This is a genomic window from Bacillus sp. FSL H8-0534, assembly GCF_038005885.1.
In the GTDB taxonomy this organism is placed as follows: Bacteria; Bacillota; Bacilli; order Bacillales; family Bacillaceae_G; genus Bacillus_A; species Bacillus_A pseudomycoides.
In genome coordinates, this window is the sequence record NZ_JBBOUC010000001.1 from 3,674,385 (window position 1) to 3,731,027 (window position 56,643).

General features: G+C 37.2%; 65 protein-coding genes, 1 riboswitch and 1 other annotated feature (2 of these 67 running past the window's edge). Of the genes, 45 read left to right on the plus strand and 20 right to left on the minus strand.

The features are described 5' to 3' along the window. Window positions 1–310, minus strand: partial view of a YitT family protein gene (locus MHH71_RS18450; RefSeq protein WP_018765048.1) — the 5' portion only. The gene continues 584 nt to the left of window position 1, outside the view; only the first 310 of its 894 coding nucleotides appear in the window; its start codon is at window positions 308–310; its stop codon lies off the left edge, out of view. Window positions 311–585: 275 nt separating this feature from the next. Between MHH71_RS18450 and MHH71_RS18455 the strand changes: the two genes are divergently transcribed. From MHH71_RS18455 to MHH71_RS18480, 6 genes are all read left to right on the plus strand, one after another. After that, window positions 586–870, plus strand: coding sequence for a hypothetical protein (locus MHH71_RS18455; protein WP_018782757.1), 285 nt, complete (start codon window positions 586–588; stop codon window positions 868–870). Window positions 871–898: 28 nt separating this feature from the next. Beyond that, window positions 899–1,681, plus strand: coding sequence for a membrane protein insertase YidC (locus MHH71_RS18460; RefSeq protein WP_006096484.1), 783 nt, complete (start codon window positions 899–901; stop codon window positions 1,679–1,681). 156 nt (window positions 1,682–1,837) lie between these two features. Continuing rightward, window positions 1,838–2,644, plus strand: a complete 807-nt coding sequence (locus MHH71_RS18465) for a hypothetical protein (protein WP_006096485.1) — start codon at window positions 1,838–1,840, stop codon at window positions 2,642–2,644. Between the two features lie 391 nt (window positions 2,645–3,035). Beyond that, window positions 3,036–3,271, plus strand: a binding site (T-box leader). A gap of 65 nt (window positions 3,272–3,336) precedes the next feature. After that, the gene (locus MHH71_RS18470) at window positions 3,337–4,650 is read left to right on the plus strand and encodes an APC family permease (RefSeq protein WP_003209004.1); all 1,314 of its coding nucleotides are present in this window, start codon (window positions 3,337–3,339) and stop codon (window positions 4,648–4,650) included. Window positions 4,651–4,813: 163 nt separating this feature from the next. Next, window positions 4,814–5,986, plus strand: a complete 1,173-nt coding sequence (locus MHH71_RS18475; protein ID WP_029427618.1) for an MFS transporter — start codon at window positions 4,814–4,816, stop codon at window positions 5,984–5,986. A gap of 79 nt (window positions 5,987–6,065) precedes the next feature. Further along, window positions 6,066–6,236, plus strand: coding sequence for a hypothetical protein (locus tag MHH71_RS18480; RefSeq protein ID WP_003209008.1), 171 nt, complete (start codon window positions 6,066–6,068; stop codon window positions 6,234–6,236). Between the two features lie 23 nt (window positions 6,237–6,259). Here the strand turns inward: MHH71_RS18480 and MHH71_RS18485 are convergent, their stop codons facing one another. Together MHH71_RS18485 and MHH71_RS18490 are read right to left on the minus strand one after the other, a co-directional pair. Beyond that, the gene (locus tag MHH71_RS18485) at window positions 6,260–7,018 is read right to left on the minus strand and encodes a TrmB family transcriptional regulator (protein WP_006096488.1); all 759 of its coding nucleotides are present in this window, start codon (window positions 7,016–7,018) and stop codon (window positions 6,260–6,262) included. 133 nt (window positions 7,019–7,151) lie between these two features. After that, window positions 7,152–7,787, minus strand: a complete 636-nt coding sequence (locus MHH71_RS18490; protein WP_033799225.1) for a hypothetical protein — start codon at window positions 7,785–7,787, stop codon at window positions 7,152–7,154. A 197-nt stretch (window positions 7,788–7,984) separates the two neighbouring features. Between MHH71_RS18490 and MHH71_RS18495 the strand changes: the two genes are divergently transcribed. Both MHH71_RS18495 and MHH71_RS18500 read left to right on the plus strand, forming a co-directional pair. After that, entirely contained in the window at window positions 7,985–8,287 is a 303-nt protein-coding gene (locus MHH71_RS18495; RefSeq protein WP_001018864.1) for an MTH1187 family thiamine-binding protein, read from the plus strand. Between the two features lie 114 nt (window positions 8,288–8,401). After that, complete coding sequence (locus MHH71_RS18500) at window positions 8,402–8,647, plus strand: YusU family protein (protein ID WP_006096491.1); 246 nt, start codon at window positions 8,402–8,404, stop codon at window positions 8,645–8,647. Window positions 8,648–8,714: 67 nt separating this feature from the next. On the opposite strand, the gene MHH71_RS18505 is transcribed toward MHH71_RS18500, so the two are convergent. After that, window positions 8,715–9,260, minus strand: a complete 546-nt coding sequence (locus MHH71_RS18505) for a GNAT family N-acetyltransferase (RefSeq protein WP_006096492.1) — start codon at window positions 9,258–9,260, stop codon at window positions 8,715–8,717. A 482-nt stretch (window positions 9,261–9,742) separates the two neighbouring features. On the opposite strand from MHH71_RS18505, the gene MHH71_RS18510 reads away from it, so the two are divergent. Next, on the plus strand, window positions 9,743–10,660 hold the full coding sequence (locus MHH71_RS18510) for a proline dehydrogenase family protein (protein ID WP_003201679.1): 918 nt from the start codon (window positions 9,743–9,745) through the stop codon (window positions 10,658–10,660). Between the two features lie 23 nt (window positions 10,661–10,683). Here the strand turns inward: MHH71_RS18510 and MHH71_RS18515 are convergent, their stop codons facing one another. Both MHH71_RS18515 and MHH71_RS18520 read right to left on the minus strand, forming a co-directional pair. After that, window positions 10,684–11,523: a D-alanyl-D-alanine carboxypeptidase family protein gene (locus MHH71_RS18515; RefSeq protein ID WP_006096493.1), complete on the minus strand. Its 840-nt coding sequence runs from the start codon at window positions 11,521–11,523 to the stop codon at window positions 10,684–10,686. 258 nt (window positions 11,524–11,781) lie between these two features. Beyond that, the gene (locus tag MHH71_RS18520; protein WP_003201682.1) at window positions 11,782–11,928 is read right to left on the minus strand and encodes a YuzL family protein; all 147 of its coding nucleotides are present in this window, start codon (window positions 11,926–11,928) and stop codon (window positions 11,782–11,784) included. Between the two features lie 237 nt (window positions 11,929–12,165). Here MHH71_RS18520 and MHH71_RS18525 point away from each other — a divergent pair, with 237 nt between their 5' ends. The 3 genes from MHH71_RS18525 to MHH71_RS18535 all read left to right on the plus strand — a co-directional run bounded on the left by MHH71_RS18525 (window position 12,166) and on the right by MHH71_RS18535 (window position 17,678). Continuing rightward, window positions 12,166–14,547 carry a 3-hydroxyacyl-CoA dehydrogenase/enoyl-CoA hydratase family protein gene (locus tag MHH71_RS18525; protein WP_006096494.1) on the plus strand — a complete coding sequence of 794 codons (2,382 nt, stop codon included), beginning with the start codon at window positions 12,166–12,168 and terminating at the stop codon, window positions 14,545–14,547. 21 nt (window positions 14,548–14,568) lie between these two features. Continuing rightward, window positions 14,569–15,744, plus strand: a complete 1,176-nt coding sequence (locus MHH71_RS18530) for an acetyl-CoA C-acetyltransferase (protein ID WP_003201686.1) — start codon at window positions 14,569–14,571, stop codon at window positions 15,742–15,744. A 149-nt stretch (window positions 15,745–15,893) separates the two neighbouring features. Beyond that, the gene (locus tag MHH71_RS18535; protein ID WP_018765011.1) at window positions 15,894–17,678 is read left to right on the plus strand and encodes an acyl-CoA dehydrogenase family protein; all 1,785 of its coding nucleotides are present in this window, start codon (window positions 15,894–15,896) and stop codon (window positions 17,676–17,678) included. Window positions 17,679–17,736: 58 nt separating this feature from the next. Here the strand turns inward: MHH71_RS18535 and MHH71_RS18540 are convergent, their stop codons facing one another. Next, on the minus strand, window positions 17,737–18,183 hold the full coding sequence (locus tag MHH71_RS18540) for a hypothetical protein (RefSeq protein ID WP_006096496.1): 447 nt from the start codon (window positions 18,181–18,183) through the stop codon (window positions 17,737–17,739). A 176-nt stretch (window positions 18,184–18,359) separates the two neighbouring features. On the opposite strand from MHH71_RS18540, the gene MHH71_RS18545 reads away from it, so the two are divergent. The 7 genes from MHH71_RS18545 (at window position 18,360) to MHH71_RS18575 (ending at window position 22,541) form a co-directional block, all read left to right on the plus strand. After that, window positions 18,360–18,587, plus strand: coding sequence for a helix-turn-helix transcriptional regulator (locus MHH71_RS18545; protein ID WP_018782766.1), 228 nt, complete (start codon window positions 18,360–18,362; stop codon window positions 18,585–18,587). Beyond that, window positions 18,584–18,871, plus strand: a complete 288-nt coding sequence (locus MHH71_RS18550; protein ID WP_018782767.1) for a hypothetical protein — start codon at window positions 18,584–18,586, stop codon at window positions 18,869–18,871. The genes MHH71_RS18545 and MHH71_RS18550 overlap by 4 nt, the downstream gene beginning before the upstream one ends. Window positions 18,872–18,946: 75 nt before the next feature. Then, entirely contained in the window at window positions 18,947–19,663 is a 717-nt protein-coding gene (locus MHH71_RS18555; RefSeq protein WP_033799226.1) for an MBL fold metallo-hydrolase, read from the plus strand. A 191-nt stretch (window positions 19,664–19,854) separates the two neighbouring features. Further along, on the plus strand, window positions 19,855–20,040 hold the full coding sequence (locus MHH71_RS18560) for a hypothetical protein (RefSeq protein WP_006096499.1): 186 nt from the start codon (window positions 19,855–19,857) through the stop codon (window positions 20,038–20,040). Between the two features lie 13 nt (window positions 20,041–20,053). After that, a complete protein-coding gene (locus tag MHH71_RS18565; protein ID WP_006096501.1) occupies window positions 20,054–20,302 on the plus strand; it encodes a spore coat protein in 249 nt (82 codons plus the stop codon). Window positions 20,303–20,556: 254 nt separating this feature from the next. Next, window positions 20,557–21,507 carry an L-lactate dehydrogenase gene (locus tag MHH71_RS18570; RefSeq protein WP_033799227.1) on the plus strand — a complete coding sequence of 317 codons (951 nt, stop codon included), beginning with the start codon at window positions 20,557–20,559 and terminating at the stop codon, window positions 21,505–21,507. A gap of 20 nt (window positions 21,508–21,527) precedes the next feature. Next, on the plus strand, window positions 21,528–22,541 hold the full coding sequence (locus tag MHH71_RS18575) for a PTS transporter subunit IIC (RefSeq protein ID WP_018765007.1): 1,014 nt from the start codon (window positions 21,528–21,530) through the stop codon (window positions 22,539–22,541). A 67-nt stretch (window positions 22,542–22,608) separates the two neighbouring features. On the opposite strand, the gene MHH71_RS18580 is transcribed toward MHH71_RS18575, so the two are convergent. Next, window positions 22,609–23,262: a phosphatase PAP2 family protein gene (locus MHH71_RS18580; RefSeq protein WP_006096503.1), complete on the minus strand. Its 654-nt coding sequence runs from the start codon at window positions 23,260–23,262 to the stop codon at window positions 22,609–22,611. Between the two features lie 141 nt (window positions 23,263–23,403). On the opposite strand from MHH71_RS18580, the gene MHH71_RS18585 reads away from it, so the two are divergent. The 15 genes from MHH71_RS18585 to MHH71_RS18655 all read left to right on the plus strand — a co-directional run bounded on the left by MHH71_RS18585 (window position 23,404) and on the right by MHH71_RS18655 (window position 37,035). Beyond that, window positions 23,404–23,937, plus strand: a complete 534-nt coding sequence (locus MHH71_RS18585; protein ID WP_033799228.1) for a hypothetical protein — start codon at window positions 23,404–23,406, stop codon at window positions 23,935–23,937. A gap of 279 nt (window positions 23,938–24,216) precedes the next feature. Further along, a complete protein-coding gene (locus MHH71_RS18590) occupies window positions 24,217–24,582 on the plus strand; it encodes an arsenate reductase family protein (protein ID WP_003201715.1) in 366 nt (121 codons plus the stop codon). Window positions 24,583–24,623: 41 nt separating this feature from the next. Next, complete coding sequence (gene gcvH / locus MHH71_RS18595) at window positions 24,624–25,007, plus strand: glycine cleavage system protein GcvH (RefSeq protein WP_006096504.1); 384 nt, start codon at window positions 24,624–24,626, stop codon at window positions 25,005–25,007. 449 nt (window positions 25,008–25,456) lie between these two features. Then, window positions 25,457–25,801: a toprim domain-containing protein gene (locus MHH71_RS18600; RefSeq protein ID WP_000263236.1), complete on the plus strand. Its 345-nt coding sequence runs from the start codon at window positions 25,457–25,459 to the stop codon at window positions 25,799–25,801. 3 nt (window positions 25,802–25,804) lie between these two features. Then, window positions 25,805–26,113, plus strand: a complete 309-nt coding sequence (locus MHH71_RS18605; RefSeq protein ID WP_003201723.1) for a thioredoxin family protein — start codon at window positions 25,805–25,807, stop codon at window positions 26,111–26,113. A gap of 152 nt (window positions 26,114–26,265) precedes the next feature. After that, entirely contained in the window at window positions 26,266–26,610 is a 345-nt protein-coding gene (locus tag MHH71_RS18610; protein ID WP_018782774.1) for a hypothetical protein, read from the plus strand. A 125-nt stretch (window positions 26,611–26,735) separates the two neighbouring features. Beyond that, window positions 26,736–26,845: riboswitch (SAM riboswitch) on the plus strand. A gap of 265 nt (window positions 26,846–27,110) precedes the next feature. Beyond that, window positions 27,111–28,136: a methionine ABC transporter ATP-binding protein gene (locus MHH71_RS18615; protein ID WP_003201726.1), complete on the plus strand. Its 1,026-nt coding sequence runs from the start codon at window positions 27,111–27,113 to the stop codon at window positions 28,134–28,136. Continuing rightward, the gene (locus MHH71_RS18620) at window positions 28,129–28,794 is read left to right on the plus strand and encodes a methionine ABC transporter permease (RefSeq protein WP_018782775.1); all 666 of its coding nucleotides are present in this window, start codon (window positions 28,129–28,131) and stop codon (window positions 28,792–28,794) included. Before MHH71_RS18615 ends, MHH71_RS18620 begins: the two co-directional genes overlap by 8 nt. A gap of 79 nt (window positions 28,795–28,873) precedes the next feature. Then, window positions 28,874–29,683, plus strand: a complete 810-nt coding sequence (metQ, locus tag MHH71_RS18625) for a methionine ABC transporter substrate-binding lipoprotein MetQ (RefSeq protein WP_018765000.1) — start codon at window positions 28,874–28,876, stop codon at window positions 29,681–29,683. Between the two features lie 235 nt (window positions 29,684–29,918). After that, window positions 29,919–30,704, plus strand: coding sequence for a Fe-S cluster assembly ATPase SufC (gene sufC, locus MHH71_RS18630; RefSeq protein ID WP_000929159.1), 786 nt, complete (start codon window positions 29,919–29,921; stop codon window positions 30,702–30,704). A gap of 15 nt (window positions 30,705–30,719) precedes the next feature. Continuing rightward, window positions 30,720–32,012, plus strand: coding sequence for a Fe-S cluster assembly protein SufD (gene sufD / locus MHH71_RS18635; RefSeq protein WP_003201733.1), 1,293 nt, complete (start codon window positions 30,720–30,722; stop codon window positions 32,010–32,012). Further along, a complete protein-coding gene (sufS, locus tag MHH71_RS18640) occupies window positions 32,012–33,232 on the plus strand; it encodes a cysteine desulfurase SufS (RefSeq protein ID WP_006096509.1) in 1,221 nt (406 codons plus the stop codon). The genes sufD and sufS overlap by 1 nt, the downstream gene beginning before the upstream one ends. Continuing rightward, window positions 33,222–33,653, plus strand: a complete 432-nt coding sequence (gene sufU, locus MHH71_RS18645; protein ID WP_018782777.1) for a Fe-S cluster assembly sulfur transfer protein SufU — start codon at window positions 33,222–33,224, stop codon at window positions 33,651–33,653. The genes sufS and sufU overlap by 11 nt, the downstream gene beginning before the upstream one ends. 48 nt (window positions 33,654–33,701) lie before the next feature. Further along, window positions 33,702–35,099 carry a Fe-S cluster assembly protein SufB gene (gene sufB / locus MHH71_RS18650; RefSeq protein ID WP_003201740.1) on the plus strand — a complete coding sequence of 466 codons (1,398 nt, stop codon included), beginning with the start codon at window positions 33,702–33,704 and terminating at the stop codon, window positions 35,097–35,099. Window positions 35,100–35,496: 397 nt separating this feature from the next. Then, a complete protein-coding gene (locus tag MHH71_RS18655) occupies window positions 35,497–37,035 on the plus strand; it encodes a thiol-activated cytolysin family protein (protein ID WP_340724735.1) in 1,539 nt (512 codons plus the stop codon). A 64-nt stretch (window positions 37,036–37,099) separates the two neighbouring features. Here MHH71_RS18655 and MHH71_RS18660 read toward each other — a convergent pair whose 3' ends face one another. Beyond that, window positions 37,100–37,393 carry a hypothetical protein gene (locus MHH71_RS18660; RefSeq protein ID WP_141522328.1) on the minus strand — a complete coding sequence of 98 codons (294 nt, stop codon included), beginning with the start codon at window positions 37,391–37,393 and terminating at the stop codon, window positions 37,100–37,102. Window positions 37,394–37,587: 194 nt separating this feature from the next. Between MHH71_RS18660 and MHH71_RS18665 the strand changes: the two genes are divergently transcribed. From MHH71_RS18665 to yunB, 3 genes are all read left to right on the plus strand, one after another. After that, on the plus strand, window positions 37,588–38,979 hold the full coding sequence (locus tag MHH71_RS18665; RefSeq protein WP_078211796.1) for a bifunctional metallophosphatase/5'-nucleotidase: 1,392 nt from the start codon (window positions 37,588–37,590) through the stop codon (window positions 38,977–38,979). A 67-nt stretch (window positions 38,980–39,046) separates the two neighbouring features. Then, window positions 39,047–39,349 (plus strand): YunC family protein, encoded by a 303-nt coding sequence (locus MHH71_RS18670; RefSeq protein ID WP_003201652.1) that lies wholly within the window; start codon window positions 39,047–39,049, stop codon window positions 39,347–39,349. 55 nt (window positions 39,350–39,404) lie between these two features. Continuing rightward, window positions 39,405–40,142 (plus strand): sporulation protein YunB, encoded by a 738-nt coding sequence (yunB, locus tag MHH71_RS18675; protein WP_003201655.1) that lies wholly within the window; start codon window positions 39,405–39,407, stop codon window positions 40,140–40,142. Between the two features lie 158 nt (window positions 40,143–40,300). On the opposite strand, the gene MHH71_RS18680 is transcribed toward yunB, so the two are convergent. Then, window positions 40,301–41,299: a M23 family metallopeptidase gene (locus tag MHH71_RS18680; protein WP_003201657.1), complete on the minus strand. Its 999-nt coding sequence runs from the start codon at window positions 41,297–41,299 to the stop codon at window positions 40,301–40,303. 190 nt (window positions 41,300–41,489) lie between these two features. Between MHH71_RS18680 and lipA the strand changes: the two genes are divergently transcribed. Then, complete coding sequence (lipA, locus tag MHH71_RS18685; protein ID WP_003201659.1) at window positions 41,490–42,386, plus strand: lipoyl synthase; 897 nt, start codon at window positions 41,490–41,492, stop codon at window positions 42,384–42,386. A gap of 97 nt (window positions 42,387–42,483) precedes the next feature. On the opposite strand, the gene MHH71_RS18690 is transcribed toward lipA, so the two are convergent. From MHH71_RS18690 to MHH71_RS18705, 4 genes are all read right to left on the minus strand, one after another. Then, complete coding sequence (locus tag MHH71_RS18690; RefSeq protein WP_003201661.1) at window positions 42,484–42,960, minus strand: YbaK/EbsC family protein; 477 nt, start codon at window positions 42,958–42,960, stop codon at window positions 42,484–42,486. A gap of 19 nt (window positions 42,961–42,979) precedes the next feature. Further along, window positions 42,980–43,690: an N-acetyltransferase gene (locus MHH71_RS18695; RefSeq protein WP_006096417.1), complete on the minus strand. Its 711-nt coding sequence runs from the start codon at window positions 43,688–43,690 to the stop codon at window positions 42,980–42,982. A 28-nt stretch (window positions 43,691–43,718) separates the two neighbouring features. Continuing rightward, entirely contained in the window at window positions 43,719–44,288 is a 570-nt protein-coding gene (locus tag MHH71_RS18700; protein WP_033799720.1) for a histidine phosphatase family protein, read from the minus strand. Between the two features lie 89 nt (window positions 44,289–44,377). Next, window positions 44,378–45,157, minus strand: coding sequence for a YhfC family intramembrane metalloprotease (locus tag MHH71_RS18705; RefSeq protein WP_033799205.1), 780 nt, complete (start codon window positions 45,155–45,157; stop codon window positions 44,378–44,380). A gap of 167 nt (window positions 45,158–45,324) precedes the next feature. Here MHH71_RS18705 and MHH71_RS18710 point away from each other — a divergent pair, with 167 nt between their 5' ends. Further along, on the plus strand, window positions 45,325–46,059 hold the full coding sequence (locus tag MHH71_RS18710) for a MerR family transcriptional regulator (protein ID WP_033799206.1): 735 nt from the start codon (window positions 45,325–45,327) through the stop codon (window positions 46,057–46,059). A gap of 40 nt (window positions 46,060–46,099) precedes the next feature. On the opposite strand, the gene MHH71_RS18715 is transcribed toward MHH71_RS18710, so the two are convergent. Further along, a complete protein-coding gene (locus tag MHH71_RS18715) occupies window positions 46,100–46,678 on the minus strand; it encodes a YhcN/YlaJ family sporulation lipoprotein (RefSeq protein WP_016112382.1) in 579 nt (192 codons plus the stop codon). Window positions 46,679–46,826: 148 nt separating this feature from the next. On the opposite strand from MHH71_RS18715, the gene MHH71_RS18720 reads away from it, so the two are divergent. Beyond that, a complete protein-coding gene (locus MHH71_RS18720; RefSeq protein ID WP_371388589.1) occupies window positions 46,827–47,099 on the plus strand; it encodes a YutD family protein in 273 nt (90 codons plus the stop codon). 40 nt (window positions 47,100–47,139) lie between these two features. On the opposite strand, the gene MHH71_RS18725 is transcribed toward MHH71_RS18720, so the two are convergent. The 4 genes from MHH71_RS18725 to glpX all read right to left on the minus strand — a co-directional run bounded on the left by MHH71_RS18725 (window position 47,140) and on the right by glpX (window position 49,799). Beyond that, a complete protein-coding gene (locus tag MHH71_RS18725; RefSeq protein ID WP_006096415.1) occupies window positions 47,140–47,655 on the minus strand; it encodes a GNAT family N-acetyltransferase in 516 nt (171 codons plus the stop codon). An 11-nt stretch (window positions 47,656–47,666) separates the two neighbouring features. Then, window positions 47,667–48,167: a hypothetical protein gene (locus MHH71_RS18730; RefSeq protein WP_006096414.1), complete on the minus strand. Its 501-nt coding sequence runs from the start codon at window positions 48,165–48,167 to the stop codon at window positions 47,667–47,669. 375 nt (window positions 48,168–48,542) lie between these two features. Continuing rightward, window positions 48,543–48,809, minus strand: a complete 267-nt coding sequence (locus MHH71_RS18735) for a DUF3055 domain-containing protein (RefSeq protein WP_003208880.1) — start codon at window positions 48,807–48,809, stop codon at window positions 48,543–48,545. An 18-nt stretch (window positions 48,810–48,827) separates the two neighbouring features. Continuing rightward, entirely contained in the window at window positions 48,828–49,799 is a 972-nt protein-coding gene (glpX, locus tag MHH71_RS18740; protein ID WP_003208882.1) for a class II fructose-bisphosphatase, read from the minus strand. Window positions 49,800–49,946: 147 nt separating this feature from the next. Here glpX and MHH71_RS18745 point away from each other — a divergent pair, with 147 nt between their 5' ends. From MHH71_RS18745 to MHH71_RS18755, 3 genes are all read left to right on the plus strand, one after another. Then, complete coding sequence (locus tag MHH71_RS18745; RefSeq protein WP_003201498.1) at window positions 49,947–50,387, plus strand: DUF86 domain-containing protein; 441 nt, start codon at window positions 49,947–49,949, stop codon at window positions 50,385–50,387. A gap of 81 nt (window positions 50,388–50,468) precedes the next feature. Continuing rightward, window positions 50,469–51,101, plus strand: coding sequence for a helix-turn-helix transcriptional regulator (locus MHH71_RS18750; RefSeq protein ID WP_006096413.1), 633 nt, complete (start codon window positions 50,469–50,471; stop codon window positions 51,099–51,101). 98 nt (window positions 51,102–51,199) lie between these two features. Then, a complete protein-coding gene (locus MHH71_RS18755; RefSeq protein WP_003208886.1) occupies window positions 51,200–51,964 on the plus strand; it encodes a TIGR01457 family HAD-type hydrolase in 765 nt (254 codons plus the stop codon). A gap of 569 nt (window positions 51,965–52,533) precedes the next feature. On the opposite strand, the gene MHH71_RS18760 is transcribed toward MHH71_RS18755, so the two are convergent. Next, window positions 52,534–53,118 (minus strand): NAD(P)H-dependent oxidoreductase, encoded by a 585-nt coding sequence (locus MHH71_RS18760; RefSeq protein ID WP_006096412.1) that lies wholly within the window; start codon window positions 53,116–53,118, stop codon window positions 52,534–52,536. 259 nt (window positions 53,119–53,377) lie between these two features. On the opposite strand from MHH71_RS18760, the gene MHH71_RS18765 reads away from it, so the two are divergent. Both MHH71_RS18765 and MHH71_RS18770 read left to right on the plus strand, forming a co-directional pair. Beyond that, window positions 53,378–54,166, plus strand: a complete 789-nt coding sequence (locus MHH71_RS18765) for an ABC transporter ATP-binding protein (RefSeq protein ID WP_006096411.1) — start codon at window positions 53,378–53,380, stop codon at window positions 54,164–54,166. Beyond that, window positions 54,150–56,643, plus strand: the 5' portion of a protein-coding gene (locus MHH71_RS18770) for an FtsX-like permease family protein (RefSeq protein WP_033799202.1). 80 nt of this gene lie beyond the right edge of the window; 2,494 of the gene's 2,574 nt are visible here — the first part of the coding sequence; it begins with the start codon at window positions 54,150–54,152; its stop codon lies off the right edge, out of view. Before MHH71_RS18765 ends, MHH71_RS18770 begins: the two co-directional genes overlap by 17 nt.

Sequence of the window (56,643 nt, forward strand, 5' to 3'; positions counted from 1 at the left end):
ACGCTGTTAAAAAGGTTGTCTTCTTTCCTAAGTAAAAGTGACTTAAAATGAGAAGAGGGATATTTAGTAAAAAGATAAGTGCACCGATATTATAATGCATTAAATAACCGATAATCATCCCAACTCCAGCGAAACCACCGCTAATCATATTATGCGGGATAAAAAACATATTCATTGAAATAGCATACAAAATGGAAGCTATAAAAATAACAATCAATTGTATTACAAATTCTAAATGAAATGTTCTAGCTGCTGGGAAGGATAAAAAGGCGGTGTCGGGAACGTAATCGGCGTCTCCTAATTGACCCATAGTATGTTTCATCTCCATATTCATTTTTGATTACAAGAAGAGAATAATGCTTTTTTCAAAAACTGGCAACCGTTTTATTATAATAAGAAAATTTTATAAATTTCTAAAAAATCAAACCTATTCAGTTATATGTGTGAATATACTAAAGAAAACGAATACAATGGTTTTCTGTATCATTTTTGTGAGAAAATATGCAAAACATTTATTTGAAAATAAAAGGAAATAGAGAACGTTTGGAGAATGTGCTAAAATGAGCTTATTAAGGATGTGAAGCGATGGAATTTTTATTGCAAGATGCAATTCTATATATAACTTTTGTAACGACAGCATTCTGTTTATTAGAAGTCTATTTTCTCGCTAATGTTTCTCGCTTTGTACGCCAACAAACATCAAGCGGTAGACAAAGAGCTTTCGCATTCGTTGATATATGTGAAGAACATATAGGAAATACTCCGCTTTTTTCCATCTTCTATAAATATGGAATGGTTCGGTCGGTTCGCAGACAAGAATCGAGCGGAGAGAGTGATGAGGTCGGTCCATATTTACCAATGTTTCGCTAACTAATTACGAAACATTGGAGGAATGAACATGTTAAAATCATACCGAGCTGTGCTCGTTAGTTTATCATTATTACTTGTTTTTGTTTTATCTGGTTGTAGCAGTACGGCACCAATTGATGCACATAGTACGGGGGTTTGGGATCACTATTTTGTTTATCCAATCTCGCTTATGCTTCAATTTGTTGCTCATCATGTACCTGGCGGAAGCTTCGGTATTGCAATTATTATCATTACGCTTGTGATTCGTTCAGCAATGATTCCATTAGCTGTTTCGCAATATCGTAGTCAAATGAAAATGAAAAAAATGCAGCCACAGATTCAGAAGTTGAAAGAAAAGCATGGTAATGTAAGCAAAGATATTGAAAAGCAAAAACAATATCAAAAAGAAATGTCAGAACTAATGAAAACAGGCGGTTGGAATCCTTTGGCTGGTTGCTTGCCACTTCTAATACAAATGCCGATTTTTTCAGCATTGTATTATGCGATTAGCAGGACTGAAGAGATTCGTACATCTTCATTTTTATGGGTAAACTTAGGACATGCAGATCCATATCATATTTTACCGATTCTTGCAGCGCTAGCAACATTTATTCAAATGAAGGTTATGCAGTCAAATGTGACACCTGGAGAGCAAGTTCAAATGCTGAAAGTGCAACAGTTCATGATGCCAGCAATGATTTTATTTATGGGATTTGCGGCACCATCAGGACTTGTATTGTACTGGATTACAGGTAACATATTTACAATGCTACAAACAATTGTGCTTAGAAAAGTAATGGATCGTGAAGAAGGACAATTACAAAATGCATAGAAGAAAGCCGCTCAATTGAGCGGCTTTTATTGATTTGTTGAAGTTTATCTAATGGTTAAGGAAAAATTAAGAAAACCAATTTACTATGTGAATTGTATACGAAGGTGTACAAGTTTTAGAAAGTTATTTGATATGAAATGAAGGAGGAATTTTCATATGAAGAAGAAAACAATTGGGTATGTAGTAGCTGCAGGAGCTTTATCACTAGGAATTATGGGAGGGGCAGGTATCCCTGCTTTTGCTGCAGCTAGCACAGACAATTCTACACAAGCCACAGAACAAACTAAGAAAGGGACTTCGTATCAAAACTTGGATGAAGCAACGAAACAAAAAGTGCAAACGATCATGCAGGAGGCGAAAAAGCAATTAGCAGAACTAGGTGTGAAACTTCCTGAAAAAGGGAAACGAGGAGAAATGTTTGCTAACCTGGATGATCAGGCAAAAGAAAAGGTAAAAGCAATCATGGAGCAGAAAAAGTCTGGTACATTAACACATGAACAAGTAAAAGAGAAATTGGCTGAGCTAGGTGTGAAGCTTCCTGAAAAAGGGAAACGAGAAGAGATGTTTGCTAACCTGGATGATCAGGCGAAAGAAAAAGCGAAAGCGATTATGAAGAAAGAAAAAGCAGGAACATTAACTCATGAACAAGCAAAAGAGCAATTAGCAGAACTAGGTGTGAAACTTCCTGAAAAAGGGAAACGAGGAGAAATGTTCGCTAACCTTGATGAGGCGACGAAAGAAAAAGCGAAAGCGATTATAGAGCAGAAAAAAGCAGGAACATTAACTCATGAACAAGCAAAAGAGCAATTGGTAGAACTAGGTGTGAAGCTTCCTGAAAAAGGGAAACGAGAAGAAATGTTTGCAAACCTTGATGATGCGACAAAGGAAAAAGCGAAAGCTATCATGAAAAAGGCAAAAGAGCAATTAGCGGAGCTTAACGTTAAATTTCCAATCAAGGATTAATGGGAGCAAGCGAATAATTGATTAAAATACAGAAGATAAGAAGACTTTTAATAGAACGGTCTTTCGGATGGTGAAATGAAAGAGACTGTGTATAGGATTTATTTGAGGCCAAACTTCTCCCACTGGAGAAGTTTGGCCTTTTTCATTATGCAAATGATTTCTATACCAGAAAGAATTTATTCGGCATTGGGCAGTAGGGCACCATACGAGGAAGATAGATGGGGATTATTATATTAGGATTAAAAAAGTTTTAAAATAATTATGAAATGAGCGTTTATGAAGCTTGTAGAAAATTTTAAGAAAAAAATTGTTCATATGATATATATATATAAACACTCTTGATTTTTTTGAAAAATTCAATATAATGAACATTAACTACAAAATTCGACATCAAGAAGTGATGATGAGGACACGATCGATTTTTTACGATTCTCAGAGAGGGAAGTCTTTGGCTGTGAGCTTCCTAATACGGAAAAATAGATTACCACCTCTGAACTGCAGCAGTGAACGAACAATTAGTAATTGCTTGCCGGCAAACACCGTTATCTAGACTTGAGGAATTGGTGAAGTATGTTATTTTACTGATGAAACAAGGGTGGAACCACGAATACAACACTCGTCCCTTTTTTAGGGAGGAGTGTTTTTTTATTTTATTTTTGCATCACACTAGAATTGGAAGGAGGATACGCAGCATGCATCATGATGAGAAAAACAAAATTGGTTTAACTGTAGCACTATCTATCGTTGTGGGGACTATTATTGGGTCTGGTGTATTTATGAAGCCAGGAAGCGTATTAGATTACTCAGGGAGTTCGAATATGGCAATTCTCGCTTGGGTAGTAGGTGGCTTGTTAACGCTAGCTAGCGGTTTAACTGTAGCTGAAATTGGAGCGCAAATTCCGAAAAACGGTGGATTGTACACGTATTTAGAGGAGATTTATGGGAGCTTTTGGGGGTATTTATCCGGCTGGATGCAAACAATTGTATACGGCCCAGCTATTATTGGAACATTAGGTTTATATTTTAGCTCTTTAATGATTAACTTTTTCTATTTAGATAAAGTATGGAATTTACCAATTGCAATTGGAACAGTTGTGTTCCTTGGTGTTGTTAATAGTATGGGAACGAAGTATGGGGGGATTGTCCAAACAATTACGACATTCGGAAAGATGATTCCAATTGTATTAATTGTTGTGTTAGGTTTTTGGAAAGGGAATAGCGATATCTTTAATGTAGTTGTACCATTATCAGAAAACCAAAGTATTGGAATGGCAATTTTAGCAACTTTATTTGCTTACGATGGCTGGATTTTACTTGCTTCTATTGGCGGTGAAATGAAGAATCCAACAAAGTTATTACCAAAGGCAATGACAGTGGGGATTTTAATTGTAACAGTTGCTTACGTATTAATTAACTTAGCTCTACTGAAAGTATTACCAGCTGCGAAAATCGTGGATCTTGGTGAAAATGCGACAGCGACAGCAGCAAGTATGTTGCTTGGAGAATATGGCGGGAAAATCATTAGTATCGGTATTATCATTTCTATTTTTGGATGCTTAAACGGAAAGATTTTAACATTTCCGCGTATTCCAATGTCAATGGCGGAACGTGGACAACTTCCATTTTCTAAGTTTATTGCAAAGGCACATGAAAAATTTAAAACACCAGCAAATGCGATTACTTTTGAAATTATATTAGGGATTATTTTAATGATTATGAGTGATCCAAATAAGCTTTCCGAGATTTCCGTATTTATTATTTATATTTTCTATGTGATGACATTTATCGGCGTCTTTATTTTACGAAAACGTAATGAAGGGAAAGAACGTGCATACAGTGTACCACTATTCCCGATCGTACCAATCGTGGCGATTTTAGGATCACTATTCGTAATTGGAAGTGCGATTATTAATGATTGGAAAAGCTGTTTCTTATCGATTGGAATGGTATTTACAGGTCTTCCGGTTTATTGGTATTTAAATAAGAAAAAAGAAACGCAGTCTTAAAGAATAGGGATAGTGAAAAGAGCGGGCATATGATATGTCTGCTCTTTTGTTTGTAAAAAATTTCCGGGTGTGTGCAGGAGAATTTACACTTGATTGCAAATGTCATTTTGGTTACTATGATTGTAGTAACCAAAAGTGAACGAGAGAAAGTGTGGGGAAAAACTTGAATTTTCGTGTATATATTTTAGCTATTGCGGCATTCGTAGTCGGGACGGTTGAATTAATTATTGGGGGTACGCTGGATTTAGTAGCAAATGATTTAGGCGTATCTATTAGTGTAGCTGGGCAATTAATTACAATATTCTCTGTTGTATTTGCTCTTTCAGGGCCAATTTTATTAGCGATGACAGGGAAAATTGAGCGTAAAACATTATATATCAGGGCATTATCTATTTTTTTAATTGGTAATATCATTTCAGCATTTAGTTTGAATTACGGGATGCTCATGTTCTCAAGGGTCATTTGTGCAGCAAGTGGGTCGTTGATTATCGCATTGTCAGTAACGTTAGCTTCTAGTGTGGTGGCACCGCATTTTCGTGCGCGTGCAATCGGAATTATTTTTATGGGGATTAGCGGGTCGCTTGTACTTGGTGTACCACTCGGTCTTGTCCTTGGGAATGCATACGGATGGCGGGCTCCATTTGTTTTAATTTCGGTATTAACGGTTATAGCAATTGCGAGTATTTCTTTATTCTTAACAAAAGTTCCACCAGTAGCTGTATTGTCGATAAGAGAACAAATTGCTACTTTGAAAGATAAAAAGATTGTGAGTGCGCAGTTAACATCATTCTTATTTTTAACAGGGCATTTAACACTGTACGCATATTTAACACCCTTTTTAAAAGACGTGATGCATGTGGAAGCAAACTGGATTAGCGTATTTTACTTTATTTTCGGCATTGCAGCAGTAATCGGCGGCGGATTTGGTGGTTGGCTTGCAGATAAGTGGGGCTCGAAGAAAAGTATTATCTCCATTATTATCATCTTTGCATGTGCCATCTTTATCTTACCGATGATGACATTTTCATTTCCGCTATTTATTATCATGATGGGGCTTTGGAGTATGTTAAGCTGGGCAATTTCACCAGCGCAGCAAAATTATTTAATTGAAATTGCACCGGAATCAGCTGGTATTCAGCAAAGCTTAAACAACTCAGCGCTTCATTTAGGAATTGCACTTGGTTCAACGGTAGGCGGAGCTGTTATTGAACAATCGTCGGTTATATATAATGCATGGGTAGGCGGAGGCTTTGTGATTTTAGCACTGCTTTGCGCGGTCTTCTCGATTACGAGAGGGCAATCTACTCATGTGGCAAAGAAGGAATCTATCGTTTGATAGATTCTTTTTTGTTTGAAGTGAATTGAAGGGTTTACCATTATGATATAGAAGGGTACAGGGTGAGGAGTGATGGTATATGGATTTGGAATCGGCGATTGGCTTTTTTGCGATGGTGTTACCAGTTTTTCTGATTGCTTTTGTACTACGATGGATTCGCTTCCTCTACCATAATTCTGAGAAACAGGTTCAGCAAAATGAGAAGATTATTGAGTTATTAACTGAAATAAAAAAGCAAAATGAAAAATAGCAAAGAGAGCTCCTTTGCTATTTTTAATATCGTAACTTTATTAAAATGCTGCGTATTTCCTCATCATTCATAAAGAGATCGTGATGTTTCTGTGTAATTTTTGCAAGTGCAACATCATGATAGAAGAACTCCGTAAAGAATTTTACGAATGGCGGAGACATTGTTTTCATCGCTTGCCACGATTCTTGCTCTACCCCAGCAAATAAAATTTCACGATCATCAACAATAAGAAGTAAGTAACGTTCTAATGCGTTAGGTTCTTCAGTTGGAATGAGAAAATGAACATTTGACAGTTCTGTTTTCACATCTCCAACTACAAGTGCTTCAATATCAATGCCTTGCTTTGCTTGTTTCTCAAGTAAGGGAAGATATTCTAAAAAGGTATCATTCCAAGCGGAAATACGGATAGATTGTTTCGCTTCTTCTACTAACTGCTTACTTTGTACTTGAATAGAAGACTGCATTTTTAAGCTCCAAACGCGGTCATCTGTAAAGGATCGTTTTGAAATATTTGTTTGAAGTTCTTTAATATTCGATTGAAATTCTGTCGTTAATTTTTGAATGGCAAGATCCAGTGGCAGGGCGGTATATAGCTTTTTCTTTTCTGAGACGGAATCCATAACCATTCCTTTGTCGATGAGGCGCGCTAATACTTCATATATTTTTGCTTTTGGAACACCCGAATGTTTTACAATCGTTGTTGCATCTAGTGGTTCATCGCTTGAAACTACGACTTCATATGCCTGGCTTTCGTATTGTGAGAAACCGAATTTTTGTAACATAATGCCCTCCGAACAAGTTAGATTCTATACTAAGAATAAAGAAGTATAAGCATTTACACAAGTACTTCACTTTTTAATCAGGAAAAAGAAAAAATAGAGTCATCATACATAGACTCTATTCTTTGTTGTATGTTTAATTATGAACCGCCTTGAACATAAGTGCGCCATTGTTTTCAGTAACAGTTAATGTACCGTTAATTGCTCGAGTTGAGAATTGCTTTGTTTGAAAATAATCTTTCGAACCAAGTTGTTCTAGAATAGTGTTCATGTCTTGCTCACTTAGAGCTGAGTCAATAGAACGAATGACAGTCTTTATTGTGGAATAAAAGGCGTCAATTTGTTCTTTAGATGTACCGGATCCAGCGATAGCAACAGCAGCGATACCGCCAGTTGCTTTATAAATGGAAACGCCTAATCCAAATTTAGTATTAAAGATTCCGTTATATGTTGCGATTTGTGCTGTTTCAGTAAAGAGTTTAATGCTGCTTACGTTAATGCCATTTGAATTTCCAACTGAGTTAATTGAATTTACCAGTTTTTGTATGACTTGAGCCGTATCTACTGAAGCTGGAGGCGGAGTTGGATTAGGAGGCGGAATTGGAGTTGGAGTTGGATTAGGTGGTGGAGTCGGAGTTGGAGTCGGTGCTGGATCGGGTTTCGGCTTTGGATCAGGCTTTTCTACTGGTTTTGGATCCTTCTGCCATAAGTCACAAGCTGTTGTTCCAAATAAGAGGGGAATGGCTAATAAAGTGAGAAGTAACTTTTTCAATTGTCCACTTCCTTTCAAAAGGATAAGTTGATTATGGTGGTTCTTAAAAGGATAACACCAATATATGCACAACCAGTGGAAAAGGATTACAGAGGATAAGTATATTATGAAAAATAAATTAAAAGTATAGTTATGGTTAGTAAAGTAGGGGAGAGTTTTGTACAATAGAAATGAAACAAACATAGGAGGGAACTACCATGGCAATTGTTGATGTATCGATTATTCCAGTTGGAACAGGTAATCCAAGCGTAAGTGAATATGTAGCAGAAGTACAAAAAGTGTTAGAGAAAAACGCGGATCGCGTGAAGTACCAATTAACACCGATGAATACAGTAATTGAAGGAGATCTCCCTGTATTACTTGAAGTAATTCAACAAATGCATGAAGTGCCATATACAAAAGGTGCAAAGCGTGTAGCGACAACAATTCGTATTGATGATCGCCGAGATAAAGAAAGCACAATGGAGAAAAAATTAAATTCTGTTCGTTCGAAATTATAGGAGAAAGCAGCGATTTTTGCTGCTTTTTTGTATGGGTAAATTAGGTAAGAAAAGTGTATCCATGGTACACTTTTTTATTATTGATTGTAGTACCTAGGGAAGGAGGAAAGGGAAATGAGTGACAAATTTAATGAGCAGTTTGATGGCTTACTTGAAAAGTATACAGAATTGTTACTAGGGGAAGGCAGTGAAGAGAGAAAAGAACAAGTGCAAAAGTGGGCACTGTACTCTTACATTGCTAAAACAATGCCAGCTTTAGTCAAGCATTGGAATGAGACATATCCAGAGGCAAAAGAAGAGATGGTAAAGTTAATCTCTGATATTAAAAGGTTAAATGAGGAACATCGTAATCAGAAATAAGAAGGAGAAACCATTTTGTGATTTTTTACAAAAAAGCTTGGGGATCAATAGGCCCCAAGCTTTTAATTCATATAGAGGAATTGTTTGATGGTTTCGTAGTTATCTCTAAACACCAATTATTGCATCGTATGACACTCCCTGGCGGATACTCGAAGTCACACTCATTAATAAATAAGAAGTTGAGCTTTTGGCAAATAGCGTTTGAAGCAGGATTATTGATGGCGGGAAAAGCATGAATGAATCTGTACCTTTGTTCTGTTTTAGCATGAGCGATAGCTTTTTCGACGGCCTTTGTTGCTATTCCTCTTCCTTGAAACGGTGGTAGGACGCTCCAGCCAATTTCGTATACGTTCTCTTCTTTCCGGTAGCTGTCCCAATATCCTACACTACCAATAATTTCGAGTTGCGGAAGAAGGACAATGCTAAACATACGTCCAGTTCCCAGCTCACTAATCTTAAGATACCGCTCGTGACGAGCAAGTAGTTGTTCTTCAGTCTCAGGTCCTCCTAAGTATTCTAGCATCTCAGGTACATTCATAAGACGAAGTAAAGTAAGATTAGCATTGTTCCAAGGCTCAATTCGAATTTGTTGTACATTCATTCTTTCTGGCATTTTTCACACTCCAATACGTGTTTTCCATCCGGGTAAAATTTTATATACTATGCAGGGATAGTACCTTTCAATGAAACCGGGATTCTATGTTTTTACACTTTCTATACTTATTTCAACAGAAATCCCCCCTACCTTTTGCACTTGATTTTCTATGGGAGAGAACTAAGTACCTCAGGATTTTATATTTGTATTCATTTTTAGTCGTATTAATATCTTTGTATAACTTATAAAGAGAAGTAAGAGGTATGACGAGTATTGTCGAATTTTTATTTTAGACTAGTTGTTCACCTGTTTTTCTAGTTTTATTTTAAATGTCGAAAAATTTTTATGGATATTTAAAAGCGAGAATATGGGCTTTTGAATATTTTTATAGTATTTTATAAATTATCTAAATAATTATTTGTATCAAATAATTTTAAAGAGTGATATAATTTTGAAGAGGGGTAAAAAACAGACAAAGTACAGTCATAGGGGTGAATTACATGGAACAATTAATGCGAAATTCGTTTCTTTTCTTGTCAAAAAATAAAGCGCTAACAAAACTGGCTAAGAAGTACGGTTTACGCTTTGGTGCAGGGCGCTTTGTCGCAGGGGAGACAATTGATTTAGCTGCTGCAGCTATTAAACAATTAAATCAACAAGGGCTTTGTGTGACAATCGATTATTTAGGTGAGTTCGTTGATAATGAAGCAGAAGCAAATGAAATGGCAAGCCAATCGATTGAAGCAATCCGTGCAATTGGACGTGAAAAACTTGATTCACAGCTTTCTTTAAAAATGACTTCTATGGGGTTAGACATCTCAGATGAAATCGTAATGAATAATATGCGCCGCATTTTAGAGGCTGCAAAAGAAAACGGTGTGTTTGTTACGATTGATATGGAAGACTATACACGCTGCGGAAAAACAATTGAGATCTTTAAGCAATTAAAATCTGAATACGATAATATCGGTACTGTTATTCAAGCTTACCTATATCGTACAGAAAAAGACATCGAAGATTTAAATGCATATAGTCCTAATTTACGTCTTGTAAAAGGGGCTTATAAAGAACCAGAAGAAGTGGCATTCCCGGACAAAAAAGATGTAGATGAAAATTATAAAAAAATTATTAAAATGCACTTATTAAATGGAAATTATACTGCTATTGCTTCACACGATGAGGCAATTATTGAATATACGAAGAAACTTGCCGAAGAATATAATATTTCACGTGATCAATTTGAATTCCAAATGTTATATGGTATTCGTACGGAACGTCAACTTGAACTTGTTAAAGAAGGCTACAAAATGCGTGTTTATGTACCATATGGAAATGACTGGTATGGTTATTTCATGCGCCGCTTAGCTGAACGTCCAGCAAACGTTGCGTTCGTTTTAAAAGGAATGGTCAAAAAATAACCAAGGAGCTAAATACTCCTTGGTTATTTTAATTGTTTAAATGCGTAATGTGCCATTTTTTTTGTGTCTGGATATAACTGAGTGCGAGTAGAAGAAAGTACAACGTTAATAACACGCTTTCCATCTTTTTCATCGACTGTTACGACAGTATATTGTCCTAAAGCGGATAAACCACTTTTACTTCCAATTGCATATGGATCATTGTAAAGTTCTTCACGACCATAGTTTGCAATTTTGGGAGCGCGCTGTGAAGTATGCAATGTTGTACGCGTTGTGTTCATATATTCTAGCACAATCGGATATTTTAATGCTTCTTTTGTAATGATTGCGATGTCATAAGGGGAAACCTTATTGCCGAGTGCGTCAGCCCCGCTCGCATTTTTGAAAGTTGCATGTTTTGTTCCGAGTTCTTTCGCTCTTGCATTCATCATTTTTACAAACTTCTCTTTTGATCCTGCAATATGTTCTGCGATAGACTCAGCAATTGGATCGGCACTGATGATAAGCATCAGTTTTAATGCCTCGTCTCTTTTTAATTTTTCACCAGCACGAAGCTTAATTTTCGCACTCTGACTTTCCGTTTTTATCGCATTTTCTGTGATAGTAATTTCCTCATCTTCTTTTACATTCTCTAGTAACAGAATGGTTGTCATCATTTTGGCTACACTTGCTGGATAAGAACGTTCTTCTTCCCGTTTTCCGTACAAAACTTCCCCCGTATTTGCATCGATTGTAACACCATATTTTCCTGTGATATCAGGCTGATTACTTCTTACGTCTTTTTGCCTTTTTGTGTAAGAAAAGAAAATCATACTTGTAAATAGTGTAGCAATCATCACAATCATGATTATTGTTCGTTTCATTATGCAGTCCCTCTTTTGTCTTTCCTTATGTACAAATAAATTGGGCAGAAAAGCAGCCCAATACTCATTATGCCACGTTTTCTGCCCAAAAATATAGAGGAAGTTCAAAAAGTCCGGTAAAGATAGCTGTCGCATTTCTTCGTTACGTCGCCAGTCCGGTACTCATGTAGTTCCACCTACACTCCGTATCCTCCCGGCTTCCGCGCCTCGAACTGCTCGGCTCTCTTTATCCTCCTTTTTGAACAAGCGCATATAGCGTTATTTTTCGCCCATGTTGTGCTTTTTGTATTGCTGGTTATTACCTTGGCGTCCTTTTTCGATGCCGCGATCAACTGGACCTGCATTTCCTGTTACACTCGCTGCACTAACACCTGCTTTTGAAGGGTCTTTCTTAAGTCTAGCCATATATATTCCTCCATTTTTGTCAAATTCTAAAAAGGGAAAAGCGTATTTTATCAAGAAAATACACAATTATAGAGTACCCAAACAAAAGAAAAGTATTTATTTCAGAAAATTTTATCAATAAATATATTGCGAAAATTTAAACAGTATCATATATTTATTAGTAGAGGCTCACTCATTGATTGCGACGCATGTCGAAAAATTGAATGAGCATTCATTCAAGAATAGGGGGAGAAATGGATGTTCCAAATTAAAAAGGCTGCTGTTCTCGGTTCTGGCGTAATGGGCTCAGGGATTGCTGCACATTTAGCCAATATCGGTATACCAACATTATTGCTTGATATTGTACCACAGGCGCTTACGAAAGAAGAGGAAGCGAAGGGGCTTACATTAGAACATAAAAGTGTGAGAAATCGTTTTAGTAACGGGGCACTGCAAAAATTAGTAAAGCAAAAGCCAGCTCCTCTTACAGTGAAAGGTAATCTGGCATTGATTGAGGCAGGAAACTTAGAGGATGACATTGAGCGCCTTGCTGATGTAGATTGGATTATCGAAGTTGTTGTTGAAAACTTAGATGTTAAAAAGAAACTATTTGAAAAAGTAGATGCTGTTCGTAAAGCTGGCTCTATTGTGAGCTCAAATACATCAGGTATTTCCGTTGAGAAAATGGCAGAAGGGCGTTCAGATGACTTTCAAAAACATTTCCTAGGAACGCATTTCTTTAACCCACCACGATATTTAAAACTTCTAGAGATTATACCGACAAAAGAAACAGATCCACAAGTGTTAAACTTCATGAAATTATTTGGCGAAGACGTTCTTGGAAAAGGCGTTGTTATTGCGAAAGATACACCAAACTTTATTGGGAACCGCATCGGTACGTACGGTTTACTTGTAACGTTGCAAGAAATGATCAAGCGTGGCTATAGCGTTGGGGAAGTTGATTCTGTAACAGGCCCATTAATCGGTCGTCCAAAGAGTGCAACGTTCCGTACGTTAGATGTTGTTGGGTTAGATACATTTGTTCATGTTGCGAACAATGTATATGAAAACGTGCAGGAAGAAGAAAGAGATGTATTTAAAGTACCAGCTTTCATGCATGACATGCTAGATAAAAAATGGCTTGGAAGTAAAACAGGTCAAGGTTTCTTCTTAAAACAAGGAAAAGAAATTTTAGAGTTAAATCCTGAGACGATGGAATATGAAGCGCGTAAGAAATTAAAAGCCGCATCCGTAGAGTTAAGTAAACAAGAAAAAGGACTAGCGAACAAATTGAAAGCGCTTGTATATGCGAAGGATCGTGCAGGAGAGCTATTATGGAATATTATCACGCCAACTCTTTTATATTCTGCGAAGCTTCATAAAGAAATCGCAGATGATATTGTCGCAATTGATCAAGCGATGAAATGGGGATTTGGCTGGGAGCAAGGTCCATTTGAAGTTTGGGATGCAATTGGCGTAGAAAAATCCATTCAAAAGATGGAAGAGAACGGCCAAGTTGTTCCTGTGTGGGTAAAAGACATGTTAGAGAAAGGATTTGGTTCTTTCTATAAACATGATAATGGTGAAAGCTATTACTACGATAACGGTGAATATAAGCTTATCCGACGTAATAAAAAAGCAATTTCTCTTAAGCAATTAAAAGAGAAAAATGGCGTGTTAAAGAAAAACAGCGGAGCGAGCTTAATTGATTTAGGTGATGGCATCCTTTGCTTAGAATTCCATTCGAAGAGCAATGCGATTGGTATGGATATTACGCAAATGATTAATTACGCTGTTGACGAAGTAGAAAAGAATTATAAAGGACTTGTTATCGGAAACCAATCGAAGAACTTCTGCGTTGGTGCAAACCTTGCGATGATCTTAATGGAAGCACAAGATGACAACTACTTTGAAATTGAGTGGGTCGTGAAAAACTTCCAAGACGCAATGATGAAAATTAAATACAGCTCTAAGCCAGTCGTTGCAGCGCCATATGGTATGACGCTTGGTGGCGGTACAGAAGTTTGCTTACCAGCAGCTAGCATTCAAGCTTCTAGCGAAACGTACATGGGATTAGTAGAAGTCGGCGTTGGTTTAATCCCTGGCGGTGGCGGTAACAAAGAACTATATATTAAACATTTAAACAAAATGGCAAACGGTGTGGAGTTTGACCTGCAAAAGGTTGCGAATAAAGTGTTCGAATCAGTTGCGATGGCAAAAGTATCTACATCAGCGCAAGAGGCTGTTTCTCGCAACTTCTTAGGCGATAAAGATGGTATTAGTGTGAATGGTGATCACTTACTATATGATGCAAAACAAAAAGCACTGGCTTTATATGAAGCGGGTTACAAAGCACCGATTCGTAAAAAGATACCGGTTGTTGGTGAGACAGGATATGCAACGCTTTTACTTGGAGCTGAAGCAATGCATTTATCTGGTTATATTTCCGAGTATGATTTACACATTGCGAAAAAGCTCGCATATGTCATTGCCGGCGGAAAAGTACCATACGGAACAGAAGTTGATGAGCAGTATTTATTAGATGTGGAACGTGAAGCATTTATCAGTTTAGTAAGTGAGATGAAATCACAAGCAAGAATGCAGCACATGCTTGTAAAAGGAAAGCCATTACGTAACTAATAACGAGGGGAGATATCGTTCATGAGAGAAGCTGTCATTGTTGCGGGAGCAAGAACACCAATTGGTAAGGCAAAGAGAGGTTCATTAAAAACAGTTCGACCTGATGATTTAGGGGCATTAGTAGTAAAAGAAACGTTAAAACGTGCGAATAATTATGAAGGGCCAATTGATGATTTAATTTTCGGTTGTGCGATGCCAGAAGCAGAGCAAGGCTTAAATATGGCTCGTAATATCGGCGGATTAGCAGGGCTTTCTTATGATGTTCCAGCTATTACAATTAACCGTTACTGTTCTTCAGGACTGCAAAGTATTGCTTACGGTGCAGAGCGCATTATGTTAGGACATTCAGAAGCAGTATTATCTGGCGGAGCAGAGTCTATGAGCTTAGTTCCAATGATGGGGCATGTTGTTCGCCCAAATAGCCGACTTGTAGAAGCGGCTCCAGAATATTATATGGGCATGGGACACACAGCGGAGCAAGTTGCTGTAAAATATGGAATTTCCCGTGAAGAGCAAGATGCATTCGCAGTAAGAAGTCATCAGCGTGCAGCGAAAGCGTTAGCTGATGGGAAGTTTGCTGACGAAACAGTAGCTGTGGATGTAATGCTACGCACTATTGCAGCGAATAACAAAATTCAAGAAGAAAAAATTATCTTCTCACAAGATGAAGGCGTAAGAGCGGACACAACATTAGATATCTTAGGAAAATTGCGTCCAGCATTTAACGTTCGCGGTTCTGTCACTGCTGGTAATTCTTCACAAATGAGTGATGGAGCAGCGTCAGTACTTCTTATGGATCGTGAAAAAGCAGTGAGCGATGGCATGAAGCCACTTGCGAAATTCCGTTCCTTTGCAGTAGCTGGTGTACCACCAGAAGTAATGGGAATTGGACCAATCGCAGCGATTCCGAAAGCGTTAAAATTAGCAGGATTAGAGCTATCTGATATCGGCTTATTTGAACTAAATGAAGCATTTGCTTCTCAATCGATCCAAGTTATTCGTGAGCTTGGTCTAGATGAAGAAAAAGTCAATGTCAACGGCGGTGCAATCGCACTTGGTCATCCGCTTGGCTGTACAGGAGCAAAATTAACATTATCTCTTATTCATGAAATGAAACGCCGCAATGAGCAATTCGGTATTGTAACAATGTGTATTGGTGGCGGTATGGGAGCTGCTGGGGTGTTTGAACTACTATAAAAAAGTGCAGGCGGCTTGCTCAGAACAAGAGGACGTTGGAGGCCCTGACGAAGAGTGGAAACGACTAAAGGGTATAAAAAATAAAGGAAGAGCCAGCTTCTCTCAAAGTGAGAGAAGTGGCTTATGAAAATATGAAGGAGGAAATTTTCATGGAAAAAACAGTGGGAAATGCAGTTAAAGGCGGTAGCTTTTTAGTTGATGAGATTACGATTGATCAAGTATTTACACCGGAAGATTATAGCGATGAGCATAAAATGATAGCGAAAACGACAGAGGACTTTATCGTAAATGAAGTTCTACCAGAGCTTGAATATTTAGAGCAACATGAGTTTGATCGCTCTGTTCGTTTATTAAAAGAGGCTGGCGAGCTTGGATTATTAGGCGCTGACGTACCAGAAGAATATGGCGGAATCGGTCTTGATAAAATCAGCTCAGCATTAATTGCAGAAAAATTTTCTCGCGCTGGCGGCTTTGCAATTACACACGGTGCCCACGTTGGTATCGGATCTTTACCAATCGTTTTATTCGGTAATGAAGAGCAAAAGAAACAATATTTACCGCCACTTGCAACAGGTGAAAAATTAGCTGCATACGCATTAACTGAGCCAGGATCCGGATCTGATGCATTAGGTGCGAAAACAACAGCACGCTTAAATGCAGAAGGAACGCATTACGTGTTAAATGGTGAAAAACAATGGATTACAAACTCTGCTTTCGCTGATGTATTCGTTGTATACGCAAAAGTTGATGGTGAGCACTTCACAGCGTTTATCGTAGAGAAAGAATATCCAGGCGTATCTACAAGCCCTGAAGAAAAGAAAATGGGTATCAAATGTTCTTCTACTCGTACATTAATTTTAGAAGATGCATTAGTACCAAAAGAAAATGTACTTGGTGAAATTGGTAAAGGTCATATTATCGCTTTCAACATTTTAAATATTGGCCGCTACAAATTAGGTGTTGGTACAGTTGGTTCTTCAAAACGTGCGTTAGAAATTTCAGCACAATATGCAAATCAGCGTCAACAGTTCAAACAACCAATCGCTCGCTTCCCATTAATTCAAGAAAAACTTGCAAATATGGCAGCGAAAATTTATGCAGCAGAAAGCTCTGTATATCGTACAGTTGGTTTATTTGAAAGCCATATGAGCACATTAACAGAAGAGCAAGTAAAAGATGGTAAGGCTGTAGCAGCTTCTATTGCTGAATATGCAATTGAGTGCTCGTTGAATAAAGTATTCGGTTCTGAAGTATTAGACTATGTAGTAGATGAAGGCGTGCAAATTCATGGTGGTTACGGATTTATGGCAGAGTATGAGATTGAAAGAATGTACCGCGATTCTCGTATTAACCGTATTTTCGAAGGCACGAACGAAATCAACCGCTTAATCGTACCAGGTACGTTCTTACGTAAAGCGATGAAAGGTGAATTACCACTTCTTCAAAAAGCGCAAAAATTACAAGAAGAGTTAATGATGATGATGCCTGAAGAAGTAGGCGATGAGCCATTAGCACTTCAAAAATATTTAGTAAATAACGCGAAGAAAATCGGCTTAATGGTAGCTGGATTAGCTGTTCAAAAATACGGTAAAGCATTAGATAAAGAGCAAGAAGTTCTTGTTAACATTGCAGATATCGTAAGCAACTTATACGCAATGGAATCAGCTGTTCTTCGTACAGAAAAAGCAATCAAAGCAACTGGTCTTGAAAAGAATAAACAAAAAGTATTGTACACTGAAGTATTCTGCCAAGAAGCGTTCAACCAAATCGAAGCAGATGCGAAAGAAACAATTATTGCAGTTGAAAATGGTGATATGCTGCGCATGATGTTATCAGCGCTTCGCAAATTCACACGTCACACACCGCTTAACGTAATTCCGAAGAAACGTGAAATTGCTGCGAAAGTGTTAGAGGATGAGCGTTATACAGTTTAATGAGTAATTAAAAACAGTAGTCACGTTTGTGGCTACTGTTTTTTTTAGTTTTGTTAAACTAATCTTCACTAATTACTCCGTATCGCATTTTATCTCCCATCCACGAACTAGCATCTCTCCACTTTACACTTTTCGCAGCAATCCAACTTACTTCATATTGTGTAACCTCGTTAGGCTTCCAGCCAATATCATCTGCCCAATAAAATAAATTGTTTTGTAATAGAAGAGATGCACCGAAAATGGTTGAATCATGATTTTCAGGAGGCGGAGTTAAATGAAATTGTGTAACACCTTCAACGAGTAACTCTATTGCGGAGGGGTTCTCATACTGTCTTTGAAAAAGTATTCTTACGTTTGTACCAGATAATACCCTCATAGATAAATTCTCATCTACACAGCTATCTGTCCACAAATATAATTCTTTCAAACAACTATCGTGAAAGCCTCCAAATAAATGAAGGAGGTTTTCAATATTTTCTTTTGTTTTGATTGTATTCCAACTCATATAGCACCTACTTTACAGATATTTTAGTTTGGTTTTACTTTATTTCTATTGTACTAAGTTGCTATTACTTTAACTGACGAATTTTTGTATTATAAAAATGTTAAAAATAATTCACAACATGTTAAAAATAAATTACAATAAAAATATAGAAAATAATGTAAAAAGTGGAGGTGGCTATGAATCAAAGAGGAAGTTTAGTAAATAACCTGATTGTACTTCGAGCAGAGAAGCGATGGTCACAAACGGAATTAGCAAATCGCGTGGGCGTTAGTAGGCAAACAATAGCTTCTATTGAAGCAAATCGATACAATCCATCTCTTATTTTAGCTTTTGAAATTGCTCATGTTCTTGGTAAGGAGTTTCATGAAGTCTTTCAATATACGATAGAGGGGGAAATGGAATGATAATAGCAATAGGAATGGTCGCATCAATCGCAGGGTTAATTGGGGTGTTATATTCAACACGTTTTGAAAAGAAAGAGGGAAATGATGAGAGAGGGGATCAAATTACAGGAAATGCTGCAAAAATCTCGTTATTTGTATTCTTACTTTCGTATTTAATTATTTTTCTAATCGGTAACCTATATTCATTAACGAGTGAACAGTATAAATTAGCGAATGCATGTTTATTGGCAGGAGTATTATGCTCCTATTCATTATCTATTTTAGTTTTGAGAAAAAGATATTAGATGAGAAAGAGCTGTTTTACATATTAATTTGTAAACAGCTCTTTTTGTTATGTTTGATTAGAAAGGATGAATGAGATGCGAATGATACATAAAAGTACAATTTATCAATTAGCATTTTTTCCAAATCTATTTCCAATCAATTGCTATTTCGTTGAAGAAGAAAAAGGATTAACTTTAATTGATGCAGCATTGTCGTTTAGTGCAAAGAAGATTTTAGAATCAGCTCGAACAATCGGAAAACCAATTACGAACATTGTTATAACACATGTACATGATGATCATGTAGGTGCAATTGATGCGCTGAAGCAGGTACTTCCTGATGTTCCTGTTCATATTTCAAAAAGAGATTCCCGCTTGCTTGAAGGAGACATGTCATTGCAGCAAGGGGAAGCGAACGTTCCAATAAAAGTTGGAGTATCTAAAAAAATACAGACGATCCCAGATGTGCTTCTGCAGGAGGGAAATCAAGTTGGTTCTCTTTTAGCAATTATGGCACCAGGACATACACCGGGTTCGATGGCCTTTTTGGATACAAGAAATGATGCATTGATTGCTGGAGACGCATTTCAAACAAGGGGAGGGATTGCGGTGGCTGGCCAGATTAAGTGGCTCTTTCCGTTTCCTGTGTTTGGAACGTGGCATGCAAAAACAGCATTAAAGAGCGCTCAGAAACTGCTACGATATAAACCGTCTGTATTGGCGACAGGGCACGGAAAGATGATTGAGGATCCGATGTTACGTATGCAACGAGCGATTGAAGAAGCTGAGCGAAATTTAGCGAGAAAGGTGTAAAGAAATGGGGAGATGAAGTGATGTGGGGGGGGAATTGAAAAGGTCCCTCAATAATTTAGAGGATTCTTTACTAAGAATGAACCTTTTATTTTTTAGTGAATCATCATCTTATACCCTCACTTTACATGCATACAATCCGAAAAGGAATAAATACTAAATGTTGAATGACTAAAGAAAGGAAGGTTTTTATTATGCCAAACTTAACAGAGCTTGAGCTTGAAAATTTACGTCATCTTATTGGAGGACATGCGACAGTTGCAAATAAACTAGATCAGTATGCGCAGCAGTGTACAGATCCTCAATTGAAACAAATGCTACAACAAGATGCACAAGCTGCAAGAAATACAAAACAACAATTAATGTCCTTTTTAGGCTAGGAGGGTATCGATTATGAATGAAAAAGATATGGTTAACGATTATTTATCGGAATTAAATGCTAGTTTGACTAGTTATGCGAATTACATAGCAGAGTCAAATAACGAACAGTTACATCAAACGCTGATTCACATTCGAAATCAGGATGAAATGAGACAACGTAGTGTATATAAATATGCATTACAAAAAGGACATTATAAGCCAGCTGCTCCTGCAAATCCAACGGTTGTTCAGCAGCTGAAAAGTCAATTAAGCGCACAGTAATGAATAAAAAAAGCGAGTGAATATCAGATGATAATTCACTCGCTTTTTTATTTATATATATATCAATAAACAAGTATAAAATATTTTTTTAGTTGTAACAAATATGACGAAAAGTTTGTAAGGTATGTCACAAAAAGTACAAAAGATTGCTCAATGTTTCACAAAGTATCCATGGTTATTACAGTGAGAATCACTATAATAAAAAGTGTAAAGAACAAACAAAAACATTACATAATTACATAGGAGAGGTTCTTATGAATAGAAACACAAGAAAAATCGCAATTATTGGTACTGGATTAGTTGGATCAAGCTGTGCGTATTCAATTGTGAATCAAGGTATCTGTGAAGAGTTGGTATTAATTGATATAAATCATGAACGTGCAGTTGGAGAAGCGATGGATTTATCACACTGCATTAACTTTACAAATACAAGAACAAAAGTGTATGCAGGCGATTATGAGGACTGCAAAGATATGGACATTGTTATTATTACAGCGGGTCCAGCTCCAAAACCAGGACAAAGTCGTTTGGATACTTTAGGAGCAAGCGCGAAAGTTATGGAAAGTGTTGTAGCAGGTGTAATGGAAAGCGGATTTGACGGTATCTTCTTAATTGCATCGAATCCAGTTGATATTATTACTTATCAAGTTTGGAAATTATCTGGTTTACCAAGAAATCGTGTGCTTGGTACAGGTACATCATTAGACTCTTCACGCTTAAGAACAATTTTATCTGAAATGCTTGAAGTAGACCCTCGTAGCATTCATGGTTACTCATTAGGTGAGCATGGTGATTCACAAATGGTTGCTTGGTCTCACGTAACAGTTGGTGGAAAACCAATTTTGCAAATTTTAGAAGAGCAAAAAGAACGTTTCGGTGAAATCGATTTAGATGAAATTGTTGAGAAAACTGCTAAAGCTGGTTGGGAAATTTATAAACGTAAGGGTACTACTTATTATGGAATTGGTAACTCACTCGCTTATATTGCAAGTTCTATCTTTAATGATGATCACCGCGTGATTGCTGTTTCAGCAATTTTAGATGGTGAATATGGCGAATATAATATTTGTACAGGTGTACCAGCAATTATTACAAGAGATGGTGTAAAAGAAGTTGTAGAACTAAACTTAACAGAAGCTGAAGAAGACCGATTTGCACAATCAAATGATGTTTTACGTGACTATATGAAAACAACTGGTTACTAAACTAGGAGAAGGTGAAATAGATGAAGGAATATATAATGTCTCGTGTATTTAAAGGTTCTGCCGGAATTGCACAAGGTATTTTCGTATCCCTTGGAATTGGTTTACTTATCGAAAATATAGGAAGAATTGTTGATATTCCGATGTTAATTACAATTGGAGTTGTTGCGAAATCACTGATGGCACCAGCAATTGGAGCAGGGATTGCTTTCATGCTTGGGGCAAACGGACTTGTCATTTTCTCAGCGATGGTTGCCGGAGCGATTGGAGCAGGGTCGATTTCGATGACTGAAGCCGGCTTAATTATTAAAACTGGTGAACCAATTGGTGCGTTATTAACAGCAACTCTAGCGGTTTATATCGGTAAAAGATTAAGCGGAAAAACTGCTTTAGATATGATGCTCGTTCCATTTGCAGCAATATTAGGGTCTGGTATAGTTGGTATTTGGTTATCTCAAAATATTAGTCCTGTATTAAATACAGTTGGCGCATTTATTAAAGACAGCTCAGCTGGTAGTCCATTTATTGCTTCGATCGTGCTTGCGGTTGTTTGGGGGCTATTACTTATCTCTCCAGCTTCATCAGCAGCTCTAGCAATTGCACTTAGCCTAGACGGTGTTGCAGGCGGCGCAGCACTTGCAGGATGTGTCGCTCAATTTATCGGATTCGCTGTTATCTCCGCAAAAGAAAACAATTTAGGTGGTATTTTAGCACAAGCACTTTGTACTCCGAAAGTACAGTTGCCAAACATTACTAAAAATCCAATGATTCTCGTCCCAACTGTCGTTGCTAGCGCCATTGTGGGTCCTGTTTCTGCACTGATTTTCCACCTGGAAGCAGGTAAAGAAATTGCAGGTCTTGGATTAAGCTCTCTTATTGCACCAATTAACTTAATTTCCAGCCAAGGATTCGGTGTTGTACCAGCAATGGTCATCACTTATATCGTAATCCCAGTAGCTGTTTCTTATATACTTTACAGCGCGTTAAAAAAAGCCGGCCGTATTCATTCTGGCGATATGACTGTGCCGCAATCTTAAGTTACAATTGAAAATCTCCTTTATATAGATAAAAGCAGACTGAAGAAGCCATAGTCTGCTTTTTTGTTTACATTTTATAGGTTTGTCTCGCAGGAATTGTAATTGTGTCTTTTCGGTTTACTAGTAAAAGCTGCACACCGAAGTATAGCGTGCTTGCAACTGCCATACCGGAAACGGCATCTAAGAAGGCATGTTGCTTTGTAAATAACGTCGATAAAATAATAAGTGAGCCAAAGAAAGTAAGAATGTAATATTCCCATCTGTGCTGTTCTCTTCGCTTATAAGCCGCTAACATAATCACAAATGTTGTGAGAACGTGGATGCTAGGAAAACAGTTTACAGGTTGATCAATACTATATATATAGCGAACTAAGTCAGAAAATACATCTGTCCCTACTACTGTTGGACGTGGTACGGTTGTTTGCCAAAAGTAGTAAATCGAAAAGCACGTAAGCTTTCCTAGGATAACGCTGCTTAATGTTACATAATATTGTTTTCGATCTTTAAAGCAATAATAAATGAGTGCGCCGTATAAGTATGGGAACCAAATTAAATACGGAATAATAAATGCCTTCACAAATGGAATCCAATCATCAACTACTGTTGTAACATCAACAGCATGAACACCAGATTTATTCAGTACATCGTAAAGGGGACTTACGAGTACGAGTAGAAGTATATAACTTAATGGAAGAAAAGATGAAAGTTTATATTTTTTCATGACTATCTCCTAGTGTTTAGTAATGTAAGTAAATCCAGTTGATTATAATATAGAAAATCAAAATGGGCTATCGATTTCACTTACATTTTTTTGTATTAACCTTACATTTTTGTCACTTGACTTTTAATGGGAGGATGAGATATGAAACGTTTGCTTGTTTTGTTGGTTCTTATATTGTTATGTCTCGTGGGAGCTGGATGTGCAAAGAATAAGGATGTGCCATCTGCTTTAGAGTATAGCGGGAGAGCGCTTGTAATTGGAGTTATCGGTGAGGCGCCAAAGGATACATTTAGAAACATAAAGTTTGTGAAGGTGAATTTAGATCAGATAAAAGAGAAATCAGAGAAAGTCGACGGATTTCTCGTTATGAAAGAATATTTTCAAGAAGCATCAGAAGAAAAATATACAGAGCTATTTTTAGGATTAAAAAAGCCAGTGTTTTTTATCGGTTTAAAGGATAAGCCATATTTGATTTTTATAGAAAAAGATTTGGATTATAACAATGCACCAACAGATAAAGCAATGATGTATACACAAGGATTTGTAAATCTAGGAAGTAGTGAAGGGCAGTATTGGGGCACTGGTTTATACAATGATACGATTTCGGAGCAAAGTATTCATAATATGTATATATACGTATTTCAAACGATTGCAGATTATTTGAGCAGGCATTGAGAAGCTCCGGACTAGGGGCTTTTTATTTTTTAGTTATTTAAATAAACGTTTGTTTAAGATGTATGTTCGGTCTAAATGATACATAATGAATGAAGAGGGGAAATTTTTATATTTATTTTTTTATATATTATTTTTCTTTAAATGGCGGAAAATAAGGAAAATTTGCAGGATAAAAGAAAATTGTCGCGAAATAAGTTAAAGTTTGGAGAAGAATCGTTTGAAATAATAAAACGTTTTCTATATGATAAAGGTAAAGGTTAGTAAAAAGTAGGTGAATTTATGGCAGTAACATTTTATTCATATCCAAAGTGTGGAACATGTCAAAAAGCAAAAAAATGGTTTGAGGCAAACGATGTAGCATATGAAATGATTCATATTGTTGAAAATCCACCATCAAAAGAAGATTTGCGTAATTTACATGCGAAAAGTGAATTGCCATTAAAAAAATTCTTTAATACAAGTGGAATGCGTTACCGTGAACTTGGCTTAAAAGATAAGTTAAAAGATGCAAGTGAGGACGAAATGTTTGAGCTATTAGCATCTGATGGCATGTTGATTAAACGTCCAATCGTAACAGATGGCACGAATGTAACACTTGGTTTTAACGAAGAGCAGTTTGAAAGTGTGTGGAAAAAGTACCAATAAGGTATTTTTACATAATTAATACATTCACTGGAGGTACAGTCATGAGCATTCCAAATCATTTACGTTACTCTGAAGAACACGAATGGGTAAAAACTGAAGGCAACGAAGTTGTTATCGGTATTACTCATTTTGCACAAAGTGAGTTAGGCGATATCGTATTCGTTGAACTTCCTGAAGTAGGTGCAACAATTGAAGCTGACGAGCCATTCGGAAGCGTAGAATCTGTTAAAACAGTTTCTGAATTATACGCACCTGTAAGTGGTAAAGTTGTGGCAGTAAACGAAGAATTAAGCGACCAACCAGAACTTGTTAACGAATCTCCGTACGAAGGTGCATGGATGGTTAAGATTGAACTTTCTGATGCAAGTGAAGTAGAGAAGTTATTATCTGCAGAACAATACGCAGAAATGACAAACCAAGACTAATTTTAGTCGAGATAAAAAGGACAGCCTATGTGCTGTCCTTTTTATTTTTCATTGCGTAAAAGGACACCTTCTGTGCTAGAAGCTTCATCCCCCCCACATTCTGAGCGAGCCGCCTGCGCTTTTCTTTTAATCCAGCTCCAGCGGCAAGGATGCTCGGTGGCTTCCCTTCTTCCTACGAGGCAAAAAAGCGCCTTTACGTCAGGAATTCCAACGTCCTTCTGTTCTGAGCGAGCCGCTTCCACTTTTCTTTATCCAGCTCCGCCTCATAGTCCTTCATGTCTAAGAACCTTCCGCACAAGAAGACAAAAAACGCCTTCTGTGCGAAAGAGCCTTAGCCAACAGGGCTAAACAGTTTCACAAAAATAAACAGGAAACAACATGAAAAGAACGAATATACTATATACTAAAGTAAGGTTGTTTTATAGTATATGGTGATCGGGTGATGACATATGGTCTATGTAGAGAAAGTCATTATTGTCGAAGGAAAATCAGATAGAAGAAAGATTGAATCTATTATTCGCGAACCAGTGGAAATTGTTTGTACAAATGGTACAATTGGTTTGTCGAAAATGGATGAACTCATTGATCAGTTTTTTGATAAAGAAGTATATGTGCTAGTGGATGCTGATGCTGCAGGTGAAAAGCTCAGAAAACAATTTCGTAAAGAATTTCCGCAAGCTGAGCATATTTACATTGATCGTTCGTATCGTGAAGTGGCAACTGCTCCTTCTAATCATTTAGCGAACGTATTATGGGGAGCTGACATTGACGTTTATACAGAATATTTACGGTAAGGAATGATAGAAGTGATTGACTGGACAGGTGCTGAAGCTACAGCTTTAATAGCAGACCAAGAAAAAACAGTGTTATATGTATATACACCGATGTGTGGAACATGCCAATTAGCAAAGAAGATGTTAACAGTTGTAGAAGCTACTATATCTAATTTGGAAATAGGAATGCTAGATTTAAATTACGCTCCGCACTTAGCGCGAGAATATGAGGTAGAAAGTGTACCTTGTTTACTCGTATTTGAGCGGGGAACACTTATGAAGAAAATATATGCATTTCATTCAGTTGAATATTTATATACGGAATTACAGTAGGCGGCAATGTTTTTGCCGCCTCGACATATTTCTTGGGAAATACGCCTGAAAGATAGAAGTGATACGTTATTTGTCGAGAGAAAGTAACAGGATTGCCCTTTAAGAAGATGGAATGGTATTTAGTAGAAAGTGATATGAAGGATGTGATTAGAATGGGATTATATTCGTTGCTTCAATCATTTGTAACGTATGCCAATAGCCAATATCATTTAGAGCCACTTCTACGGCAAGGAGAAAAAATAATTAATATCCGTTTGGGAGCTGAGTGTTATTCACTTCAAATCTCAAGAGAGTATATACAAATTTTGAAAGGAACCGAGGGAACAGAACAAATTGTTTGTTTTGGGGAGGAAGACCTACAGCGATTAGTTACTGGGAATATTCGGTTACAAACTTTAATTAATAATGGGCGTGTACACTATTCTGGAACGTATCGCACGATGCTATTATTTGAATCAGTGTTTCATATATGTAAACCAATGCCGGTAGGTGCTTAATATTCCGAAGTTTCGTTTTTTGTGAAAATTCCTGTTGACATAGTGGGTGTATATTGATACAATTCAATTCATAAAATATAGACAATTTCATAAATTTCAAATCAGACGAAAATTGAATCTGATTTCTCTTATCAAGAGAGGTGGAGGGACTGAGCCCTATGAAACCCGGCAACCGTCAACTTTTATGTTGAAATGGTGCCAATTCCTGCAAAGCAAATGCTTTGAGAGATGAGAGAAAGGGATAATGTTGATATACGCATATAAACCTTTCTGCTCATTCTAGAGGCAGAAAGGTTTTTTTGTTGTTTGAATGAGGAGGATGTTCGAATAATAAAAAGAGCCGCTTATGCGTTTTAAGAAATCTAGCTCCAGCGGCTAGAACATTCGGTCGTTTCACCCCTTCCTGCGAGGTGAAAAGCGCCTCTATGTCAGGGGTTCCAACGCCCTCTTGTTCTGAGCAAGCCGCTTGCGCTTTTTAAATCAAAAAGGGGTGATACACCATGATTCTATTAGAGAATGTAAAGAAGATATATAAGTCAAAAAGCGGTGATGTCACTGCTGTGGATAACGCCAATTTAAAAATAGAGAAAGGTGAGATATTTGGTGTTATCGGATATAGTGGTGCTGGGAAAAGTTCTTTAATTCGATTGTTTAATCAATTAGAGAAGCCAACTTCCGGACAGATTACGATAGCTAATCGAGTTATTTCCACAATTACAGGGAGTGAACTTCGAAAGGCAAGACAAGAAATTGGAATGATTTTTCAGCATTTTAACTTACTGTGGTCACGAACTGTACGTGAAAATATCGCTTTTCCACTTGAAATTGCAGGTGTAGATAAAGTGCAGCGAAGAAAGCGTGTGGATGAGTTGATTCATCTTGTTGGATTAGAAGGTAGAGGTGATGCGTATCCATCTCAATTGAGCGGCGGGCAAAAGCAACGCGTTGGGATTGCAAGAGCATTAGCGAATAATCCAAAGGTGCTCTTGTGTGATGAAGCGACATCAGCACTTGATCCAGAAACCACAGATCAAATTTTAGATTTACTATTAGATATTAATAAACGTCTTGGATTAACAATTGTACTGATTACACATGAAATGCATGTGATTCAAAAAATTTGTAATCGTGTTGCGGTAATGGAAAAAGGAAAAATTGTGGAGACTGGTCCTGTACTAGATGTATTCCGTAATCCACAGCAGGAGATTACAAAGCGTTTTGTTAAGCAAATAACAGATTCTGAAGATGCGGATGAAGCAATTGAACATTTAGCAGAGAAGTATCCGGAAGGCAAGGTTGTAAAGTTGCAATTTATTGGTGAAGTAGTAGAAAGACCTGTCTTGCAGGAACTTATGAAGCAAGATGGCGTGGAAGTAAGCATTCTGCAAGGGAACATTGCACAAACGGCAAACGGGGCGTATGGAAGTTTAATTGTCCACTTAAATGGTGCTGAAGATGTGGTTGCAAAAGCAATTGCGACGATTCAACAAGAGCAAGTCGAGCTGGAGGTGATTGCACATGGATAATTTGTTTCAAAATGTCGATTGGGACAAAATGCTAGAGGCTACGGGAGAAACGTTATACATGACGGCAGTTGCCGCGTTTGCAACGTTTGTCTTAGGTCTTATTTTGGGATTGCTACTGTTTCTGACAGGAAAAGATAATCTCTGGGAAAACAAGCCAGTTAATATTGTAATTGGTGCGTTTGTAAATATTTTTCGTTCGATCCCGTTTATTATTTTAATCATTTTACTTATTCCATTTACGAAGCTTCTTCTAAACACGATTCTCGGTGCAAGTGCCGCATTACCAGCATTAATTGTTGGGGCAGCACCGTTCTATGCGAGAATGGTCGAAATCGCACTTCGTGAAATTGATAAAGGTGTCATTGAAGCATCAAAGGCGATGGGAGCAAAGACAAGTACAATTATTTTAAAAGTACTTATACCAGAATCTTTGCCAGCGCTTGTTTCCGGGATTACGGTAACAGCTATTGCGCTTGTCGGTTACACAGCAATGGCTGGAGTGGTCGGAGCAGGTGGACTTGGTACACTTGCTTATTTAGAAGGGTTTCAGCGCAATAATAGTGATGTAACGCTTATGGCAACAATTCTTGTACTTGTGATTGTATTTATCATTCAAATGCTTGGTGACTTGCTCACGAAGCGTCTTGATAAAAGATAAAGAGAAGTCTTCGTGTAAGACGAAGACTTCCTATAGATTTTTAATTTTGAATATTGAAAAAAAGAAAGGGTGTCATAACATGAAAAAGGTATTACTTTCAGCACTTCTTGCTGTATTTGTGTTTGCATTAGCTGCTTGTAGCGGCGGAAAAGACGAAAAGAAACTTGTAGTTGGTGCCTCTAACGTACCGCATGCAGTTATTCTAGAAAAAGCGAAACCAATCTTAGAGAAAAAAGGGATTAAATTAGATATTAAGCCATTCCAAGATTACGTATTGCCAAATAAAGCACTAGCTGATAAAGATCTTGATGCAAACTATTTCCAACATATTCCGTATTTAGATAAAGAGATTCAAGAAAAAGGATACAAATTTGTAAACGCAGGGAAAATTCATTTAGAGCCGATGGGGATTTACTCAAAGAAATATAAAAACTTAAAAGATCTTCCAAACGGCGGAACAGTGATTATGAGTAATAACGTATCAGAGCGTGGACGTATGTTAGGACTTCTGCAAAAAGGCGGCGTTATTAAACTGAAAGATGGCGTAGATATCGTCAAAGCGACAGAAAAAGATATTGTGGAAAATCCGAAAAACTTGAAGTTTAAAACAGATGTGGAGCCAGGTCTTACACCAAAATTATATGAGAACAACGAAGGTGACGCATTATTCATTAACTCAAACTATGCAATTGATGCAAAATTAAACCCAACAAAAGATGCAATTGCTCTTGAAGGATCAGAGTCTCCTTATGCAAATATTATTGCGGTTCGTAAAGGTGACGAAAATAGAAAAGAAATTAAAGAGCTTGTAGAAGTGCTACACTCAAAAGAAATTCAAGATTTTATTAAGAAAGAATATAAGGGCGCTGTACTTCCAGTAAGTGAATAGGCGTAGGAAAGGGCTAGGAAATTTCTAGCCCTTTTTTCTTTATATATAAGAAGAAAAGTGTATCATAATAGGATGTGAGGGAAATGATTATATACATTTGTGAAAAAATTGTTACATTTTCTCAGCGTTTGCGATATCATTTTATTTGATATAAAATTAGAATGAGAATAAAATGAGAATGTGAATGTTTTAGGAATTTTTAAAATGTATATAGAGGATTAATGGAGGTATTGAGATGGCTGGTTCTACATTAACGGTTAAAGACTTACATGTATCAATCGATGGTAAAGAAATTTTAAAAGGTGTAAACCTTGAAGTAAAAGGTGGAGAAATCCACGCAATTATGGGACCTAATGGAACAGGTAAATCAACTTTATCTTCTGCAATTATGGGTCACCCAAAATATGAAGTGACAGAAGGAAGCATCATCATCGACGGTGAAGATGTATTAGAAATGGAAGTAGATGAGCGCGCACAAGCGGGTCTATTCCTAGCAATGCAATATCCAAGTGAAATTAGCGGAGTAACAAACGCTGACTTCTTACGTTCTGCAATTAATGCACGACGCGAGGAAGGCGATGAAATTTCTCTTATGAAATTTATCCGTACATTAGATAAAAACATGGAATTCCTAGAAATGGATCCAGAAATGGCACAACGTTACTTAAACGAAGGTTTCTCTGGCGGTGAGAAAAAACGTAACGAAATTCTTCAATTAATGATGATTGAGCCAAAAATCGCAATCTTAGACGAAATCGACTCTGGTCTTGACATCGATGCATTAAAAGTTGTATCTAAAGGTATTAACGAAATGCGCGGCGAAGAGTTCGGCTGCCTAATGATTACGCATTACCAACGTTTATTAAACTACATTACTCCAGACTTCGTTCACGTTATGATGAACGGTCGCATCGTTAAATCTGGTGGCCCTGAGCTTGCACAACGTCTAGAAGCTGAAGGTTACGACTGGATCAAAAAAGAATTAGGTATTGAAGACGAAACAGCAGAGCAAGAAGCGTAAGAGAGGAGCATAAATATGACAATCGGTACATTACCTTTCGATCAAGAAACAATCCGTCAGCGCGCAAGCGAAGTAAACGAAGCTGCTTGGTTGACTGAGTTCCGCTTACAAGCTCTTGCACAAGCAACTGAACTTCCAATGCCAACGCCTGATAAAACAAAAATCGATAAATGGGACTTTATCGGAAAAGGCCACACTGCTAAGCAAGAGCCTGTAAGTTCTTTAACTGAACTTCCAGAAGCAGTGAAAAATTTAATTGATGAAAATAACAGCGTACTAGTACAACGTACAGGTACAACTGCATTTGTTTCTTTAGCTGATGAAGCAAAAGAAAAAGGTGTTATTTTCACAGATATCGTAACAGCTGCAACTGAGCATGCTGAATTAGTACAAAAGTACTTAATGAAAGACGGCGTGAAAGTGGATGAGCATCGTTTAACAGCACTTCATGCAGCATTAATCAACGGCGGTGCATTTGTATATGTTCCGAAAAACGTTGTTCTTGAAACACCACTTCAAGCTGTATTCTTAGTAGACGGCGAAGAAGCAAATGTATATAACCATGTATTATTTGTAGCTGACGCGAACAGTTCTGCAACATATGTAGAAAACTACGTAGCAAATGAAACTGTTACAGGTATTGCAAACATCGTGGCAGAAGTAATCGTAGAACAAGGTGCACAAGTGAAATTTGGTGCAGTTGATCTATTAGCGAAAGATGTAACAACTTACGTAAACCGCCGCGGCGTTGTAGGACGTGACGGCCGTATTGAGTGGGCATTAGGTCTTATGAATGACGGAAATACAATTTCAGAGAATGTAACGAACTTAATGGGCGACGGATCATTTGCTGATACAAAAACAGTAACAATTGGCCGTGGTAACCAAACACAAAACTTTACAACTAAAGTTGTTCACTTCGGTAAACACTCTGAAGGATTCATTTTAAAACACGGTGTACAAACAGATAGCGCAACATCTATCTTTAACGGAATTGGTAAAATTGAACACGGTGCATCTAAATCAAATGCACAACAATCTTCTCGCGTTCTTATGTTAAATGAGAAAGCTCGCGGCGATGCAAACCCAATTCTTCTAATTGACGAAGACGATGTAATGGCAGGTCACGCAGCTTCTGTAGGCCGTGTAGATCCAGTACAACTATACTACTTAATGAGTCGTGGTATTCCGAAGAAAGAAGCAGAACGTTTAGTCATCCATGGATTCTTAGCACCTGTAGTGAATGAGCTTCCAATTGAAGGAGTAAAAGCACAGCTTGTTGAGGTAATTGAAAGGAAAGTTCGCTAATGGATATTCATGAAATACGCAAACAGTTTCCAATTCTTGATCAAAAAGTGAACGGCAAACAACTTGTTTATTTCGATAGTGCAGCAACTTCTCAAAAGCCAATTCAAGTCATTGAAACGTTAGAACGTTACTATAAAGAATACAATTCTAACGTGCATCGCGGTGTTCATACGCTCGGTACGAAAGCTACCGATGCGTATGAAGGTGCACGTGAGAAGGTTCGCAAGTTTATTAACGCGAAATCAATGGAAGAAGTTATTTTCACGCGCGGAACAACAACTGCATTAAATACAGTAGCAGCAAGCTATGGCCGTGAAAATGTAAAAGAGGGCGATGAAATCGTCATCTCTTACATGGAGCATCATAGTAATATTATTCCGTGGCAACAAGTTGCGAAGAAAACAGGCGCAACTTTAAAATATCTTCCGCTTCAGCCAGACGGAACAATCTCATTAGAAGATGCACGTCAAACAATTACACCGAATACAAAAATCGTTTCTATTATGTATGTGTCTAACGTACTTGGAACGATTAACCCTGTAAAAGAAATTGCAGAAATCGCTCATCAAAATGGTGCAATCATGGTCGTTGACGGTGCACAAAGTACACCTCATATGAAAGTGGATGTACAAGATTTAAACTGTGATTTTTACGCATTATCCGCTCATAAAATGTGCGGGCCTACAGGTGTCGGCGTATTATATGGTAAGAAAGAATTGCTAGACAATATGGAGCCAATTGAATTTGGCGGCGAAATGATTGATTTCGTAGACTTACAAGATTCTACGTGGAAAGAGCTTCCGTGGAAGTTTGAAGCAGGTACACCGATTATCGGTAATGCGATCGGACTTGGAGCGGCAATTGATTTCCTAGAAGAAATCGGTCTTGATAATATTGAAAAGCATGAACATGAATTAGCGCAGTACGCTTTAGAAAGACTATCAGAAGTAGATGGCGTTACAATTTATGGACCAAAGCATCGCGCTGGTCTTGTTACATTTAATATTGATGAAGTACATCCGCATGATGTAGCAACAGTATTAGATGTAGAAGGCATTGCGGTTCGTGCAGGACATCACTGTGCACAACCGCTTATGAAGTGGCTAAAAGCTTCTTCTACAGCACGTGCAAGCTTCTATTTATATAATACAAAAGAAGAAATTGATACATTTGTTGAAGCGCTAACGAAAACAAAGGAGTATTTCACAAATGTCTTTTAATAATTTAGATACGTTATATCGTCAAGTTATTATGGATCATTATAAAAATCCTCGTAACCATGGCGTGTTAGATGATAGTGTTACAGTTAATTTGAACAATCCAACTTGCGGCGATCGTATTCAACTTACGATGAAAGTAGAAGAGGGAATTGTTAAAGAGGCGAAGTTTGAAGGAGAAGGTTGTTCGATTTCTATGTCTTCGGCTTCGATGATGACGCAAGCAGTAAAAGGAAAGAAAATTGAAGAAGCACTTCAGCTTTCTAAAATTTTCTCTGATATGATGCTAGGAAAAGAGTATGATGACAGCGTAGATTTAGGAGATATTGAAGCATTACAAGGCGTATGCAAGTTTCCAGCACGTATTAAATGTGCAACATTAGCTTGGAAAGCGTTAGAAAAAGGCTTAAACGAAGATAAGTAATGTTACAGGTTCCTAAACACGAGGTTATCTAAGGAGGGACATACCAACATGGCGAAGAAACTGCCAGATATCGGCGATTATAAATATGGTTTCAAGGATAAAGACGTTTCGATTTTCCGTGCAGGACGCGGCTTAACAAAAGAAATCGTTGAAGAGATTTCACGTATGAAAGAAGAACCACAGTGGATGTTAGACTTCCGTTTAAAATCACTGGATAAATTCTACGAAATGCCAATGCCACAATGGGGCGGCGACTTAAACGACTTAGATTTCGATGAAATTACGTACTACGTAAAACCATCTGAGAAATCTGAGAAGTCTTGGGATGAAGTACCTGATGAAATTAAAGCGACATTTGATAAATTAGGTATTCCAGAAGCTGAGCAAAAATATTTAGCTGGTGTATCTGCACAGTACGAATCTGAAGTTGTATACCACAACATGAAAGAGGACCTAGAAGCTCTAGGAATCGTCTTCAAAGATACAGATAGCGCATTAAAAGAGAACGAAGATATTTTCCGTGAGCATTTCGGAAAAGTAATCCCACCAACTGACAACAAATTCGCAGCATTAAACTCTGCAGTTTGGTCTGGTGGATCGTTCATCTACGTTCCAAAAGGTATCAAAGTTGATACACCGCTTCAAGCGTATTTCCGTATTAACTCTGAAAATATGGGACAATTCGAGCGTACGCTTATTATTGTAGATGAAGGCGCACATGTACACTACGTAGAAGGTTGTACAGCTCCTGTTTACACAACAAATTCACTGCACAGTGCGGTAGTAGAAATCATCATTAAGAAAGATGCATATTGCCGTTACACTACAATCCAAAACTGGGCAAACAACGTATACAACCTAGTTACAAAACGTGCTGTTTGTGAAGCAAACGCAACGATGGAATGGATTGATGGTAACATCGGATCTAAATTAACGATGAAATACCCAGCAGTTATCTTAAAAGGCGAAGGCGCTCGTGGTTTAACATTATCTATCGCGATTGCTGGTAAAGGCCAACACCAAGATGCTGGTGCGAAAATGATTCACTTAGCACCAAACACATCTTCAACAATCGTTTCTAAATCGATTGCGAAACATGGTGGTAAAGTAACGTACCGTGGTATCGTACACTTCGGACCAAAAGCGACAAACTCTCGCTCTAACATCGAATGTGATACGTTAATCATGGATAACCAATCAACATCTGATACAATTCCTTACAACGAGATCAAAAACGATCACGTTTCACTTGAGCACGAAGCGAAAGTGTCAAAAGTATCAGAAGAACAATTATTCTACCTAATGAGCCGCGGTATCTCTGAGCAAGAAGCTACAGAAATGATCGTAATGGGCTTCATTGAGCCATTCACTCGCGAACTTCCAATGGAATACGCAGTTGAAATGAACCGTCTAATCAAGTTTGAGATGGAAGGTAGTATCGGTTAATTTAAAAGTAGAAGCGCCCTGTTTACAGGGCGCTTTTTTAATTGGATGAAAATATATCAATCGTTTCTCCCGATATATCGGTGTTATTTTTGAAATAACGGTGTTTTGACACGATATAAAGACCTTGCGACGATGTTGGACATGTGAAAAGCCGCTGAAAAACTATCTAGTTTGAGTAAGTGAAAAAATTTTATCAATATACAAAAATTAAGATTTTATGATATAATTTTTTAAAAAAGGAGGTGAGTATTTTAAGAGTTCTAAACCATGTTGAAGGAATAAAATTACTAGTGTGTTTATTAGTTGGTTTATGTACTATTAATTATTCGTTTATTTCCTTCGCTGAAACATAAACAAGTAATTTAGCTGATGCAACAAAATTATTCTAAAAAAGGAGTTGAGTTTTTTGAAAATTAAAAAAAGTATTAAAGGAATAAAATTACTAGCATGTTTATCAATTGGCTTATGCACTATTAATTATTCTTCTATTTCCTTCGCGGAAACAAAAACAGGTAATTCAGCTGATGCAACAAAAAAAGCTATTGACATTGATACTGGCATAGCAAATCTTAAGTATAATAATCAAGAGGTTTTAGCAGTAAATGGTGATAAAGTAGAGAGTTTTGTTCCGAAAGAAAGTACAAATTCAAATGGTAAATTTGTAGTAGTTGAACGTGAGAAAAAATCACTTACAACTTCACCAGTCGATATTTCGATTATTGATTCTGTGGCTAATCGTACTTATCCAGGAGCAGTACAACTTGCAAATAAAGCTTTTGCGGATAATCAACCTAGTTTGTTAGTAGCTAAGAGAAAACCTTTGAATATTAGTATAGACTTACCTGGCATGAGAAAAGACAATACAATTACTGTCCAAAATCCTACATATGGTAATGTGTCTGGAGCAGTAGATGAATTAGTATCTACTTGGAATGAAAAGTATTCAAAAACACATACGTTACCTGCAAGAATGCAGTATACAGAATCTATGGTGTATAGTAAATCTCAAATAGCAAGTGCTCTTAATGTTAACGCTAAATATCTTGACAATGCACTGAACATTGATTTTAAAGCGATTGCAGATGGAGAGAAAAAAGTGATGGTTGCGGCATATAAGCAAATCTTTTATACCGTAAGTGCAGAACTACCTAACAATCCATCAGATCTTTTTGATAATAGTGTTACTTTTGGTGAGTTAACTCGTAAAGGGGTAAGTAATGCGGCTCCGCCTGTTATGGTTTCAAATGTAGCTTATGGTAGAACAGTTTATGTGAAATTAGAAACATCATCTAAGAGCAAAGATGTACAAGCTGCTTTTAAAGCCTTAATTAAGGGTCAAGGCGTTGAAGCGAGTGGACAGTACAAAGATATTTTTGAAGACAGTACCTTTACCGCTGTAGTATTAGGCGGAGATGCAAAAGAGCATAACAAGGTTGTTACAAAAGATTTTAATGAAATCCGAAATATCATTAAAGATAATGCGGAATTAAGTTCTAAAAATCCAGCATACCCAATTTCATATACAAGCACTTTCTTAAAAGATAACGCAACTGCTGCTGTTCATAACAATACAGATTATATTGAGACTACAACTACAGAATATTCTAGTGCTAAAATGACGCTTGATCATACTGGTGGATATGTTGCTCAATTTGATGTATCTTGGGATGAATTCTCATATGATCAAAATGGAAAAGAAGTACTAACCCATAAAACTTGGGAAGGAAACAACAGAGACAGAACTGCTCATTTCAATACAGTTATACCACTTCCGCCGAATTCAAAAAATGTAAAAGTTGTAGCAAGAGAATGTACAGGTCTTGCATGGGAATGGTGGAGAACAATTATTAATGAACAAAATGTTCCATTAACAAATGAAATGAAAGTTTCAATTGGAGGAACGACATTATACCCAAGTGCTAATATTAGTCATTAGTTAAAAGTGAAGCGCCCTGTTTACAGGGCGCTTTTTTTACTTGGGCGTAAATATATCGGCGCTTTTACGGTTCCCTAAATCCAAATGCTCCAATAAGAACAGGGATGAGTAATATGAAAATAACAGCTAGAAGTGGAACAAAAATACCGACAAACTTCCATTTGCTTGGTTCGTTCTTGTTTATAGCTATCATGCTGAATATGAGGCCGAGGATGATGCAAGCGGTGCTAATAAAAAAGAAAATGATTGGTAAAAAACTTAAATTTGCTGCAAGGGCATAACTGAGTGAAAATGAAACAACTCCAGCTAATGTAACCCACAGAGAGAGAAAGCTATATTTGTTAAACAAAGGAATCACCTCCATACATCCATTTTAGTGTGGAAATTTTCTAATTAAAAGGTATCTTTTTGCTTTTTTCCCCAATCAGAGTACAATGTAAAATAGCAAGAAAAGGCGAAAAGTATTTACAGGATTATTGCAAGTAGATAGCGTAAAAGGCAGTAAGGAATTGAGAGGAGGTTTTTTCTCTGGATATAAATAAAGAAACAATCATTCACCTTTATCATACAAACGATATACATAGTCATTTTGAAAACTGGCCGCAAATTTCTCGGTTTGTACAAGAAGAGAAAAAGCGCAGACAGAAAGCAGGAGAATCTGTTTTTACATTAGATATTGGCGATCATGTGGATCGTTTTCATCGTATAACGGAAGCAACGAATGGAAAGGGCAATACGAAATTATTAAACGAAGCGTTATATGATTATGTAACGATTGGAAATAACGAAGGAATTACATTAGCGAAGGAGCATCTTGGACATTTATATGATGAAGCGAATTTTGAGGTGCTTGTAGCTAATTTATTTGAAAGAGATGGAACGTGTCCTAATTGGGTAAAACCGTACAAGTTGCATACAACTGCAGATGGAGTTACAATCGCTTTTATCGGCTTAACGGTAGCTTATCCAGAGTTCTATGAAATGCTGGATTGGCATATTGAAGATCCGATTGCACATTTGGAAGTAATTTTAGAAGAAGTGAAAGAAAAAGCTGATGTTACTGTCGTTCTTTCTCATCTTGGAAAGAATGCAGATGAGTATATGGCAGAGCATTATGATATTGATGTTATTTTAGGGGCACATACGCATCATTTGTTTGAGCGTGGTGTTCTTGTGAATGGGACTTTGCTTTGCTGTGGAGAAAAGTGGGGGCATTATGTCGGACATGTTCAGCTAACGGTGGATCTAGAGACAAAAAGAGTGACAGAAAAGGATGGGAGAGCGATTCGTACAAATCGTCTGTCAGCTTACGGAGAGTCATTGCCGACGATTGAAGCGTTAGAGAAAGAAAGCGAACTCATTATGGCAGATCCGATTGTTGAGTTAAAAGAACCATTGCCGATTGATTGGTTCCAGGAGACACAAATTTCCCGTATGTTAGCAAGTGCATTAAAAAAATGGTGTAATGCGGAAATTGGGATGGTCAATGCGGGTGTGTTATTAGAAGGATTAGAAGAAGGAATTGTAACGCGCGGAGATATCCACCGCATTTGTCCACATCCTATTAATCCATGTGCACTAAAAGTAAAAGGAAAAACATTACGAGATGTTATTTTAAAAGCACGTCGTTCAAATATGGAACAACTTGAGGTGAAAGGCCTTGGTTTTCGTGGGAAAGTTATGGGGAAAATGATTTATGATGGCCTGGAAGTTACATTAGATACGATTCCTGGAAATAAAATTTTACTCGAAGATGTATTGATTAATGGAGAATCATTAGAGTTAGAACGTATATACACTGTCGGAACGATTGATATGTTTACATTCGGGTACTTATACCCAGAACTATCCACACTTTCTGAAAAACAATATTATATGCCAGAGTTATTGCGAGATGTGTTAACAGAGATGTTGATAACTTATACATCTTCCATCAAACTATAGGCTAGTTAACCTGTAACACTCATTTTTCTCTTTTCATAAAGATAAGAAAGAGAGGAGTGTGTGAACTATGGTTAATGTGGAACCAATTATCATTGATAACTATACGTTTATAGCGGTTAGCGTAAAGCTTCCGAAAACAAATTTGCTGGCTGTTATGAGCGATAAGGGATATATTATGTGTGGAGCTTTAGATGTCGGTCTATTAAACGAGAAGTTAGGGGACCGAGGTATTATTGCTGGCCGCGCAGTTGGTGTGAGAACGATTGAGCAGCTTCTTGAAGCGCCGCTTGAATCGGTAACGACTGAAGCCGAGGCTCTAGGCATTCCAGCAGGAACAATTGGAAAAGATGCTTTATTAAAAATGATATAAGTATATATCGTCCCTCTTTCTTGCATAGAAATGATATAAGAAGGAGGGTTTTTTTATGCGTACATTTCGTCCAAAAGCTTCGCGTTTCCGAAAAGGCCCACTCCCCTTTCGGCATGTACTACTCATTTCGTTTATCATTTTTTTATTGTTAACTTTACAAGGATTCTGGATTGTGAATAAAAGTATTCAACCTACATTAATAAAATATGGAGAAACGCAGACACATAAAATGGCAACGGTTGTGATGACGAAAGCGGTAAAGGATCGAATTAAGGAAGGGTTTGATGTGGATTCATTAATGAAAGTACAAAACGATAAGAATGGAAGAGTATCCACAATCGATTTAAATACAAAGCAAGTAAATGAGATTTTGACATCGACTACTGCATACATAGAGAAATATTTGCATCAAGTGGAGAAGGGGGATATGAAGGCACTCGGTCTTCCAGAAGAGAGCGGAGTGTCAATGTCTGTTCCTCTTGGACGCATAACGGATAATGCACTCCTTGGTAATTTAGGGCCGAATATTCCGATTGATTTTACAACAATTGGTCATGTGAATACGGATATTAAGCAAAATGTAAAACCGCATGGAATTAACAATACAGCGATTGAAGTTGTTATGGAAGTACAGGTTACGCTACAGGTAATTATTCCATTTCGTACAAAAGAAATTACAGTAAAACAAAATATCCCAATTGCAACGCGAATTGTACAAGGAGAGGTACCATCTTATTATGGAAGCGGCGGAGTTGTTATGCCAGATAGTAAAGGGAAGAAAGCGGATGATTAAATCATTCGCTTTTTTATGTTTTATTGGTTTTTTAAGCTAACGCTAAAAAATATGGAAAATTTTATCGGATAAAGCAAAGGATTAACAAAATATGTATTATAACGGATGAGTAAGTTTGAAAAGACATTATAGGACCTAAAAGGAAACAACCGTAGCAATTAGCTACGGTTATTTTTTAAATTCGCACGTTCTTTCCGCTCCCATAAACTTAAATGCATATACGGATCAAAAGCCCATTCTGTATACCCGTTGTCTTTATATAATCCAAAGTGCAAGTGTGGTGGGAACTTTCCAGCTGTACCAGGAGGTCCATAACCTGTGTTACCAACGAAGCCAAGAACGGTTCCTGGCTCTACAATTTGTCCTAGCTGTATTTCTTTAGAAAAGCCACCTAAATGTGCGTAATAATGATAATTGTTATATAAATCACGAATGCCGATGCGCCAACCACCAAGGCGATTCCAACCTTTTGTTTCAATAACGCCGTAGCAGGTAGATCTTACTGGTACACCGTGCCTTGCGAAAATATCGGTGCCTTCATGAATACGTCTTCCTCCAAAACTCCGCCCAGCGCCAAATGTACTACGGTAGCTATTGTCGCTATGGACAGGAAGAGGGAAAGCATTCCCTTCTAAGTTAATACGACCATAGTGCTTATAGATTCGAGCATATTCGGTAATTAATTCAACCGTTTTTGCACGTCTATAATATTCCCAGAGCATAATTTTAATACGGTCTTCTGAAGTCCCTTGCTTTTTTATAATAGTTGCCATTGTATGCAAAAGGTCTCGGTCGTTATTTGCATTTGCAATTCCATCTTTATCGCCATCTAAACCAATCCCCCCAAACAGAGAAATCGTGTGGGGAAGAGTATCGTTAGTAGAACCATTGGCAGGTCCAGCCCACATTTCTGGTTTAAAGTAAATTGATATGATAGCATCGGGCTTTTTCGGAATATCTTTTCTTACGCTCCGTATATTGCGTTCATATTGATCAATTGCGGCTAAGTAATACCATGGAATATTAGCATCTTTTTCAGTTTCTTTATATAGTGTCATGCGCTTTTCGTATATTTGATTTTGATTCACTTCACCATAGGCAATGCCTTGCCCAAGAAGAAAACAAATAGAAAGCAATAAGGCAATCTTTCGAGGCATGAAAATAAACTCCTTTCACAACATCACTCTTTCTAGTGTGGGATATACGAGATATTTCATTATAGTAAATCATTGGTAAAAATTCTTGGAATCTTCATTTGAGCAAATCGCTTTCATACGTTAGAATAGATATGTTACATTGAAAGAAGCGAACACGGTAAACTATTTCATATTGTGCGGAGTTGATAACATGACAAAACAAACAGAATATAAGCGCAAGCCCGAATGGTTGAAAATTAAGTTAAATACAAATGAAAACTATACAGGCTTAAAGAAAATGATGCGTTCTAAGCAGCTGCATACCGTTTGTGAAGAGGCGAAATGTCCGAATATTCACGAATGCTGGGCTGTAAGAAAAACAGCAACGTTTATGATTTTAGGTGCGGTTTGTACACGTGCTTGTCGTTTTTGTGCGGTTAAAACAGGCTTACCAACGGAGCTTGATTTACAAGAGCCAGAACGCGTAGCAGATTCTGTAGTACACATGGGCTTAAAACACGTTGTTATAACAGCGGTTGCACGTGATGATTTGAAAGATGGCGGAGCTGCTGTTTTTGCTGAAACAGTGCGCGCTGTTCGTCGCAAAAATCCATTCACGTCTATTGAAGTACTGCCATCTGATATGGGCGGGGTAGAAGAAAATTTAAAAATGTTAATGGATGCAAAACCGGATATTTTAAACCATAACATTGAAACAGTACGTCGATTATCTGACCGAGTTCGCGCTAGAGCAAAATATGATCGTTCCTTAGAGTTTTTACGTCGTGCGAAAGAAATGCAACCTGATATTCCAACTAAATCTAGCATTATGGTGGGACTGGGTGAAACAAGAGAAGATTTAATTGAAGCAATGGACGACTTACGTGCGAACAATGTGGATATTTTAACACTTGGACAATACCTACAACCATCTAAAAAACATTTACCAGTTATTAAATACTACACACCAGCTGAATTTGCAGAGCTAAAAGAAATTGCTCTTAGCAAAGGATTTAGCCACTGTGAAGCTGGCCCGCTTGTTCGTTCTTCTTACCATGCAGATGAGCAAGTACGTTCTGCAAAAGAAAATACAGCACAAGCAAAATAATAGTAAAAAATCCTTCTTAGCATGAAAACTAAGAAGGATTTTTTTACTTCAAACACAACTAAATAGGAAACAATAAAGGAAGTTTTACCGCAGTTTTTCAATTTGTTTTTCTATATTCTAAAACGGTATTTTGACATGTGGATAAAATCTTTTTCAATTCTTCTGTGGATAATTCAATTGTAAATTCCGGAACACCCGGTGTAATTAAAATTTTGTCATAGGCATAGACGGAACTATCCACAATAATTGTTACATTCTGTGAATAGCCAAAAGGAGCGACGCATCCCGGAATACATCCTGTTTGTTCTCTTAGTTCATCAGGTGAACAAATTGATAAGCGCTGCCCCGTGATTTCCTTCATTTCGTTTCTCTCGAGACGAGTTCCTTCCAATGTGAAGAAAACGTAATAGGATCCAGATTTTGATTTTAAAAATAAGCTTTTACTTGGAGCACCCTGCAAGCCAAGGCGTTCACGAACAACACGATCTGTCTCATAATCGAGAACTGGTTCATGTTCAAATTTTTCATAAGAAACATTTGTCTTATGTAATAAAGAGATTACTTCTTCGTACATATTTTTGTAATGCTCCTTTCTATATTTGCTGCATGTTCATCATGATTTTTTCAAATTTTTTTGCACTTAAAATTTCATGTGTTAAAAATTCTCCGTTATAAAAAGCTCCATATGTCGTGAAGGCACAAGGAGCATGCTGCGCATCTTCTCGCGATGTCAACTGAATGCATTTGAAAGGGATGTGATATTGCTGAGTGATATTGGCCAATTCTTGATGAATGTAATAATCAGTATAAGGACACTGATTTGTATAATAGACAACCAAGCCGTTTTGATTTGGAATCTTCATGTCCTTGGCGCTTGCTGTGAAATGTGGTGAAGGAGCATTTGGATCAAGTTTGTATACAAGTAATTCAAAATAAGGCGGTGCTGTATCACATACTTGAAACCCTTTTTTCTTTAAGTAGCCGCCATCTGATAAATAGGGGCGTTTTTTCTTGCTTGAAATAACAACGATTCCATGCTTTCCTTTCGCTTTAGAATCTTGCATACATTCTTCTAAGAGCTGTGCACCATAGCCTTGCCCTTTAAAACGCCCCGATACCCAAAAGCAATTGATGAATGTGTATCCTGGTGCAGAGATAGGCACCCATGCATACTCAGCCGGAATGTGTTCAATGAACACCTTTCCTTTTACATCTAGCTTTTTAAACATAAGTCCTTCTTCAAATCGATCCTTTAGCCACTCTTTTTTTAGCTCGACACCACGTTTCACTTTTTTGTCTGACATTGCACAGCAGATATGTTCTTGTTCAATATTATCTCGTGTAACAATTTTCAACGGTCTTTCCCCACAATCTGTGGATTGTCGTTTGTTCATCAATTGTAATTTCGTAAATATCAGGATTGCTTAAGTTTTTCCATTCTAAAAAACCAATCCGATTATCAAAGTACTTTAAAATGAGCGTTAATAAATTTCCATGTGTAACAAGTAATGTTACTTGGTGTTCTTGTTGTAAAATATCTTGAATAAGCGATGCAACGCGGTCCATCGCTTGTTTTGTTGACTCTCCGCCTAAAAAGGCAATATCTATATTTGTAAAAGTATATTCTAGTTTCTGTAGCCAATCTTTCATTGGATTATTGCTTAATATGCGTTCCTCTAGGCGCTCATCTTCGCCTACGGGTAGATTGGTTCGTAATGCAAATGGTGCAATGGATTGAATGGCTCGAGTGAAAGGGCTTGAAATAATGGACTCTATTTGCAGGTTATTTTGTATGAGAAAATCAGCAAGAAAGTGTGCTTGCTTTTCTCCTGCAATTGTTAGTGCTGCATCTCGTTCTTGTCCAGTTGCTGAGCAGTGACGTACTGCGATAAGTTTTTTCAAAATCCATCCCTCATTTTTTAAGTTGACCATACATACTTCGACAAATAGGAAAAAAATCCTCTATACAAAAAAAGCTAAGCCGCATGGACTTAGCTTTTTTCGGATTCAATTGTTAATTTGTCTTTCATTTTACGAATAAGAATGAAAGCGCAAATCGTAAAAATAAGCGTGATTCCTTCTGCAACAAATATGTTGATAACTTGCTTTTGATAAAGAGCTGCAAAGAAGTCTATAAATGCATGGAACAAGCCGGCATATATAACAAAAATATATTTCTTATGTTTTACGCCGTATAATACAAGCATTGAGAAGGCGATTTGTAAGACCAAAGCTAAGATTCTTTCTAAGCTACCAAGTAGGTAGAGATAGGAAGGAGTGCTAAGTAATAAATCTTGCACTTGACTGAGCTGAGGGGCCTTTTCAATAAGTTTTGAAAAACTTCCATTATTGATTGAAATAGCAAAGTATAGAGTTTGAAGACTAGCTAGAGCCCCAATTGAAATAGATTCAATCCCTCCGTGTCCAATTCCATATGCTAAACCATCTTTATATTCTTGATATTTCTTAAGTAAATAGAAGAAGGCTATGAATCGACCTGCTTCTTCAAAGATAGCGGCAGTAAGTCCACCATAGATGGCATAAAGAAATGGGTTTTTCAATATTTCCGATGTTGTTGGATTGCCCAGCATAAATACGTGAAAAGGTGTTTCGAGAATTTGTGAAAATCCAATAAAGATAAGAACCCCAACACCAACAACTTTCCAGTTTATATGATATTTTTTTCGAAAATAAATAAGTACAATAATTGGAACTAGAACCGAAATCGCTAGTTGCACAATCATACTGGTAATTACAGCATTTGAAACCATATTTTTCACCGCTTTCTAATATATGTACATATATATTATGCCTGAATTTTAAGGGAATGTGGAGTGGAGGAGTTTTTAGTCATAAAAAACACATAATTTAATAATCATTTTTTATTGACTCTCATGTTACGTAATACTTTATTGTATGTATGAAGGGAGGCGAAACAATGACAATGAGGGTAAAAGAAGTAGCTGATTTAGTTGGTATTAGTGTGCGCACACTGCATCATTATGATGAAATTGGGTTGTTAACCCCAGACGAGACGACAGAGTCAGGGTATCGTCTGTATTCCAATGAAAATCTAGAGACATTGCAGCAAATTTTATTTTTTAAAGAGCTTGGCTTCCCTTTAAAGAAGATTAAGGAAATTATCATGAGCCCTTCATTTGACCGGGAAGAAGCGCTTCAATTGCATAAGAAAATGCTGCTCGAGAAGCGAGCTAGACTGGATAAGGTGATTGCGACAATTGATAAGACAATTAAGCATACAAAAGGAGAGATTCAAATGACGAATAAAGAAAAATTTGAAGGATTTGATTTCAGCCAAAACCCATATGAGCAAGAAGCACGTGAGAGATGGGGAGACGAAGCTGTGGATAAAGCGAATAAGACAGCAGCTGGCATGCCTAAAGAAAAGCAAGAAGAGTTTAATGGCATTTATAGAAAGCTGGCTACACTTCGAAATGGCGCGCCTGATTCTAAAGAAGCACAAGAAGCAATCCAAGAATGGTACGATTACTTGCAAAACTTCGGTCAATATTCATTAGAGACATTCAAAGGATTAGGTCAAATGTATGTAGATGATGAACGTTTTATAAAAAATATTGACCAATTTGGAGAAGGTTTAGCACAGTTTATGTGCGATGCAATGGCGGTATACGCAGATAACCGTAAAAAATAAAAAAGATGGGGCTGTCTCAAGTGGGCAGCCGCCATCTTTTTTATTTTTTAAGCATGTCATTTAATGTTTGATTCTGCGTATTATTCAAATGCGGATTTTTCCCCATTTCACGTTTTAGCATATCAAGGCTTTGTTCATATTCTTTATTGTTTAATGTACCAGATTGCAGACCTTGAATTTGCGTGATCAATTTTTGGTCTGTTGATACATATGCTTTATAATAGCGAGGAACGATGGATAAAGCTGTTTTATATACTTGATCTGTTACAAGAGCAGGATCGTTTGTTTTTGCTTTGTATACAACAAATACTTCGTCATCGGTCACAAGTGTAGCAGCATTTGTGACATCCGGAAGATTTACTGTCATACTTGTAATCATTTCAGCTACCTTCTCGCGGTTAATGGCACCCACTTGTTTGTTAGATACTTCATGTTTTTGTTTAGAGGAGTATCCGACTCTTGTAAGCTTTGTATTTGTATTTTCTGTATGATACATGTCATTTTTATTGGAGACAAGAACGCGGCTGCCTTTTTCATGTTCCATTTCAGCTTTATTTGTCGAGTAGCAACCTACAAATAAAGAGAGCGTGAGAAGAGAGAGTATCATTTGTTTTTTCAAGATGTATCACCTCCTTCTTCATAGCATTTACTACTTTTCAATTTTTTGTATTTGAAATTGTTGGTTGTTAGGCTTTGTGATACGATAAAAAGAAGAATGCTTAGAAAGGAAGTTAATGATGGAGCAAAAGCAGGAGATTCATGCTACAATGAGCATTAATAATGTTCAATACGAAGTAATTAAAGACTATCGTAACGGTTTTCGTGAAGAAGCATTTAAAGAGCGCTATGCAGAAATTTTAAATAAATATGATTATATCGTTGGTGACTGGGGCTACGATCAACTCAGATTGCGCGGTTTTTTTGATGATAGTAACCAACGTGCGACATATGATACGAAAATTAGTACATTATCGGAGTACTTATACGAGTACTGTAATTTTGGTTGTGCACACTTTGTATTACGAAAAGTGAAGAAGTAAAAAGAATTCCTCTTACGATAGGCGTAAGAGGAATTCTTTTTTAATCAAGTATTTTTTCATAGCAGTTATACCAATTATAGGGCTTTGGTTTACTTGAAAAATAAACGGCGCCCCGGCATATATAATTATTTGTTTCGTATAAACGTAAGGAAACAGGATTACCTGTGAAAGCATCTAAGCGTATCCCGATATAGTTCTTTTGCTGTGCTTCATTTTCCCAAAAGGATAATAGTTCTTTACTATATCCTTTTCCTTGTGCGACTGGATGGATGACAAAAGAGTGGACAATGAGAAAACGTCCTTCCGTTTTTGACCAGTCAATAAGCGTATACTCTGGGGACTGCCATTCATTCAAAATGACGGCACCAACGATTGAATCATCTTTACATAGACAATAGAGTTCATTATTTTCTAAGTGGTAGGAAATTGTTTCTCGCGTCGGATAAGAGTCATCCCATTGGTAAATTTGTTTTTGGAGTAGGTCCGTTTTACACTGCTCATACATATCATCTAACTTATCTAATAGGTTAAGTGTACCTTTTGTTATTTTTAGCATATGTGTCCCCTTTACAAGCAAATTGAAATAAGATCACCTTCAGAAAGCGTTGTATTTGGTTTCATCTTCTGTCCATTCAACTGAATGTGTCCGTTTTTTATTTTGTCTACAATCGCGGTGCGGCTCCAATCTGAAATATACGTAGCGAGTGCTTTATCCATGCGATGAGAGCCAAAAACTGTTTCTAATACAATGGCTAATTCTGTAGTGCCAGCTTCTTTATATTGCATAATCGAGATAGTAGTGATCATCTCACCTTGTTCTTTTTGAAACACATCGATCGTTTCGACATGATCAGAAAAAGACTTATAAATGTGAAGTTTCTTGTTCCACGTATGTCCTTTCGGGCATTTATAAATGGCAAAGCGGTAAATATTTTTTCCGTTTGCGTTATGCCTACGAATGTTCGTATCAGTAAAAAGGGTGGTATGCCCGCAATTTTTACAATGCTTTTCGACTATCGTTTCAAATTCATTTTCATATAAATTCCAAGAAAGTTGTACTTTCTGCATTTTCCTTCACCTCGTTTGATGGTAAAGGAACGTAAGACAGCTATTTGGATGTCTTGCAGTATGAATGGGAAAGAAATAGGCAAAAATAAAAGGAGGTTCTCCCTTAAGAGGAACCTCCGTAAAACATCATACTACAGATGTGCTACGTTCCTTTGTAATGGGAAATGAACAGACTACTCCCTTGACAAAGCACATAGCTTTTTTGAGAGTAATGCTATTCAGTTGCTGATCCATTACAAAGTAAATGTTGGCATACGTAGTAGACGTCCTTTCTTCCAAATAGATTTGTTCATAAGTATAACATAAAAGATTGAAAATTCAAAACTTTGTTATGTATAAAAAACACCAGCTATCAAGGTAGCTGGTGCCATAATATTATATAAGTTCAAATAAGAATGAGCGAAGTTCTTCTGCAATCTCTTCAGAGACAGAAAAAGCGTGCTCTAAGTAGCCAGGTTCGTTTAAATCGTCAGTGCCGATGATTGCAAATTTATTACGCTGCATATCAAGGACAATTGTTTTACCGTAATGGCGATCGGAATATAAAAGCGCTAAATCGTGGCGCTCATTTTCTCCCATAAAGCTAACGAAACGCGTTTTTGTATCGACTGTATCGTCGTAAAGAAAGAAACGTTCTTCCATACTACACAGGCTCCTTTTTTAAATATCTAAGTTTAAGTGAGGCTTATGATCTAAATGGTGATGTGTTTTAATAAAGCGTACTGTTCTTGTTTTGTAGCGCATAACGATAGAATATGTTTCTGCTAAGTCTCCGCCAAGGAATTTCACACCATCTAATAACTCGCCAGCAGATACGCCTGTTGCTGAGAAGATTGCGTCGTCACCAGATACTAAGTCATTTAACATAAGAAGTTGACGAGGGTCTTCTAATCCCATTTTACGGCAACGTGCTTCTTCTTCTTCGTTCATTGGAACTAAGCGTGCTTGCATTTCGCCTTCAAGACATTTTAGTGCTGCTGCAGAGATAACGCCTTCTGGAGCGCCGCCAATACCAACGAATAAGTCAATACCTGTTCCTGGAAGAGCTGTTGCGATTGACGCACCAACATCTCCATCACCGAATAGTTTTACACGTGCACCTTTTGCGCGAACACGGTCAATAATATCTTGATGACGTTCACGTTCTTGGATGATAACCGTTAGGTCACGAATTTTCTTATTGTTTGCTTCTGCTACAATTTCAATTGTTTTTTCAATTGGATCATCTAAGCTAATTTTACCAGCTGCTTTTGGACCAACCGCGATTTTTTCCATGTACATATCCGGAGCATGAAGAAGGTTTCCTTTATCTGCGACTGCAATAACTGCCATTGCATTTGCAAGACCTTTTGCAACGATGTTTGTCCCTTCTAATGGATCAACGGCGATATCTACTTCTGGACCGTTACCTGTTCCTAGTTCTTCACCAATATATAACATTGGTGCTTCATCAAGTTCTCCTTCACCAATTACAACAGTACCTGCCATGTTTACTGAATCAAACATATCACGCATAGCGGTAGTTGCTGCATCATCTGCTTCGTTTTTCTTTCCGCGGCCCATCCATTGTGCGGATGCTAAGGCTGCTGCTTCTGTTACACGGACAATTTCTAATGCGAGTTCACGTTCCAAGGTGACATTCCTCCAATTTCAAAAATCATACAGTTATAACTATAACAAATAAAGCGTGAAAGGTGAATTCGAAAAATTGTCGATTTTTTCAGAAGAAACGGTTACAATTAAAATGTAAATGCTTTAATTTCCAGGTAGGTGACATTCATGTACTTTGTAGACAGAAAAAAAATAGAGCAAATGTTAGCATGTTTAGAACAAGTAGTAGATACATTTCAAGAGAAGCAAGAATATGAAACGGATTTTGAATATTACGCATTAGAGCGTATGTCGCATCTCATCATTGATTGCATACTAGATGTTGGAAATGCAATGATTGATGGATTTATTATGCGTGATCCAGGGAGTTATGAAGATATTATTGATATTTTAATGGACGAAAAAGTCATAAGTGAGGAAGAAGGAAAAGGGATAAAAGAAGTGATTGTTCTTCGGAAAATGCTTATGCAAGATTATATTCAAATGAACCATGAAGAATTATATACAACGATTCAAAAACAAATTGCCGTGGTACAAAAATACCCTGCGAATATTCGCCGTTACTTAGAAAAGGAATTAGGACCTGTATCTGCATTTGTAGCAGAATAAGCGCATGGATAAGATCCCCATTAACCTTTTTGGGGGTCTTTTTTGTCTATGGGAACGGCTCAAAAGGGAGAAGGATGAGAAATGGAGGAAGCACGTACAACGAAGGAAGAAATTGTACAGCTTTTAAAAATAAATGGTGAACAAACAGTTGCATCGTTAGCTGAATCTTTAGAGATTACGGAGATGGCAGTACGTCGTCATTTAAGTAAGCTTGAGAAAGAAAAAATCATTCAGTCGAAAATGGTGCGTCAACATGTGGGAAGGCCAACATATGTATACGACCTAAGTCAAAAAGGAGAAGATTCGTTTCCGAAAGATTATAAGCAATTTGCTTTAGAAGTGTTAGAGGATTTAGAGTCAATCGGTGATGAAACACTTGTTAATGCTATTTTAAAAGCGAGAACGAATCGGATGGAGGAGCAATTACAAAAGCGAATCAGCAGACAAGATAATGTATGGCAGAAGCTTCGGGAAGTTGCTGTTATCCAAGAGAAAAAGGGATATATGGTACAAGTGAAGCAAGAGGGAGAAAACTCGTACATATTACAAAAACAAAATTGTCCATTAAAGGCTGTTGCTGAAAAATATCCACAGCTTTGTTTGGAGGAAGAAAGTATGTATAAGCGGTTGTTTTCTGATGAAAATGTAAAAGCGTTATCAAATATGTGCAATGGTGACTGTCACTGTTCGTATCACATACAAGAGAAAAAATGAACGTTATGGGACGCTTTTAGACAAAGCGTTTTTTTCTTTGGAAAAAGCGGTTAATATAAGAAGGGTATGAACGCTAGACAAAAAGGAGAGACAGATGGATGTATAAAGGCTATTTAATCGACTTAGATGGTACAATGTATCGCGGTGAAGAACAAATTGAAGAAGCAAGCGACTTTGTAAAAGCACTACAGGAGCGCGGCATTCCCTATTTGTTTGTAACGAATAACTCAACGCGTAAACCAGAGCAAGTGGCAGAAAAGCTTGTTCGTTTCGATATTCCAGCTAAACCAGAGCAAGTATTTACAACAAGCATGGCAACAGCAAACTTTATTTATGAGCGTAAACAAGATGCGTCTGTGTATATGATTGGTGAAGAAGGATTACATGACGCACTTGTAGAAAAAGGATTCAAGCTTGTGGATGAAAATCCTGACTTTGTCGTTGTTGGATTAGATCGCGAAATTACATATGAAAAGCTAGCGAAAGCATGTCTTGCAGTACGTAATGGTGCGACATTTATTTCAACAAATGGAGATATTGCCATTCCAACTGAGCGTGGTTTATTACCTGGAAACGGTTCCTTAACATCTGTTGTTACAGTATCAACAGGTGTAGAGCCAATCTTTATCGGAAAACCAGAATCCATTATTATGGAACAAGCACTAAAAGTACTTGGCATGGCGAAAGAAGAAGCGCTAATGGTTGGGGATAACTATGATACTGACATTTTAGCGGGGATAAATGCTGGTATGCATACACTTCTTGTCCACACTGGAGTCACAACTGTGGAGAAGTTAACAGAGTATGACGTGCAGCCAACACAAGTTGTGCATAACTTGACAGAGTGGATTGAGAAGATGTAATAGTGAACAGGCAATCTTTTAGATTGCCTGTTTTTTGCTGAATGAAGGCTGTAATTCGATTTAAGTAGGGATGGGCGTAAGTGTATATTAAAATTACATTCATTGTTTAAATTATAGAAAAAGACCTGCTCACTCATCGTTAATCAACATACAGTAATGTAAATCCGTCAAAATATCCACAGCTTACTGTTTTGAGCACTTACTAAAGTAGGGATTATACAGCTGCTGGGAAGGTGGATTTAGCTGCTGAAAAACACTCACTTGAGTGTCTTTTTTACTTTAATAATATTTTTTATAAATGGATTTGCGAGAAGGGGAAGGGATATGGATCATACGATTACATTCAATTTTGGAATATCCATAGTAATTATTCTATTCGTTTTGTTTGTACTAGCTATATGCGGATGTTAAAAAGACACCCTTTCGAGTGTCTTTTTTTGACTTGAAAACCACATATGTATTAGGACTCCTATCCTATTTACTATTTTACCATGTTTAGTCATATCCGTTATTGAGAAAATTAAATCAGCATGTCACTCTGCGTTAACCTCACTGATGGAAGTTTCATCTTACCCTAATAAACGATTCACTACTTCTTTTACTTCTTCAAGATATTGTTTTCTCGCGCCGTCATCCACAGAAGGGACACTCGTATAGAATGTGTGCTCTAACGTTTCAATTCCTGTAAATTCAAAGATTCCAGCATCAGTTGTTTTCTTCATTGCATCAAACATACCGCTTGCTGTATAAGCTTCTTTTGTATTTCCCATTGTGGATAGTAGCAATCCTTTTTTACTGCTTAGTAACTTTTCAATTCCATTTTCACCATAAGCGTACGCAAAGCTGTGGCTAAATACACGATCAACATATCCTTTTAAGATTGCTGGAAGACCTGCCCACCACACTGGATAAATAAATGTGATGTTATCAGCCCAAGTGATATGTTCTTGTTCTTCTTTAATATCAGCTGGTGTATTTCCTTGAGAAAAGGAAACAAAATCAGAAGCTGCTAATACTGGATTGAAATTTAGTTCATATAAATCGCGAACACGTACTTCATGACCTTTTTCTTCAAGTTCACTTTTTACTGTTTCTAAAATCGCATGATTGAAGCTTTGTGGATTTGGGTGTGCATAAACGATTAGATGTTTCATGTTTATTCCTCCTATTTGTGGATATGTTGATAGTTTTTCTTAAAAAGAAAATATTATTGTAACTATTATGGTTACGAATCGAGGGGGAAATCAAGAAATTCAAATTCTTATTAGAAAATGTGAGATGTGCTATTTTGCGAAGTGTGTTTCAAAATATATTTATATTACAATACAAGTACAGTGTGATAGGAAGATTGGTTTCGCAGCAGAATATATATTTAATATAAAGATAATTAAATGAAAAAAAGGGGTATAAAAAATGAATATCATTGAAATTGAAGGGGTAGAAAAATCATTTGATATTGGTGATAGTAAGGTAAAGATATTAAAGAGGATTAATCTCCAAATCCAAAAAGGTGATTTCGTTTGTATTATGGGAGCGAGTGGGTCGGGGAAAACCACTCTTTTACAGTTGCTTGGAGGATTAGATATTCCGACGACGGGAAGCATTCGAGTAGATGGTACTGAAATTTCATCATTAAAAGAAAAAGAACTCGCGTTGTTTCGGAGGCATAAAATAGGTTTTATTTTTCAGCAGTTTAATTTAATACCAGTATTTAATGCGGAAGAAAATGTGGGATTACCGTTACTGTTAGATAATGTCCCACAGAAGAAGGCGACAACAGCGGCAAAGCGTTTATTAGAGCTTGTTGGTTTAAAAGGGAAAGAACAGCACTTACCATCGCAATTATCAGGTGGCCAGCAGCAAAGGGTTGCCATTGCGAGAGCATTTGCCAATGAACCAGCTATTATATTAGCAGATGAACCGACAGGAGCGTTGGATTCTGAAAATAGCAAAAATATCATTGCGGCTCTTCGTAATGCTTGTGATGAATTGGGGCAAACGGCAGTTGTTGTAACGCATGACCCGTTTGTAGCTGCTCATGCAGATAAAGTTGTTTTCTTACTAGATGGTGAAGTAATTCATGAACATGCCGAAAGTAAAGGATGGAAATTCCGGCATATTCCGCAGCAAGTTACGCACATTCAAGAGATTATGAATCGGCACTTTAAGGTAGGTGATAAGAGCGATGTCTTGGATAATTAAATATGCGGCCAAGTCTATTAGACAGAATTGGCTAAGGAACATGTTAATCGCTCTTGGGGCTGCTTTAGGCGTTATGTTAGCAACAATGTTACTACTAGGAAATCAGTCTGTAGAACAAAGTGTTAAAGAGCAGGTTGTGAGTCGTTATGGTGATTATGATTTGCAACTTGGTTATATTAAAAATGATGTGTATTTAAAAGATAAAAAATTAAAAGAACTGAACGGTCTTGAAAGTGCGGAAAAAATATCAAAAGTACTTATCCCTTATCCGTTACCAAATTATAAAGAGCTTTCTGGCAAACCATCGTATTGGGGCGTGGAACAAGATTCTCCCGATATGCGTTCTTATAAAATTACAGAAGGGCGATATCCGAAAGAAGGGGCGGAAGTAGCACTTACGAAAGGGTATACAGATCGAGAAAATATAAAAGTAGGAGATATGATTCGTCTGCCTTTTCCACCGCATGGTGAAAAAAATGTGAGAGTTGTAGGGATTTTGAATCCACCATTGATGGCAGCAATGGGACATAGTGCGTATTTTCCGATTGCTTGGATGCAAAAGGAATTAAACTTACAAGGTCAATTTAACCTTGTTCAAGTGAAAACATCTGATGCGAATATAAAAAGAATGATCGCTAGTGATGCGAATGAGAAACTTGAAAATATTAAAATAGATCAGCGTACATATGTAGATAAAGCATTAGAAAGATTAAATGTGATGAAGCCATTAGTCTTTAGTTTAGGCGGAATTGCTTTATTTGTTGTAGCGCTTTTGATTATGGGAAGCTTCTTCTTATCTGTAAGAAGTCGCTTTAAACAATGGGCTTTATTACGTGCGATTGGTAGTAATCCAAATCAAGTCATTTTCGTTGTTTTATTAGAAGCATTATGTATTGGAACGATTGGTTCGTTAGTAGGAGTTGTACTTGGTGCTAGCACACATCAGCTCGCAGCTTCTTTTATTAACAAGTGGGTGAATGTAGAAAGTACAGGGCAAGAATCATTTTCTATTTCATTTGAGATTTTATTCATTACATTTTTACTAGGGATTGTCATGTCTGTAATAGGTGCAGCCATACCGGCATTTATGGTAAGAAAAATACCACCAGTTCAAGCTTTAAGACCAGGACTTCCGAGCAATCAAAAGAAAGAACGGAAATGGAGTATCTTCAGTCTTATTGTTTTAATGGCAGGTATCGTAATTGGTTTAAGTGGAACAGTTGTTGAAAAATATATTGGCTTTAATCTAAGTGCGATTGGAGCAATTTTATTTGCAATTGGTTTATTGTTTACAATCCCATTGTTGATTCGTGTGATTACGTCAGTTATCGCTAAACCATTTCAAACGATATTTCGCATTGAGACAACAATTAGTAGCCGAAATGTCATTCGTTATCGTAAAAAGGCAGCTGTTTCAGTCGCAATTCTAGCATTTGGATTTATGTTATCGCTAGTTGGAACGATGTATGTGAATGCGATGTACGAAGGAATGAAGCAAGGATTACAAAAGAATTTACCAGCAGATTTAGTCATTCGTGTTCCAATGGAGTCACAAGGAATTGAAAATATCCCATTTAATTGGCTAGGAAAGATACAAGACGTTGAAGGGGTAAAAGAAATTGTCGGAGCTGCCTCTGATTCCACATCTAAACTTGTAAATTATGACTTTAAAGAAGCAAATCAAGAATGGTACGAATTTATGAAGAAAAATAAATATAATTATGATGCGATGGAAGTTGTGGGTACTGATATTACAGCGTTTCAAAAGGTGACCAAGATGAAAGTTATTTCTGGTCAAAACTTGAGTACTCCATTAAAAGATGGAGAAGGAGTAATTACAAAAGAAACAGCAAAAAATTTAGGGATTAAGCTACATGATACGATTGAAGTGCAAGGGAAAGGGAAGCAAAAACAGTCTATTAAAGTCGTTTCTATTATCGAGAAAAACTTGAGAATGCAAAGTACTTACGTCTTCGTAAATGAACAATGGGCGCGAAATATGTTTCATGTAAAAGGATATGAATCGATTCAAATTATGACAGACTCTAAGGTACCTTTTGAAACAATTAAGAAGAAAGTAACAAAGATAACAAATGGTAAAGATAATATAGAGGTTATAAATAGTACCGATTTATTAAAAGAGCAAGAACAATTGTTATCTCAAATGGTTATGCTCATTCGTTTATTGGTTGTAATTATTTTTGTTATTTCGGGTATTGGCTTAATGAATGCGATTGTGGCAAGCTTACATGAAAGACGTGCTGAGATTAGTATGATTCGTGCCGTAGGAGCTATCCCTAAGCAAATGCGAAGAATTGTGTGGTTAGAAGGTACATTACTCGGTGCGATAGCTGGAATCATAGGAATTGGAGGCGGAGTGATTTTCAGTTATATTGTCTTATCAAGTTTAGAATTAACGGTTATTACAATTCCGTATAATCAAGTGCTATTACTGGCTGCAGCGAGCGTTATACTCG

Bases quoted from the DNA above. Each gene is read 5' to 3' on its own strand.
- MHH71_RS18550 (WP_018782767.1), top strand. From the start codon at position 18,584: ATGATAATAGCAATAGGAATGGTCGCATCAATCGCAGGGTTAATTGGG.
- MHH71_RS18705 (WP_033799205.1), bottom strand. From the start codon at position 45,157: ATGGTTTCAAATGCTGTAATTACCAGTATGATTGTGCAACTAGCGATT.
- MHH71_RS18485 (WP_006096488.1), bottom strand. From the start codon at position 7,018: ATGTTACAAAAATTCGGTTTCTCACAATACGAAAGCCAGGCATATGAA.
- MHH71_RS18590 (WP_003201715.1), top strand. From the start codon at position 24,217: ATGGCAGTAACATTTTATTCATATCCAAAGTGTGGAACATGTCAAAAA.
- MHH71_RS18545 (WP_018782766.1), top strand. From the start codon at position 18,360: ATGAATCAAAGAGGAAGTTTAGTAAATAACCTGATTGTACTTCGAGCA.
- MHH71_RS18500 (WP_006096491.1), top strand. From the start codon at position 8,402: ATGAGTGACAAATTTAATGAGCAGTTTGATGGCTTACTTGAAAAGTAT.
- MHH71_RS18605 (WP_003201723.1), top strand. From the start codon at position 25,805: ATGATAGAAGTGATTGACTGGACAGGTGCTGAAGCTACAGCTTTAATA.
- MHH71_RS18725 (WP_006096415.1), bottom strand. From the start codon at position 47,655: ATGCTAAAAATAACAAAAGGTACACTTAACCTATTAGATAAGTTAGAT.
- sufB (WP_003201740.1), top strand. From the start codon at position 33,702: ATGGCGAAGAAACTGCCAGATATCGGCGATTATAAATATGGTTTCAAG.
- MHH71_RS18555 (WP_033799226.1), top strand. From the start codon at position 18,947: ATGCGAATGATACATAAAAGTACAATTTATCAATTAGCATTTTTTCCA.
- MHH71_RS18510 (WP_003201679.1), top strand. From the start codon at position 9,743: ATGGAACAATTAATGCGAAATTCGTTTCTTTTCTTGTCAAAAAATAAA.
- MHH71_RS18560 (WP_006096499.1), top strand. From the start codon at position 19,855: ATGCCAAACTTAACAGAGCTTGAGCTTGAAAATTTACGTCATCTTATT.
- metQ (WP_018765000.1), top strand. From the start codon at position 28,874: ATGAAAAAGGTATTACTTTCAGCACTTCTTGCTGTATTTGTGTTTGCA.
- MHH71_RS18720 (WP_371388589.1), top strand. From the start codon at position 46,827: ATGAGCATTAATAATGTTCAATACGAAGTAATTAAAGACTATCGTAAC.
- MHH71_RS18765 (WP_006096411.1), top strand. From the start codon at position 53,378: ATGAATATCATTGAAATTGAAGGGGTAGAAAAATCATTTGATATTGGT.
- MHH71_RS18515 (WP_006096493.1), bottom strand. From the start codon at position 11,523: ATGAAACGAACAATAATCATGATTGTGATGATTGCTACACTATTTACA.
- MHH71_RS18670 (WP_003201652.1), top strand. From the start codon at position 39,047: ATGGTTAATGTGGAACCAATTATCATTGATAACTATACGTTTATAGCG.
- MHH71_RS18455 (WP_018782757.1), top strand. From the start codon at position 586: ATGGAATTTTTATTGCAAGATGCAATTCTATATATAACTTTTGTAACG.
- MHH71_RS18505 (WP_006096492.1), bottom strand. From the start codon at position 9,260: ATGCCAGAAAGAATGAATGTACAACAAATTCGAATTGAGCCTTGGAAC.
- yunB (WP_003201655.1), top strand. From the start codon at position 39,405: ATGCGTACATTTCGTCCAAAAGCTTCGCGTTTCCGAAAAGGCCCACTC.
- lipA (WP_003201659.1), top strand. From the start codon at position 41,490: ATGACAAAACAAACAGAATATAAGCGCAAGCCCGAATGGTTGAAAATT.
- MHH71_RS18525 (WP_006096494.1), top strand. From the start codon at position 12,166: ATGTTCCAAATTAAAAAGGCTGCTGTTCTCGGTTCTGGCGTAATGGGC.
- MHH71_RS18755 (WP_003208886.1), top strand. From the start codon at position 51,200: ATGTATAAAGGCTATTTAATCGACTTAGATGGTACAATGTATCGCGGT.
- sufU (WP_018782777.1), top strand. From the start codon at position 33,222: ATGTCTTTTAATAATTTAGATACGTTATATCGTCAAGTTATTATGGAT.
- MHH71_RS18680 (WP_003201657.1), bottom strand. From the start codon at position 41,299: ATGCCTCGAAAGATTGCCTTATTGCTTTCTATTTGTTTTCTTCTTGGG.
- sufS (WP_006096509.1), top strand. From the start codon at position 32,012: ATGGATATTCATGAAATACGCAAACAGTTTCCAATTCTTGATCAAAAA.
- MHH71_RS18730 (WP_006096414.1), bottom strand. From the start codon at position 48,167: ATGCAGAAAGTACAACTTTCTTGGAATTTATATGAAAATGAATTTGAA.
- MHH71_RS18760 (WP_006096412.1), bottom strand. From the start codon at position 53,118: ATGAAACATCTAATCGTTTATGCACACCCAAATCCACAAAGCTTCAAT.
- MHH71_RS18460 (WP_006096484.1), top strand. From the start codon at position 899: ATGTTAAAATCATACCGAGCTGTGCTCGTTAGTTTATCATTATTACTT.
- MHH71_RS18540 (WP_006096496.1), bottom strand. From the start codon at position 18,183: ATGAGTTGGAATACAATCAAAACAAAAGAAAATATTGAAAACCTCCTT.
- sufC (WP_000929159.1), top strand. From the start codon at position 29,919: ATGGCTGGTTCTACATTAACGGTTAAAGACTTACATGTATCAATCGAT.
- MHH71_RS18480 (WP_003209008.1), top strand. From the start codon at position 6,066: ATGGATTTGGAATCGGCGATTGGCTTTTTTGCGATGGTGTTACCAGTT.
- MHH71_RS18535 (WP_018765011.1), top strand. From the start codon at position 15,894: ATGGAAAAAACAGTGGGAAATGCAGTTAAAGGCGGTAGCTTTTTAGTT.
- MHH71_RS18565 (WP_006096501.1), top strand. From the start codon at position 20,054: ATGAATGAAAAAGATATGGTTAACGATTATTTATCGGAATTAAATGCT.
- MHH71_RS18615 (WP_003201726.1), top strand. From the start codon at position 27,111: ATGATTCTATTAGAGAATGTAAAGAAGATATATAAGTCAAAAAGCGGT.
- gcvH (WP_006096504.1), top strand. From the start codon at position 24,624: ATGAGCATTCCAAATCATTTACGTTACTCTGAAGAACACGAATGGGTA.
- MHH71_RS18710 (WP_033799206.1), top strand. From the start codon at position 45,325: ATGACAATGAGGGTAAAAGAAGTAGCTGATTTAGTTGGTATTAGTGTG.
- MHH71_RS18580 (WP_006096503.1), bottom strand. From the start codon at position 23,262: ATGAAAAAATATAAACTTTCATCTTTTCTTCCATTAAGTTATATACTT.
- MHH71_RS18585 (WP_033799228.1), top strand. From the start codon at position 23,404: ATGAAACGTTTGCTTGTTTTGTTGGTTCTTATATTGTTATGTCTCGTG.
- MHH71_RS18495 (WP_001018864.1), top strand. From the start codon at position 7,985: ATGGCAATTGTTGATGTATCGATTATTCCAGTTGGAACAGGTAATCCA.
- sufD (WP_003201733.1), top strand. From the start codon at position 30,720: ATGACAATCGGTACATTACCTTTCGATCAAGAAACAATCCGTCAGCGC.
- MHH71_RS18520 (WP_003201682.1), bottom strand. From the start codon at position 11,928: ATGGCTAGACTTAAGAAAGACCCTTCAAAAGCAGGTGTTAGTGCAGCG.
- MHH71_RS18600 (WP_000263236.1), top strand. From the start codon at position 25,457: ATGGTCTATGTAGAGAAAGTCATTATTGTCGAAGGAAAATCAGATAGA.
- MHH71_RS18745 (WP_003201498.1), top strand. From the start codon at position 49,947: ATGTACTTTGTAGACAGAAAAAAAATAGAGCAAATGTTAGCATGTTTA.
- MHH71_RS18575 (WP_018765007.1), top strand. From the start codon at position 21,528: ATGAAGGAATATATAATGTCTCGTGTATTTAAAGGTTCTGCCGGAATT.
- MHH71_RS18465 (WP_006096485.1), top strand. From the start codon at position 1,838: ATGAAGAAGAAAACAATTGGGTATGTAGTAGCTGCAGGAGCTTTATCA.
- MHH71_RS18470 (WP_003209004.1), top strand. From the start codon at position 3,337: ATGCATCATGATGAGAAAAACAAAATTGGTTTAACTGTAGCACTATCT.
- MHH71_RS18610 (WP_018782774.1), top strand. From the start codon at position 26,266: ATGGGATTATATTCGTTGCTTCAATCATTTGTAACGTATGCCAATAGC.
- MHH71_RS18695 (WP_006096417.1), bottom strand. From the start codon at position 43,690: ATGTCAGACAAAAAAGTGAAACGTGGTGTCGAGCTAAAAAAAGAGTGG.
- MHH71_RS18750 (WP_006096413.1), top strand. From the start codon at position 50,469: ATGGAGGAAGCACGTACAACGAAGGAAGAAATTGTACAGCTTTTAAAA.
- MHH71_RS18735 (WP_003208880.1), bottom strand. From the start codon at position 48,809: ATGGAAGAACGTTTCTTTCTTTACGACGATACAGTCGATACAAAAACG.
- MHH71_RS18570 (WP_033799227.1), top strand. From the start codon at position 20,557: ATGAATAGAAACACAAGAAAAATCGCAATTATTGGTACTGGATTAGTT.
- MHH71_RS18620 (WP_018782775.1), top strand. From the start codon at position 28,129: ATGGATAATTTGTTTCAAAATGTCGATTGGGACAAAATGCTAGAGGCT.
- MHH71_RS18530 (WP_003201686.1), top strand. From the start codon at position 14,569: ATGAGAGAAGCTGTCATTGTTGCGGGAGCAAGAACACCAATTGGTAAG.
- MHH71_RS18690 (WP_003201661.1), bottom strand. From the start codon at position 42,960: ATGTACGAAGAAGTAATCTCTTTATTACATAAGACAAATGTTTCTTAT.